We start from the raw sequence: 56922 nt of genomic DNA on the forward strand, positions 1-56922 counted from the left end.
GATCGCGACCAGGACGTAGGTGGATGCGTTGCGGAAGATGGTCCTGGTGCCCGAGAACGGGGCGGAGTTTCCGTTCGCGATGACTGTGCCGGTGACGGTCTCGGTGGTCTTGAGCATGGTGGCGCCATTCAGCATGGCGGCAACGAAAGGCGTGGCTTGCAGGGTGCCGGAGCCTGTTACCGGCACATTCTCAGCCGTGCCGGAAATCGAGAAATTCGCGGTCAGGCCATTGGCCGCCAGGCTTGCCATGGCCGTGGGGAGGGGCACGGCCAGCGTTTGTGCGGGCGCGCTGGCTTGTCCGCCATCGTCGCCACCGCCGCCGCAGCTGCCAAGGAAGAATGTACATGCAAATAACAAAAGGAATCTCTTGGACATCGCCGGCTCCTGGCGGAAGTGCCCCGGATTCGAAACATGTATTTGGATGCGACTCTGAGAAAGGGGAAGTCCTGGCGTAAGCCGCAAGCTTCCCATCCCCGCTACCCTTCAAATTGCCCTCCTGTCGGGGAGGCCTGGATCGCGAGGGCGTCGCGGGAGCCGTTGCGCATAAATATGCCACCCGCGCCATTGGGCTTGTTTTCTCTACGATTTTGCGAAGCCGTAAATTCCGCATACCGGTGAAACGGAGCCTTCGGTTCCGTTCCTGATACATGTGCCGGAGACAACCGGTCGAATGACCGCAGCACCGGCCTTCAGCGCGAAAACTGCCCAAGCACCGTAGTCACCGCCTCAAGCCCGGCTTCGATCATATGCTGCATATAGGTGCCCATCTGCGGCATCACCAGCATCAGCACCAGCAGGCCGCCGGACAGCGTGACCGGGAAGCCCACCGCGAAGATCGACAGTTGCGGCGAGGCGCGGTTCAGGATGCCCATCGCCAGGTTCAGCGTCAGCAGGGCGGCGATCATCGGCAGCGCCAGCAGCAGCCCGGAGGCGAACACCATGCCGCCGGCGCGGGCCACGGCCAGGGCGCCGTCGGCGGACAGTGGCGTGCCGATAGGCAGGCCGTTGAAGCTGTCGACCAGCGCGCCGAGCATCAGTAGATGGCCGTCGAGCGACAGGAACAGCAGCACAGCGATGATGTTCAGGAAGCGCGACAGCACCATGGTCTGGCCGCCCGCGGCGCGGTCGAAAAACGAGGCGAACGAGAGGCCCATCTGCAGGCCGATGATCTCGCCGGCCTGCTGCACGGTGGCAAAGACCAGCCGCATGACAAAGCCCGTGGCCAGGCCGATGCCGACCTCGTTGAGGATGATCGCCAGCCCGCCATAGGAGTACACCGGCACCACCGGCACCTGCGCGATGGTGGGCGACACCACCATCGCGATCATGGCGGACAGCGCGATCTTGGCGCGCCGCGGGATGGTGGATTCACCGAACAGCGGCGCGGTGCCGATCAGCGCCAGGATGCGGAAGAAGGGCCACAGGAATGCCGCGAGCCAGCCGTAGAGCTGGGCTGAGGTGACTTCGATCACGGCGGGCTGGCGGGGCGCAGGAAAGGGAAAGGCGTGCGGCGGGCGTCAGTGCGCCAGCGCGGGAATGCTCTGGAACACCTCGCGCATATAGTCGACCATGGTGTTGATCATCCACGGGCCGGCCAGCACCATGGTGGCGAACAGCGCGATCAGCTTGGGGATGAAGGTCAGCGTCATCTCGTTGATCTGCGTCGCGGCCTGGAACAGGCTCACCACCAGGCCGGCGGCCAGCGCCACCAGCAGCAGCGGGGCGGCCAGCAGCAGCGTTATCTTCATCGCCTGGGTGGCGATGGTCATTACGGTTTCCGGGGTCATGGCTCGGGTTCTGGAGAGGTGGGCCGGGGCGCCTCAGTTCATGAAGCTCTGCGCCAGCGATCCCAGCAGCAGCTGCCAGCCATCCACCAGCACAAACAGCATCAGCTTGAACGGCAGCGAGATTGTGGCCGGCGGCACCATCATCATGCCCATCGCCATCAGCACGCTGGCAACCACCAGGTCGATGATCAGGAACGGGATAAAGATGGTGAAGCCGATCTGGAACGCGGTCTTCAGTTCGCTGGTGACGAAGGCCGGCACCAGGATGCTGAGCGGGACTTCTTCCGGGCCCTGCATCTCGGGCGCCTTGGCCATCTGCGCGAACATCGCCAGGTCCTTCTCGCGGGTCTGGCGCAGCATGAAGGCCTTGAGCGGCTCGGCGGCCTTGGCGGCGGCGGCCTCCAGGCTGATCTTGTTCTCCGACAGCGGCTTGTAGGCATCGTTGTAGACGCGGTCCAGCACCGGCGCCATCACGAAGAAGGTCAGGAACAGCGACAGGCCCACCAGCACCTGGTTGGGTGGCGAGGTGGCGGTGCCCAGCGCGTTGCGCAGCAGGCCCAGCACGATGATGATGCGGGTGAAGCCGGTCATCATCAGCATCGCCGCCGGCAGGAACGACAGCGAGGTCAGTAGCACCAGCGTCTGTATCGGCAACGACCAGATCTGGCCGCCGCCCGGGGCGGGCTTGCTGATTACGCCCGGCAGCGTCTGCGCCCCGGCGGGCACTGGCGCGAACGCCAGCACGGCGATGGCCAGCATCAGCGCCAGAAGGGACAGCATGGGGACGGAACGCACGGCCGTGGCGGCGCGCGGCGGCCAGGCATGGCGCCGCAGCGCGGCACGCGGGAATTTCATGACTTGAACTGGTTTTGCATCGAGCGCAGCAGCCTTTCGGCAAAGCTGCCGCCGGTCGGCTGTTGCGGCGCTACCGTGGCGCCGGGTGCGGTGATCGTGTTGGCGCCGGCGGTGCCGGCCGGCATGTTGTGCAGCGGACGGATTTCGCCGGGGCTCACGCCCAGCACCAGCCAGGTGTCGCCCACCTCGACCAGCACCAGCCGCTGCCGCGCGCCGAGCATGGTGCTGCCGACCACCTTCATGACGCCGCCGGTGGCCTGGCGCACCAGCCCGGTACGCCGGGCTACCCACGCCATGCCCAGGATCAGCGCGACCACGGCGAACAGCCCCAGCCCCGCCTGCGCCAGGCTGGCCACGCCGCTGACCGCCGGCGCGGAGGTGCCTTCGGCGGCCGCGGCGGTGCCGGGCAGCGCCGCAAGGGCGGCCAGGCGCGCGCACGCTGCCCGCAGGCGGGCAGCGCCACGCGCGGGGCGCTTCTGGATGGTCATTTGTTCAGCTTGCGGATGCGTTCGGACGGCGTGATGATGTCCGTCAGGCGGATGCCGAACTTGTCGTTCACCACCACCACCTCGCCCTGCGCGATCAGGTAGCCGTTGACCAGCACGTCCATCGGCTCGCCGGCCAGCCCGTCCAGTTCTACCACCGAGCCCTGCGCCAGTTGCAGCAGGTTCTTGATGGGCACCTTGGTGCGGCCGAGTTCCACCGTCAGTTGCACCGGGATATCGAGGATCATCTCGATATCGTTGTGGAAGCCGCTCGGCGCTTCCTTGGCCAGCGGCTGGAAGACGGTGGCGGCGGCCGGGGTGGCCGCGGGCGCGGCAGCCGGTGCGGGTGCGGCGGGGACCTCGGCGGATGTGGCGCTGGTCTGCTCGGCCAGTGCGCTGGCCCAGTCGTCCATCGGATCGGCCGGCTTGTCCTCGATGCGCTCACTCATAATCGGTGTCCTTAATGTCCAGGTGGGAATCGCTGTCCTGGTGATTGATCATTCGTTCTACCCGCAGCGCGTACTGGCCATTCATCGTGCCGAAGCCGCACTGCATCACGGGCACGCCGTCCACCTTGCCGAAGACCTTCTCCGGCAGCTCGATCGGGAGCACGTCGCCGGCGCGCATCGCCAGCACTTCGGCCACGGTACTCTGCAGGTGGGCGAACTCGGCCACCAGCTCCACTTCGGCCGCGCGCAGTTGCGTGGAGAGCTGGTCGACCCAGCCCTTGTCGACTTCCTTCTCGTCCTGCAGCGGATTCATCAGCAGGTCCTTGAGCGGCTCGATCATCGCGTACGGCAGGCAGACATGAAGCTGCCCGCCGACGGCGCCCAGTTCGATATGGAAGGCAGTGGTCACCACGGCCTCGTTGTGCGTGGCGACGTTGGCAAACTTTGGGTGCATCTCCGAGCGGATGTACTCGGTCTCGATCGGGTGTACGGTGCGCCAGGCGTTGCCGTAGCTGGTCAGCGTCAGCTCCAGCATGCGCTGGATGATGCGCTGCTCGGTCTGGGTGAAGTCGCGCCCTTCCACGCGGGTGTGGAAGCGGCCATCGCCGCCGAACAGGTTGTCCACGACTAGGAACACCAGGTTCGGGTCGTACACGAACAACGCCGTGCCGCGCAGCGGCTTGAGGTGGACCAGGTTCAGGTTGGTCGGCATCGGCAGGTTGCGCGCGAAGTCGCCGAACTTCTCGATCCTGATGCTGCCCACGGTGATGTCCGCGCCGCGGCGGATGAAATTGAACAGCGCCGTGCGCATCGAGCGCGCAAAGCGCTCATTGATGATTTCCAGCGTGTGCAGGCGGCCGCGGATGATGCGTTCCTGCGTCGCGAGGTTGTAGGGGCGCACCGCGCCCTCATCCAGCGCAGGCTCGCTGGCCTTGGGCGTATCGGCCTCGCCGGATACGCCCTTGAGCAGCTCGTCGACCTCGTCTTGCGAGAGGAACTTGTCGTAGGCCATCTAGTGTCCTGCCCCTTGTGCGGCGTTATGGATGAAACCGTGCTGCCCTGGCTTGCGCTTACTGCACCACGAAAGAGGTGAACAACACATCCAGCACGCGCTGGGCCGGCAGACCGTTGGCGAACGGCTTGCTGATGGTGTCGCGGATATCGGCGGCGAGCTTGCGCTTGCCTTCGACCGTGGCCAGTTCGGCCGGCTGCTTGGCCGAGAGCAGCAGCAGGATGCGGCTGCGGGCCTCGGGCAGGTACTGGGCCAGGCGGGCCTGGGTCTCGGTATCGGCCACCTTCAGCGACAGGCCGGTGTGCAGGAAGCGGTCGCCGTCCTCGCTCTTGAGGTTGACGGTAAACGCATCCAGCGGAACGAAGATCGGCGGCGGGATCACCGGCGCGGGCGGCGCGGCGGGTGCGGCCGGCTGGCGGTTGCTCAGCACGCTGCCAAGCACGAACCCTCCGGCGCCCAGTGCCACGACAAGCACGCCGCCGCCGATCAGCAGCAGCCGACCGCGCTTGCCTGAGTTGCTGCCAGTCCGGGAAGGGGAAGCCGTGTTCGCCATGAGAAGCCTGTGTCGGAATGCCTGCCATTCTTCCGGAATTGCAGGCCAGCAAAGGGCCGAAAAAAAGGGGGAAACCCTTTCAGCTTGGCCGTTTGAGCGGAAAGGGGGCAGGCATGGCTACGCGAGCGGGCGCTTCGTGGTGCGCGCCTGCAGGGTGGTTAACGCTTAGAGTGGGGCGGACTTGAGTGCTGGCGTAGCTTTCCGGGCGATGCGGGGATTTTCGGGGCCTGATGCGGAGGCCTATCCTTGCAGCGGGATCGTGATGCCTTCCGGCATTCCCTACTAGGCTACTCGGGTAGTCTTTTATGTGGTCTTGCATGACTTCTGCGATGCAAACCATTGATCTGTCGCGCTTTTCGGATTTTCACTCTTATATAAGATATAAGACATTTGACCTGAGGTCGGCTTCGGACTACAATCGCGACGTAACGAGACTTTCTAAACCTAATTACTCAGCAGGTTCCCATGCTTGAAAACTATCGCGCACATGTGGCCGAGCGCGCCGCGCTTGGTATCCCCCCTCTGCCCCTGACCGCCAAGCAGACGGCCGAGCTGATCGAACTGCTGAAGAACCCGCCCGCCGGTGAAGAGCAGAACCTGGTCGAACTGATCACCAACCGCGTCCCCGCCGGCGTGGACGACGCCGCCAAGGTCAAGGCCTCGTACTTGGCCGCCGTCGCCCTGGGCAAGGAAAAGTGCGCCCTGATCACCCGCGCCAAGGCGACCGAACTGCTCGGCACCATGCTGGGCGGCTACAACATCTCGCCGCTGATCGAGCTACTGGACGACGCCGAAGTCGGCACCGTCGCCGCCGACGCGCTGAATAAGACCCTGCTGATGTTCGACGCGTTCCACGACGTGAAGGAAAAGGCCGACAAGGGCAACGCCAATGCCAAGGCCGTGCTGCAAAGCTGGGCCGACGCCGAGTGGTTCACCAGCCGTCCGGAAGTGCCGCAAAGCCTGACCATCACCGTGTTCAAGGTGCCGGGCGAAACCAACACCGACGACCTGTCGCCGGCCCCGGACGCCACCACCCGCCCGGACATCCCGATGCACGCGCTGGCCATGCTGAAGAACAAGCGCGAAGGCGCTGCGTTCCAGCCGGAAGAAGACGGCAAGCGCGGCCCGGTCAAGTTCATTGAATCGCTGAAGGAAAAGGGCCACCTGGTCGCCTACGTGGGCGACGTGGTCGGTACCGGCTCGAGCCGCAAGTCCGCCACCAACTCGGTGCTGTGGTTCACCGGCGAAGACATCCCGTTCATCCCGAACAAGCGCTTCGGCGGCGTGTGCCTGGGCAACAAGATTGCCCCGATCTTCTACAACACCATGGAAGACGCCGGCGCGCTGCCGATCGAGCTGGACGTGTCGAAGATGGAAATGGGCGACGTGGTCGAGCTGCGCCCGTACGAAGGCAAGGCCCTGAAGGACGGCGCCGTGATCGCCGAGTTCAAGGTCAAGTCGGACGTGCTGTTTGACGAAGTGCGCGCCGGCGGCCGCATTCCGCTGATCGTCGGCCGCGGCCTGACCGCCAAGGCGCGCGAAGCGCTGGGCCTGGCCCCGTCGACGCTGTTCCGCCTGCCGCAGAACCCGGCCGATACCGGCAAGGGCTTCACGCTGGCGCAGAAGATGGTTGGCCGCGCCTGCGGCCTGACCGAAGAGAATGGCAAACAGCGGGGCATCCGCCCGGGCACCTACTGCGAACCGAAGATGACCTCGGTGGGCTCGCAGGACACCACCGGCCCGATGACCCGCGACGAGCTGAAGGACCTGGCCTGCCTGGGCTTCTCGGCCGACCTGGTGATGCAGTCGTTCTGCCACACCGCCGCCTATCCGAAGCCAGTCGACGTCAAGACCCACCACACGCTGCCTGAGTTCATCAGCACCCGCGGCGGCATCTCGCTGCGCCCGGGCGACGGCGTGATCCACTCGTGGCTGAACCGCATGCTGCTGCCCGACACCGTCGGCACCGGCGGCGACTCGCACACCCGCTTCCCGATCGGCATCAGCTTCCCGGCCGGTTCGGGCCTGGTGGCCTTTGCCGCCGCCACCGGCGTGATGCCGCTGGACATGCCGGAATCGGTGCTGGTCCGCTTCAAGGGCCAGATGCAACCGGGCGTGACCCTGCGCGACCTGGTCAACGCGATCCCGCTGTACGCGATCAAGCAAGGCCTGCTGACCGTGGCCAAGCAAGGCAAGACGAACATCTTCTCGGGCCGCATCCTGGAAATCGAAGGCCTGCCCGACCTGAAGGTCGAGCAAGCGTTCGAACTGTCGGACGCCTCGGCAGAGCGTTCGGCCGCCGGTTGCACGGTGCGCCTGAACAAGGACCCGATCATCGAATACATCAACAGCAACATCACGCTGCTGAAGTGGATGATCGCCCAGGGCTACCAGGATCCGCGCAGCCTGCAGCGCCGCATCAAGGCCATGGAAGCGTGGCTGGCCGATCCGAAGCTGCTGGAGCCGGACGCCGACGCCGAGTACGCCGCCGTGATCGAGATCGACCTGGCCGACGTGCACGAGCCGATCGTGGCCTGCCCGAACGACCCGGACGACGTGAAGACCCTGTCGGACGTTGCCGGCGCCAAGATCGACGAAGTGTTTATCGGTTCGTGCATGACCAACATCGGCCACTTCCGGGCAGCCTCCAAGCTGCTGGAAGGCAAGCGCGACATCCCGGTCAAGCTGTGGGTGGCCCCGCCGACCAAGATGGACCAGAAGCAACTGACCGAGGAAGGCCACTACGGCGTGTTCGGCACCGCCGGTGCCCGCACCGAAATGCCGGGCTGCTCGCTGTGCATGGGCAACCAGGCACAGGTGCGCGAAGGCGCCACGGTGATGTCGACCAGCACCCGTAACTTCCCGAACCGCCTGGGCAAGAACACCAACGTGTACCTGGGTTCAGCCGAACTGGCGGCAATCTGCTCGCGCCTGGGCCGCATCCCGACCAAGGACGAGTACATGGCCGACATGGGCGTGCTCAGCGCCAATGGCGACAAGATCTACAAGTACATGAACTTCGACCAGATCGAGGACTTCAAGGAAGTGGCTGATACGGTGACGGTGTAAGCGCCGTCGCGGTAGTTAGTACGGCATGACGAAGGGGCCCCGTAAAACGGGGCCCCTTCGTCTTTTCCCGCGTTCCGATCCGGTCGTGCGGGCAGCGTGTCGTGACCGGCCGGTTACAGGTAGCTCAGGATGAATACCAGTGATCCGTTTGCTGTGCCGCTGGTGACCGCGCCTGAGCCCGTCTGGTAATAAGACGCCTTCAGTGGCACCGAATAGGTACCGCCAGTTGCCGCTTTGTAGCTGCTCAGCGTGTACTGGCTGTTGAATTTCAGTGCCCGGTCGTTGCTGTCCGTCAGCCGGATGCCGACGCCCCTGGCCGTGGAACTGGCCGCGAGCGCCATCACACCATTTGACGCATCCACGATGCCGCCGGGCGCGGAGATCTCGTATTTGACTTGGGACATGCCTGCCGGGCAGTTCTTGATGGCCACGTTGAAGTTCACCGCAGGCGTGGTGGAACCCCGGCCCGAGAATGCGCTGGCTTTGTGCGAGCCAAGCTGCACCGACAGGTCAGGTGTCTGGCATGAAGTCACCCTGATGCCGATCCGCGGGATCTGGAACGTCACGCGGTCGTTCTGCTCATGCCGGTTTCCCACCATGCAGCCTCCGCGACGGTAGACGGCATGATTTCGCGGCCGTCGCTGATGGGGCCTGTCTTCACCAGTGTGGCAGAGACTTCGCCACCAAGGGGAATGAGCTGATGGAACCATCCGTCGCTGTTGCCCCATCCGTCTCCGACCCAGGGTGGCGGAGCCCCTCCAGGGGTGCCGAGATCGCGCCGTACTCCTGGCGATCCGTGCGGATTCGCCACAACCTGTACAGCCAGGCCGATACCGGGAACATTGGTGCGGAAAACCGTATAGGCGACGCCATTGAAATTGTAGCGGTGGCCTGTGTCGGCCAATGAAAGCGGCCGGTATCCGAGAGCGACCGACCAGCGGGGCAAGAGGGCTCTGCAAGCGAAGAAGATTGCACTGGCCACCTTGACCCAGGGTGTCAACGCCGTGTTGACCGGTATGCCGGCGGGGACGGAGATGCTGGCCGGAAACGGAAGGGTGAATGTTGCCTGGGGAACAGTGCCTGCCCGGCAAGGAAATCCTTGCCGTGGAAAGCACCATCGAATGCTGTTGTTGTAGCCGAGCACGAACTGCGTATCGGAGCCTTTGCGGTTCCAGTAGTTGCACAAGGGCTGAAGGCCGACAGCGGGGAACTGCTGGTGCGCTGGGGCAACACTGCGTCGACTCAGTGCAGGATCCGCTATGCACTGCCCATTGCAAAGCCGCAGCGCGGCAAGCCCGTTCAACAAGCCGACGTCGATTGCCTCGGGCAGGCTGTCAGCGCGGACCGCCAGTGAAACCTGGAAGAACTGCGACGGACAGCGCAAGAAAAGCGCTGCCGACACACGGGGGATCACCTTTTCAGAATTTGGTCAGAAAACAGACAACATGAAATCACTTCAGATTCGGTTGCGCTGCCACAGGCTGGCGCACCTGCTCGCTGGCCTGGCGATGATGATCCGATGCGGCCGCCCTGGCCCACCGTGCCCACGGGATTGCCTTCGGTATCCACCACTTCGCTGCCGAACGGCAGCCGCCTGCCGTCGTGCGGCAACACGCGCAGCACGGCGGCACGGCCGGCGCTGGTGGTGTCGAAGCGTGCTACCACGACCGCGCCCGCGGTCGGCACCATGGCCTGGGTAGTCGATTTGAATTCCACGTCCAGCGGCAGGCCGCGCGGATCGATCTCGATTTCATTGCGGGAAAACGGCATCAGGCCGGACACCACCGCATGGCCCCAGGGGTCGACGCGCGCGCCGTTGTTGTTGACCACGCGCGCGCCGGTGGCACTGTCGGCCTCGACCACGGCCACGGTGTCGCTGTGGGTCGGGGTAAAGGCGACCCCGCCGGCATAGGCCACGATGCCGCCCGAGATGCCGGCGCTGGCCTGCGTGTAGTAGCGGCTGGCGCTGGCGCTGCCGGTCAGCGTGGCGAACGGGGCCACGTAGCCGGCGCTGGCCCCAACGCTGGCAGACTCGCCCTGGCGGTCGTTGCTGTAGCCGGCGTTCAGGCCGTAGGTAAAGGCATTGTCCACGCCCAGTGAGCCGGTGACCGATTCCTGCAGGATGATGGCGCCGTGGAAGTCGGTCTGCGCGCTGGCCATCGAGTACGGTGCATGCGCGCCTTTGCCAAGTGGGACGCCGAGGTTGCGGACAATGGTGGGGTTTGCAACGCCACGCGCTGGGAAGCGCCCGATATCAAGCCAGGCGAGGGAGACCTGCCGACGGCGCCCGCGGCGGGTTCGGCAAGCTTCCGGCCCCCGGGCTATCATCCGGTTTTTCGCAAACCGGTGCGCCCGCCCGCGGCGGCCATCGCGCAACTGGAGGCCACGTGTCAGATCTTTCCGCCTTTCCGATTACCCGCAAATGGCCGGCGCAGCATCCCGACCGGATCCAGCTCTACTCGCTGCCGACGCCCAACGGCGTCAAGGTGTCGACCATGCTGGAAGAGACCGGCCTGCCGTACGAGCCGCACCTGGTGCGCTTCGACACCAATGACCAGATGTCGCCGGAATTCCTGTCGCTGAACCCGAACAACAAGATCCCGGCCATCCTCGATCCCGACGGGCCTGGCGGCAAGCCGCTGGCGCTGTTCGAATCGGGCGCGATCCTGCTGTACCTGGCCGACAAGTCCGGCAAGCTGATCCCGGCCGATCCGGCGGGCCGCTACGAGACCATCCAGTGGGTGATGTTCCAGATGGGCGGCATCGGGCCAATGTTCGGGCAGCTGGGGTTCTTCAACAAGTTCGCCGGCAAGGACTACGAGGACAAGCGCCCGCGCGACCGCTACGTGGCCGAAAGCCGCCGCCTGCTGAACGTGCTGAACCAGCGGCTGGACGGCCGCGCGTGGATCATGGGCGACGCGTACACCATTGCCGATATCGCCACCTTCCCGTGGGTGCGCAACCTGGTCGGCTTCTACGAGGCGGGCGAGCTGGTCGGCATCCAGGACTTCCCTCACGTCACGCGTGTGCTGGAGGCCTTCGTCAAGCGTCCGGCCGTGATCAAGGGGCTCGATACGCCGCACCGCGGCTGAGGCCGGCGGCGGAGCGGCGCGCGCGGCTGTGCGTGTTTGTCCTACACGATGGCTGCGCCGACGCCCTACAGAGGGCTGGCGGGCCTGCGTCCTATAGTCCAAGAGCAGGCGCGCCGGGCCTGCGCACCCGGCGTGGCCGTGCCTTGCCTGAGGAGCCCGGACCATGCCGATGCCCACCCCGTCCCGATCGAGCCCACCCCTGTCGCGTGCCGCCCTGCTGGCGCTTGCTGTCACAGCCCTGGCCGCCTGCGGCGAATCGGCCAAGCTGCCTTCCGAAGCCGGCTTCGGTCCCACCCCGCAGCTGCCGCCGCCAAACAAGACCGCCATCCCCACCGTCAAGATCGCACCGGCCATCGGCTGGGCCGAGGGCCAGCGCCCGGTGCCTGCCGAGGGCATGGCGGTGACGGCCTTTGCCGACAAGCTCGACCATCCGCGCTGGGTCTACGTGCTGCCCAACGGCGACGTGCTGGTGGCGGAGAGCAATGCCCCGCCCAAGCCCGACGACGGCAAGGGCATCCGGGGCTGGATCATGAAGAAGGTGATGAAGCGCGCCGGCGCCGGCACGCCCAGCGCCAACCGCATTACGCTCTTGCGCGACGCCAACGGCGACGGCGTGGCCGACCAGCGCTCGGTGTTCCTGAAGGACCTGAACTCGCCGTTCGGCATGGTGCTGGTCGGCAATGATTTCTACGTGGCCGCCACCGACGCGGTACTGCGCTTCCCCTACCAGCCCGGCCAGACCCAGATCACCGCCGCGCCGCAGAAGGTGGTGGACCTGCCCGGCGGGCCGCTCAACCACCACTGGACCAAGAACATCATCGCCAGCCGCGACGGCAGCAAGCTGTACGTGACGGTGGGCTCCAACAGCAACGTGGCCGAGCACGGCATGGACAAGGAAGCCGGGCGCGCGGCCATCTGGGAAGTCGACCCCAGGACCGGCACGCACCGCATCTACGCCAGCGGCCTGCGCAACCCCAACGGCATGGCGTGGGAGCCGGCCACCGGCATGCTGTGGACCGCCGTCAACGAGCGCGACGAGATCGGCAGCGACCTGGTGCCGGACTACATCACCTCGGTGCGCGACGGCGGCTTCTACGGCTGGCCGTACAGCTACTACGGCCAGCACGTCGACGTGCGCGCCAAGCCGCCGGCGCCGGAACTGGTCGCGCGCGCCATCGTGCCCGACTATGCGGTAGGCGCCCATACCGCGTCGCTGGGACTGGCAGCCTCCAGCGGCAACAGCCTGCCGGCGCGCTTCAGCGATGGCATGTTCATCGGCCAGCACGGCTCGTGGAACCGCAGGCCGCTGGCCGGCTACAAGGTCATCTTCGTGCCGTTCAGCCAGGGCCGGCCCAACGGTGCGCCGTTCGACGTGCTGACCGGCTTTCTCGACGAGAGCGGCAAGGCGCGCGGGCGGCCGGTGGGCGTGGCGATCGACAAGCGCGGCGGGCTGCTGGTGGCGGATGACGTGGGCAACACGGTGTGGCGGGTGAGCGGGGCAAAGTAGGGGAGCGACGAGCGGGGCGGTCGGCGGGCAAGCGCGTGGCGCCGTGGCGACGCTGCGCTTTGCCTGAGCGGGCGGCCCCTGCGGGCAGCGGCGCTGACTATACTTCACGTGACAGGGTCGCGCGGCTTCATCGTGCCTGCGCAGTTCCCCCGGGCAACCGGCAGCCTGGATACCGATGCCGAGGAGGGGGTCATGGATCACACCAACGATTCGTTTCGCGCCTTTGAACTGGCTGGCTGGGAGGATCCGGAGGTCGTCAGCCAGTACCAGGAACACCTGTCGCACGTGACCAGGCAATCGGTCGAGGCCTTGCTGGACGAAGCCCGTACTGGCGGCGGCCAGCGCGTGCTCGACGTGGCGAGCGGCTCCGGCCATATCGCCGCGGCGGCGGCGCGGCGCGGCGCCGAGGCCATCGGCATCGACTTTTCGCTGGCGCAGGTCCAGCTGGCCCGCAAGCTCTATCCCGATGTGCAATACGAACAGGCCGACGCGCAGGCGCTGCCGTTTGAAGATGCCAGCTTCGACGTGGTCGTCAACGGCTTCGGCATGTGCCACCTGTCTGATCCGGACGCCGCGCTGAACGAAGCCTTCCGCGTGCTGCGCCCCGGTGGGCGCATCGCCTTCACGGTCTGGGATGCGCCCGAACGGGCGGTGGGTTTCGGGGCCGTCTATGCCGCGATCCGCGCCTATGGCTCGATGGAGGTCGATATCCCGGCCGGCCCGAATTTCTTCCTGTTCAGCGATCCGGGGGAGTGCCGCAGCGCGCTGCAGAAGGCCGGCTTTGTTTCGCCCACCTGCCGGCATGTGCACCAGGTGTGGCGCTTCTCCACGCCCGACCAGCTGTTCGACGCGCTGGCGCAAGGCACGGTGCGCGCCGCGGCCACGCTGCGCGCGCAGACACCGAAGGCCCGCGACGAGATCCGCGCCGTGCTGCGCGGCACGGTGGCCGCCTATATGCGCGGCAGCGACTTCGAGGTGCCGATGCCGGCCGTGCTGGCCGCGGCGGTGAAGCCCTGAGAGCGGTCGCGCTCAGTCGCCCGCCCCGGCGCGCCGCTGCGCCATGAAGTCGCGCGGCGTCTGCCCGAGCGCGCGCCGGAACATGGTCGAGAACGCGCCCGCGTGGGCATAGCCGGTCTCGGCCGCCACGTGTGCCAGCGGTTTGCCGCGGCACATAAGGTCGACTGCATGCGCCAGCCGCAGTTGCTGGCGCCAGTGGCCGAAACTCGTCTTCAGCTCGCTTTCGAACAGGCGCGCCAGCGTGCGCGCGCGCCGGTGCGCGCGGCCCATTCGGACAGCGTCAGCGTCGAACCGGGGTCTTCCATCAGCGCGTGGCACAGCGCCTGCAGGCGGCGGTCTGACGGCAGCGCCAGACCGAGCGACAGCGTGCGCGCGGCCGCCAGTTCTTCCACCAGCAGGCTGGCGCACAGTTGCCGGCGGCGCTCGCCCAGGGTGTCGTCGTGGGCCAGCGCCTCCATCAGCTCCTATGTGGCGGGCTTTCTCGGGCTGGTGGAATCGACCGGACTGGGCACCGCGGTCAGCCAGGCGCTGCTGCACTGACTGCAGCTGACGCCGGGGCATACCGCGGCCAACGTCGGCGCGCTGGGCGCGGTGGGGGCCAGCCTGGGGCTGATGACCACGCTGCCCGGCCTTCCGGCAGTGCTGTCGCCGCTGGCCCGGGAGTTCGCCGCGGCCACCGGCCTGCCGCTGGAAACGGTGCTGATGCTGCAGGTGCCGGTGTTCTCCACGGTGTTCTTCCCCTACCAGTCGCCGCCGATCGTGATCGCGATGCAGCTCGGCGGCGTGGGGCTGCGCCACGGCACGCGGCTGTGCCTGGCGCTGGCGGCGCTCACGGTGCTGGTGTTGCTGCCGCTGGACTATTTCTGGTGGCGCTTGCTCGGGCTACCTGCCCTGACGGGAGTTCTGGTGCGACGCAAAGTCTGACGGTGTTGGGCGCGGCCCGACATCCCGGCCGCCGGCGTCGGCCCGGCCCCACCACCCAACCTCCGGAAAGTGCCGCAATCCGCGCCGCAACGGGCCCTGTGGCGGTGGCACGGTCATTGCGCAATGGACAGCGAGCGCGGCGCCGCAGCTCGTTGTTCCACCCGCCAGCAATGGCTCCCCCGGAGAACCCCGATGAACACCCAACCCCAATGCCCGGGCGGGCAGGCCGCGCCGCGCTCGCACGCCATCCTCCACCGTACGCGCCGCGCCATGGTGCTGCTGCGTGTGCTTGGCTTATGCCTCAACAGCGTGGCCTGTGCGAAGGCCGAGGCCCCGCAGGCGGCTGGGCCTGTCGTGCAGGCCGTGACGCCGGAACAGAAATTTGCTCCCGGATACCTCGAGGCCGTTGCCACGGGCTATGACAACGGCGTGGCCTTGCAGGCGCCGGAAGGTATCGCGCCGCTGAGGCAGCCGCGCGAGGCGCGCAGCGCGCCGGCGGCGCCGATGGCGGGCGCCGTGCCAGTTGCCATGCCGGCGGCAGGGCGAGCGGTGGGGCGGGAGCAGCCAGCGCACTGAGCCGGACGGGCCCGGAAAGGGCCAGGGCGGCATGACAAGTGGCAATACGGATCCCCTGGCGCTCTCTCTGTTCCTGTTCGTCCCGCCCCATCGTCATGAAGTCGGCCAGGAAGGCCGCGAAGATGTCGAACAGTCCTGTCAGGCGCCGGCGCGCTGGCTTGGCGCCATCGTCATCGCTGCGTCTGTTCTTCTGTGGCATGCCGGTGTCGGGGCAGGCCGACCCTGCACGGGTGCCGACGGGCTGGGCGTTGACAGGTCGAGAAAGCGGAGTGCGTGGCATGGTGACTTCCTATTTCCTTCCGGACAGGTCTGCATAGTTGCAGCGACCTTCGGTGCACACTTATGCACGGCGATTGCGGAATATCCGCTGTCCATTGCCTACAATTCGTCACACCGGCCTAGCAAATCCCCACAATGGACATCGAACTCGCCCGCACCTTCCTGCAGGTCGTGCGTAGCGGCAGCCTGCTCGCGGCGGCCGACAAGCTCCACGTCACCCAGACCGCGGTAACCGCCCGCCTCAAGAGCCTGGAGTCGCAGCTCAATTGCCGTCTGTTCGAGCGCAACAAGGCCGGCGCGCGCCTGACGCCCGACGGGCAGCGCTTCCTCGGCTACGCCAGCCAGCTGGTACAGACCTGGGAGGCGGCCTGCCGCGAGTTGCCGCTGCCGGCCGGGCTGGGCGGCCTGTTCCGCTTCGGTGCCGAGATCAGCCTGGGCAACCCGCTGGTGCTGCTGTGGACCACGCGCCTGCGCCAGCAGATGCCGGCGCAGGCGGTGCGGGCGGAGGTGGGGGAAGGCGACGAACTGCAGCGCAAGCTGCAGTCAGGCACGCTCGACGCCGCGCTGGTCTACCAGCCGGAGTACGCGCCGGGCATGCATGTCGAGGCGCTGATGGAAGAGAAGCTGATCCTGATCCGCTCGACGCAGCGCGACGGCGGCTATGTCTATGTCGACTGGGGGCCGGAGTTCCGCCGCCAGCATGACAGCGCGCTGCCGGAGCATGCGCGCGCATCGCTGTACTTCAACCTCGGGCCGCTGGCGCTGCAATACATCCTGCAGTTCGGTGGCAGCGGCTACTTCCGGACGCGCGTGGTGCAAAGCTACCTGGACAGCGGGGTGCTGGCGCGCGTGGAGGGGGCGTCCGAATTCTCCTACCCGGTATTCCTGGTCTGCGCGAAGACCCCGGCGGGCACGGTGCAGGATGCGGTGCGCATCCTGCACGATATCGTGCGCGAGGAATCCGACTGGTCGCAGCGCTGGGATTTCCTGCAATAGGCCGTTGCCGGCAGCCTCAGATCCGCACCGGCACCAATTGCCCCATGGGTCCGGGCACGGCCACCAGCCGCCACTGCCGCACGCGTCGGCCATCGCCGCCACGGCGGGGCGGGCGCGGCTCGAGCCCGGCAAAGCGGCCATGCTTCTGCGCGCGCTCGAATACCGGTTCCGGCACCAGCGTCCCGATCAGCCATGTGACGGTTCCTCCGAGCGCGATCAGTGCCAGCGCCAGTGCAATCCAGAGAATGACTTCCATTGCCCGCTCCCTCGAATCGTGTGTCTGTGGATTCAGTATGCGCACGAAGCATGCCCGGCGGTAAATGAAAGTTATCGCTAATTCATATCAATAAATTTGCACTGAACGGGCTTTTCCGGCAGGCCCGCCCATTTTGGGTGTTGTAGAAAAATCATCCTTTCCGACGAATCTGATGGACGCGGCCCGGCGGACACTCATCCGACCCGAACACCAGACCAAAGGAGACCCTGTCATGCAACGCCTGATCTTCGAAGCCGAACACGACGCCTTCCGCGAATCCGCCCGCCGCTTCTACCAGCGCGAAGTGGGGCGGCACGGCGAGCGCTGGCGCGAGCAGGGCTGCGTGGACCGCGAGGTGTTCCGCAAGGCGGGCGAGCAGGGCTACCTGCTGATGTGGGCCGACGAGAAATACGGCGGCGCCGGGGTCGAGGACTTCCGCTACGAGCAGATCCTGATCGAGGAGAACGCGCGCCATGGCGATTCGGGCTTCTTCGGCACGCTGCACTCGCGGCTGGTGGCGCCCTATGTCGGGCGCATCGGCAACGAGGAGCAGCGCCTGCGCCTGCTGCCGGCGGCCGCGCGCGGCGAGGCGATCTTTGCCATCGCCATGACCGAGCCACAGACCGGCTCGGACCTGGCCGGCATCCGCACCCGCGCCGACGAGCACGGCGACCACTGGGTGCTCAACGGCGCCAAGACCTATATCTCAAACGGCCAGCTGGCCGACTACGTGGTGGTGGTCGCCCGCACCGACCCGGAGCGCAGCCACGGCCTGGGCCTCTTTATCGTCGAACGCGGCATGCCCGGCTTCGAGCGCGGGCGCAAGCTGCGCAAGATGGGCCTGCATTCACAGGACACCTCGGAGCTGTTCTTCGACAACGTCAAGGTGCCCAAGGCCAACGTGCTGGGCGAGCCGGGCCAGGGTTTCCGCTACCTGACGCGCCACCTGGCCGAGGAGCGGCTGATCGGCGCCTGCGGCTACATGGCCTCGGCGCAGGTGGCCTTCGATATCACGCTGGACTACGTGAAGGAACGCAAGGCCTTCGGCCGTGCCATCGGCACGTTCCAGAACTCGCGCTTCAAGCTGGCGGAGCTGCGCGCGCAGCTCGATGCGTTGCAGACCTTTGTCGACCAGTGCGTGCTCCAGCACAACGCCGGCACGCTGACGGTGGAGACCGCGGCCTCGGCCAAGCTGCTGACTTCTGAACTGCAGGGGCGGGTGGTGGACGAGGGCGTGCAGCTGCACGGCGGCGCGGGCTATATGGAGGAATACCGGATCTGCCGCATGTACACCGATGCCCGGATCTCGCGCATCTATGCCGGCAGCAGCGAGATCATGAAGGAAATCATCGGCCGCAGCCTCGGGCTGGACGACCGCGCCAAGGCGTAATCCGGCGCCGCAGACGGGCGCGCCAGGCATTTTCCTAGGGCCACGTAGGGAATCGCCTGGCTGCAGGTAGTCCTGTTCCGGATTTGCGCGGTTACATGGGGTTTTCACGTATTTGAAGGCTTTTGTCAGCCATATGAAAGCCGTTTGTAATGCGATTCGGTTTGAATGCGGGCGGGAGATCGTGTCCGGGTGGCGTTTCATGCATCGGGACGGCAGGCGAGGGTTGCACCAGGACAGCCCCGCCTTGCGACGCACCGGCGGGCGGGGACCAATGAAAATTCATCGGTCTGGTGCACCGTTAGGCGGGCACGTTCGTTTACCGCAGACCGTTGTCGAACCGAGCCTGACTGATCGTGCCATTTGTCTTTACCCGTGCCGCCCTGGGGGCCCTGCTTGTGACCGGGGTCCTGGCCAGCCCCGCGGCCGGCGCCGCGGAGGCGCCTCCTTCCACCGATACCGGTGCTTCCGCGGCTTCCGCTCCTCCTGCTGCTCCCACCGCTCCTGTCGTTTACGTTGATTCCGCCGATGCCGCCGGGCCCTGCGTGCCCCCGCCGGCCGGCGCCGCGCTGACGCTGGCGCAGGCGCGCCTGGATGCGCTGCGCTGCAACCGCGACATCATCGCCGCGCGCCGGGGCGTGGAAGCCAGCCAGGCGGATGTGCAGATCGCCTCGCAGCGGCCCAACCCGGTGCTGAGCCTGGGCGTGGAGAACATCAACCCGCATGCCGGCGTCGGCTCGGGCAACCTGCGCAGCAAGACGGTCGATTCCAAGCTGCGCGTCGACCAGGTGATCGAGACCGCCAACAAGGGCGGCCTGCGCGTGGATGCCGCACGCAAGGCCAGCGCCGCGGCGGGCGAGGTGGTGCAGGCCGTGGTCGCGCAACAGACCGGTGCGGTGGAGCAGGCCTTCTTTGAGGGCCTGGTCAGCCAGGAGCGCGTGGCCGTGCTCAGGGAAACGCTGGGGCTCTACGAGCGCACGCGCCAGGCCAGCGAGGCGCGGCTCAAGGCGGGCGACGTGGCGCGTGCCGACGTGACCAAGCTGCAGCTAGAGGGGCTGCGTGCGCAGAACGACATGCGCCAGGCCATGACCGACCATTACCGGGACAAGGCGCAACTGGCCCAGGCGATGGGCGTGCCCGGCACGCTGGCGGATAACCGCCTGGTGCCCGACTGGCCGCCGGTGGACACCCCGGTGCCCCAGGCCGACCCCGACACGCTGCAGCGCCGCCCCGATGTGACCGCCGCCGAGGCGCGCCTGGCCGCCGCCGCCTCCGCGCGCGACCTGGCTCGCGCCGGACGCGTGCCCGACGTGACCGTGGGCGCACAGGCCGAGCACTTTCCCGTCTCCGCTACCAATACCTACGGCACCGGCAACAGTTACGGCGTATTCGTGTCGATCCCGCTGCCGGTGCGCCACAGCAACGGCGGCGAGGCCCGCCGTGCCGAGGTGGACTACTACGCCGCGCTCGACGATCGCAACCGCGTGCTGCTCGAGGCCGGCAACGAAATCGACCGGCTGCGCAGCCAGCTCGAGATCGCGCGCCAGTCGCTGCGGCAGATGCGCGAGGATGTGCTGCCCGCCGCCGAGAGCGTGGCCTCCAGCGCCGAGTTTGCCTACAGCAAGGGCGCCACCGGCGTGCTCGACCTGCTCGACGCACGCCGCGCGCTGCGCCAGACCCGGCTGGATGCCGTCGAGGCGCAGGGCGAATACGCCAAGGCGCTGTCGGCCTACCGCGCCGCGCTGCAGACCTCTACCACCGCCGGCGCCGCGACGACCTCGCAGGCACGTCCCTGAACCGCTCCAGAAACCGCAGTCGCCGCGCTTCCTTCATGTCTCTCCTGTCTAGCATGTCCTGCAACCCCCGCTTCTCCGGCTTCCTTGCCGGCTTGTCCGCCCGCCGTTCCGCCCTCTGTGCCGTGGCGCTCTGCGCGCTGGCGTTGGCCGCCTGCGGCAAGTCCGACGCCCCCAAGCCCGATGACGAGCCCAAGGTCACCGGCAACACCATCCAGTTCCCCGCCACCGTGAAGACGCTGCCAGGCATCGCCGGCGAAGTCGCCAAGACCGGCGGCGAGCGCATGCTCAGCCTGCCGGGCCGCCTGGTCTGGAACGAGGACAAGACCGTGCGCGTGTTCACGCCCTTTGCCGGGCGTGTGACCGAGATCCTGGTGCAGCCCGGCGCCACGGTGAAAGCCGGCCAGCCGCTGGCCAGCCTGACCTCGCCGGACTTTGGCGTGGCCCAGGCCGATGCGCGCAAGGCCGCCGCCGACAGTGCGGTAGCCGCCAAGGCGCTGGCGCGCCAGCGCGAGCTGTACGGCGCCGGCATCGTCGCGCAGAAGGAACTGGAGCAGGCTCAGGCCGATGCCGCGCGCGCTGCGGCCGATCTGCAGCGCACCCAGGCGGCGCTGCGCCAGTACGGCGCGGCAGAGGGCGGCAGCGATGGGGTCAACCAGCGCTTTGCGCTGCGCAGCCCGATCGACGGCCTGGTGGTGGAGCGCAATATCAATCCCGGCATGCAACTGCGCCCTGACCAGCAGCCGACCGCGCCGCTGTTCCTGGTGACCGATCCCACCACGCTGTGGGCGCAGGTCGATGCCGGCGAGGCTGACCTGAGCCTGTTCAAGCCGGGCGTCAGCGTGCAGCTGAGCACCACCGCCTATCCCGGCGAAACCTTTGCCGGCACCGTGGTCAAGATCGCCGACTATGTCGACCCGACCGCGCGCAGCATCAAGGTGCGCCTGGCGGTGCCCAACCCCGACCGCCGGCTGAAGGCCGAGATGTTCGTCACCGCGAAGCTGCCGGCGGCGTCGTTCAAGGGCATCTCGGTGCCGTCCAAGGCCGTGTTCCTGGCCGACAACCGCAACTACGTATTCGTGCGCACCGCCGCCAACAGCTTCGAGCGCCGCCCGGTGCGCGTGGGCGTGACCATGCCCGGCACCAGCGAGATCCTGGAAGGCGTGAAGGACGGCGAGACCGTGGTGACCGAAGGCAATCTCTACCTGCAGGACATCCTGCGCGACGCCACCGCCGTCAATGCGGCGCGCGCGGCCGAGAAGAAGTGAGGACGGCCGCCACATGATCTCGCGCATCGTCAGCTTTGCCCTGCACCAGAAGCTCTTTGTCTGGCTGGGGTTGCTCATCTTCGTCGGCGGCGGCCTGGCCGCCTTCAAGAACCTGCCCATCGAGGCCTTCCCCGACGTTTCCGACATCCAGGTCAACGTCATCACGCTCTACCCGGGCCGCGCCGCCGAAGAGGTGGAGCGCCAGGTAACCATCCCGATCGAGACCGCGCTGGCCGGCACGCCCAACGCGGTGCGCGTGTTCTCGCACACCCAGTTTGGCCTGTCCTTCATGATGGTGACCTTCAACGACAAGGCCACCGACGTGACTGCGCGCCAGCAGATCCTGGAGCGCCTGCGCAGCGTGGACCTGCCCGACGGCGTGCATCCCGACCTGGCGCCGCTGTCCACCGCGATCGGCGAGATCTACCGCTTCCGCCTGACCGGCAAGGGCTATACGGCGCAGGAACTGCGCACGCTGCAGGACTGGGTGGTCGAGAAGAACCTGCGCCAGGTGCCGGGCATTGCCGACCTGGTCACCATCGGCGGTACCATCAAGCAGTACGAGGTCAATCCCAACCTGGCACGCATGCGCGACGCCAAGATCTCGCTGTCGCAGCTGTTTACCGCACTGCAGCGCGCCAACGCCAATGCCGGCGGCGGCTCGGTCGCGCATGGGCGCCAGCAGTTCCTGCTGCGCTCGCTGGGCAGCTTCCGCACCTCGGCCGATATCGCCAACGTAGTGGTGGCCGAGAACAACGGCACGCCGATCCTGGTCAAGGACATCGCCGAGGTCAGGATCGGCAGCGCGCCGCCGCAGGGCCTGATGGGGCAGGACAATGAGGACGACATCGTCTCGGGCATCGTGGTGATGCGCAAGGGCGAGAATCCGTCGCTGGTGCTGGAGGCGCTGAAGAAGAAGATCGAGCTGCTGGACGACCAGATCCTGCCCAAGGGCGTGAAGATCGTGCCGTACTACGACCGCTCCACGCTGATCGACAAGACCCTGCACACGGTGTTCGGCAACCTGGTCGAGGGTGCGCTGCTGGTGATGGCGGTGCTGTACCTGTTCCTGGCCAATGTGCGCGCCGCGGCGATCGTGGCGCTGGTGATCCCGCTGGCGCTGATGTCGACCTTCATCGGCCTGACCTGGGTCGGCATCCCGGCCAACCTGCTGTCTCTTGGCGCGATGGACTTCGGTATCATCGTCGACGGCGCCGTGATTGTGGTCGAGAACATCTTCAAGCGGCTGGGCGAGCTCAAGGAACAGCAGATCCAGGACAGCAAGGCGCGACTGCACGCGATCCTGCTGGCCACCACCGAGGTGGGCCGGCCGACCGTGTTCTCGATGGTGATCATCATCGCCGCGCACATCCCGATCTTCACGCTGCAGCGGCACGAAGGCAAGATCTTCGCGCCGATGGCCTATACCGTGACGGGCGCGCTGATCGGCTCGCTGATCATCTCGCTGACGGTGGTGCCGCTGCTGTGCCACCTGCTACTGAAGAAGAACATCGCGCACGACGACAACTTCGTGGTGCGCTACTGCAAGCGGCTGTACGAGCCGATGCTGGCGTGGGCGCTCGACCACAAGAAGCTGGTGATCGGCGTGGCGGTGGGTTTGCTGGTGGCGACCGTAGGCGTAGGCAAGTTCCTCGGCAGCGAGTTCCTGCCTGAGCTGGACGAAGGCTCGATGTGGGTCAGCTTCGACCTGCCGGCGTCCGTCTCGGTCGACGAGGCGCGCGAGCAGGCGCGGCTGTTGCGCAGCGTGATCCGCAAGACGCCGGAGGTCAACACCACCATCTCCAAGGTGGGCCGTCCCGACGACGGCACCGATCCCAAGCTGATCAACACCGTCGAGATCCTGGTCGACCTGAAAGGGGAAAAGCAGTGGCGCGACGGCTATGACAAGCGGCGAATCATCGGCGAGATCGACCACAACCTGCGCCAGCTCCCCGGCATCGAGCCCAATTTCTCGCAGCCGGTGCGCGACAACATCCTGGAGAGCATTTCGCAGATCAAGGGCCAGATCGTGATCAAGGTCCAGAGCGACAGCCTCGAGCACAACAAGAAGGTGGCTGACCAGATCCTGGCCAACGTGCAGTCGGTCAAGGGCGTGATGCGCGCCTTTATCGACCGCGACGGCGAGCTGCCGCAGTATGTGTTGGACTTCGACCGCGCCCAGGCCGCGCGCTACGGCATCAACGTGGCCGACGTGCAGGACCTGATGGAAACCGCGCTGGCGGGCAAGGCCGCCACCGAGCTGTGGGAAGGCGAGAAGCACTTCAGCGTGGCGGTGCGCCTGAGGCCGTCCGAGCGCGCGCTGCCGAACCTGCCCAACATCTTCATGCAGACGGCTGACGGGGCGCAGGTGCCGCTGTCGCAGCTGGTGAGCTTCCGCGCCGCTTCCGGCGCGATGAACATCAGCCGCGAGAACGGGCAGCGCACCACTTCGATCGGCATCTTCATCCGCGACCGCGACATGGGCAGCGTGGTCAAGGACATGCAGGCGCTGGTTGCCAAGAACGTCAAGGCCGAAGACGTGAAGATCAGCTGGTCGGGCGAGTTCGAGAACCAGGAGCGTGCCATGGCGCGGCTGGCGATCGTGGTGCCGTTGTCGGTGCTGGTGATCTTCTTGCTGCTATTCAACGCGTTCAAGTCGTTCAAGAGCGCCACGCTGATCATCTCGAACATCCCGTTCGCGCTGATCGGCGGCGTGTTCGCGCTGTTCCTGACCGGCATCCCGCTGTCGGTGTCGGCGGCGATCGGCTTTATCGCGCTGTTCGGCCAGGCGGTGCTCAACGGCGTGGTGATGGTGACTTACTTCAACCAGTTGCGCGACGAAGGCATGCCGGTGCGCCAGGCCGTGCTGACCGGTTCGATGGACCGCTTGCGCACCGTGCTGATGACCGCGCTGCTGGCCATGCTGGGCCTGTTCCCGATGGCGATCTCGCGCGCTATCGGCTCGGAGACGCAGCGCCCGCTGGCGATCGTCATCATCGGCGGCCTGATTACCGCCACGGTGCTGACGCTGATCGTGCTGCCGACGCTTTATGAATGGATGGTGGGGCGCAACTGGCCGGACGAGGAGGGCGAGGCGGCTGACGAAAACGTGTTGACGCCGTGTATTTCAGGCTGACGAGTTTGGGTGCTCCAAAGCCGCCCGAGCTAGCCTAAGGCCCGCCCTCACCCCCCTCTCCCGCAAGCGGGAGGGGGGGCCTCCTTCAAGCGGTGCCGGCCTTGGCGAGCGCGCAGGCAGGTACCAGCGCCCAGATACCTGTCTCACGTCACAGACATGACGTGCCGACCGCGCCCTCCCTTTTCGCAACCCGGTGCATCCCCTCCCGTGTGCCTCCCCCGAATCGCTATGTCGGAATAGTCTGACGCGCCTTTCGGAGCCCATCGCCTGCTTCCCATCCCCCCCGACTCCTACTCTGTACATACGGCGTGGCCAGCAGCGTAGCCGCCGGCCCCTCATGCGTACCTTACGCATTCACCCGGAAAGGAGTTCGACATGATGAAGAAATGGCTGACTGCAGCAGTGTGTTCGATGATGATTGCCGCCCCGGCGGGCTTTGCCCTGGCGCAAACGACGACTGCTGGATCCAAAGCGGATTATGACGCCGCGGTGAAGCAGGCGGACGCGGACTACAAGGCTGCCTCCGCCAAGTGTAACGCGATGAAGGACAACGCCAAGGACGTGTGCAAGGCCGAAGCCAAGCGCGACCGCGACGTGGCCAAGGCCCAGGCGGAAGCCCGCCGCGATGGCACGCAAAAGTCGATGGCAAAGGCGGAGAAGACCAAGGCCGACCGCGACTATGACGTTGCCAAGGAAATGTGCGACGACAAGAAGGGCAACGACAAGGACGTTTGCAAGAAGGACGCCAAGGCCGCCCATGAAAAAGCCCTGATGGCAGCCAAGGTCGACAAGGCTGCCGCGACCGGTTCGCGCGCGGATGTGGCCGAAGCCCGCGCCGACGCGAAGAAGGACGCCACCGACGCCGCCTACAAGGCCGACAAGGAACGTTGCGACGCGATGTCGGGCGATGCCAAGGACAAGTGCCAGGCTGACGTCAAGGCCAAGTACGCCAAGTAAGCAGGCAGGCAAGCATGCGCTTGCCATCCCGCCAGCCGCTGGCGGACCGTTGACCGACTCACTCGCGCACGGGCCGCCGCTGGCGGCGGCCCGCACCGCCACCGCATGAAGGAGCAGATCATGAACTGGGACCAGATCGAAGGCAAGTGGGAGCAGGCCAAGGGCAAGGTCAAGGAAAAGTGGGGCAAGCTCACCGACGACGATATCGCGCAGATCAACGGCAAGCGCGATCAGCTCGCCGGACGCATCCAGGAGCGCTATGGCTACACCAAGGAGCGCGCCGAGGAAGAGATGAAGGCCTGGGAGAACGACGTCCGCTGGTAAGCGGCGCGTGACAGCAGCAAGACGGCGGGGCGCCAGCGGGCGCCCCGCCGTTTTTTCTGCGTGCACGATACCCCCGGAACGAGGGGCGTTGTGGTGGATTAAGCGTGCGTTAGCTCAGAATGCAACCGAATGATGCACACGCTGCACGCGGAAGGCATACCATGTCACATCGCGGTCGAAAGCACGGTTGCGCGCACCTGCGCACCACTCGCGCTTTGCGCCGCGCACCTGTCAGGCGTCCCGCCGGCAACAGGCTGCATTGCGCGATCGCGATGCGGCGGACGGGGGCACGCCAGCCATCCGCCCGGCTTGCCTGGCCTGCCTTGTTGCTCTGCGTATGTACGCTGCCTTGCCCGCCTTCGTCTCGTCCACCTTCCTCGGTTACGGCCTCTATGTGCTGGTGACCAAGGGGGTGACGCGCATCTCGGCGTCCTTCTTCTTGCTGTGCGTGACCACCTTCGCCTGGCAGGGGACGTGGGTGTTCCTGTTCCAGGCCGCGCATCCCGACGTCGCGCTGTTGCTGGCCCGGCTCGGCTACCTGTTCATCCTGTTCCTGCCGACCACCTTCTACCACTTTATCGCCGAGGTCACCGAGCGCCGCCAGGAGCGGCCGCTGCTGCTGGCCTCCTATGGCATGAGCCTGGTGCTGGCGATGCTGCTGCTGAGCACCGGGCAGGTGGTGTCGGGCTACTACACCTATTTCTTTGGCGAGTATCCCAAGGCCGGGCCGCTGCATCCGCTGCACCTGCTGCAGACCGTGCTGGTGGCGCTGCGCAGCGCCTGGATCCTTGCGCAAGCGCGGCGCAATGCCGCGGCCGAACGCCGCAAGCGCTACAACCTGTGCCTGGTGGCGGTGGCGCTGTACTCGCTGGCGGCGGTCGACTACGCCGCCAACTACGGCGTCGCGTTCTATCCGCCGGGCGTGGTGTTCGTCGCGGCGAGCCTGGGCATGCTGGCGGTCAGCGTGGTGCGCTACGACCTGATGCACCCGTACTCGCTGGCGGCCACCGTCGCGCATGAAGTGCGCACGCCGCTGGCCACGATCCGCATGCAGGCGCAGGAACTGGCGCGCGCCTGGCCGCAGGTGCTGCAGGGCTACCGGCTGGCGGTCGAGCACGGGCTGTGCGAAGACCGCCTGCGGCCCGGGCAGCTGGAGCGCGTGTCGAGCCTGGTCGGCGCGATCACGCGCGAGGTCGACGGCACCAGCACCGTGATCGACATGGCGCTGGCCTCGGTCACGCTGGAGCGGCTCGATCGCAGCACCTTTGCGCCGCACGGCATTGCCGATTGCGTGCATGCCGCGCTGGAGCGTTTTCCGTTCCAGGGCGAGGAGCGCGGCTGCGTGCAGGTGCGCGGCATCGACCATGACTGGCGCTTTGTCGGCTCCGACACGCTGCTGGTCTACGTGCTCTTCAACCTGCTGAAGAACGCGCTGCACGCGATCCGCGCGCGCGGCGCCGGTGGCGGCCGCATCGACATCACCGGCGCCACCGAAGGCCAGTACCACGTGATCCGCTTCCGCGACACCGGCCCCGGCATCCCCGCCGACGTGATGCCACGCATCTTCGATCCCTTCTTCTCCACCAAGGCCCATGGCAGTGGTGCGGGTCTCGGGCTGGCGTTCTGCCGGCGCGTGATCGAGACCTTCGGCGGACGCATCGACTGCGAGTCGGTGCCCGGCGAACACACCACCTTCACGCTACGGCTGCCGCGCTTCACTTCGATGGCAGACAGCCGCCTGCGCACCAGCACCGCCGGCTGAACCGCGGCCGACGGCGCTGAATTCAAATGTCAGACCCGCCCGGTTTCAGCCGGACGCGGACTGGTTTGCCAACGCGTACGTCAATCAGCTCGCAAATTCCGGCAGCGCCAGTTCATATTCCCTGACCCGCTCGATGATGCCCGCGGGAAAGCGCGAAATGCGCTTCTGCCGGTCGGCAAAGACGATTTGCTGGTAACCCAGCGAGACCGGCTTGCCGCCCACGCAGAAGCGGAACAGCAAATAGGCGGAGCACTGCCTGACCTGGAAGGTATTCAGGTAGCAGTCCACGCGCTGGAACGGGAAGGTCTCCTCGACATACTCCTGGTGCGCGCGCTTGGTCACGAAGACGCCGCCCGCGGCCAGCAGGTTGTCGTGGATGCACTCATGGAACCAGCGCTCGCGGCAGACGCCCTGCCATTCGAAATAGCGCGCGAAGTAAGTGTTCATGAAGGCATTGGAATCCTTGAGGTAGATGTCGATCGCATGGTGGAAGGTCTTGTGCGTGCCTGACTCGAGCGCGCCGGCTTCGGGCAGGGCTGTAACGCGGTTGAGAACATGGGGGATCACGTCTCGCATCAACATGGGTTGACTCCTTGAGATGGCTGCAAGCGGCAGCCACGCCTGCCCCGGGGAGGTCGGGGCATAGTGGCATTCTGTCCGCTTGGCCATGGACGAGGAGGGCGCTGAAGTGGGGTTCCGGGCTACGCAAATGCGTGGTCTCTGAAGGGCAAAAAAACGCCGGATTTGCCGCTTATCGGAGGGCCCGCAACATGCGGGAATGACCCGGCGCACCATCGCGTTAACCCTAGTAGTCTAGATTTGTAGACTTTTATAAAGTCGTGTCGCTCCCGGGTCGCGGGGGCGCTCCCGCATTACCCCATCCCTCCGCCACCTCGCCGAATGGCAGACACCGCTTCCGCCGAACTCCTGTCGCGCAGCCGCCAGCCGGTCTATCTGCAGCTGGCCACCATCTTCCGCCGCCAGATCGAGAGCGGCGCCTGGCGCCAGGGCGAACGCATTCCCTCGCTGGACGAGCTGTGCCGCCAGTACGGCGTGGCGCGCATGACCATGCACCATGCCTTGTCGATGCTCGACGAAGAAGGGCTGGTCGAGCGCTCACGCGGACGCGGCACCTTCGTCAAGGCATCGTGCCGCGCGCGCCGCCAGGTGTCGCTGTCCACCAGCTGGGACGAGGCGGTGGCCGTGGGCGGGCAACTGGATACCGAGGCGATGGTGGAGTCGGCCGGCAACGTGCCGCTACCCGACGACCTCGGCATGCCGTGCAACGCCACGCGCGCGGCCGACTACCACTTCCTGCGCCGGCTGCACCGGCTCGACGGGCGGCCCTTCGCGGTGGGCGAGGTCTATATCGAGGCCGGCGTCTTTGCGCGCGAGCCCGAGGCCTTCCGGCACGGCGCCTCGGTGCCGGTGCTGGACCGCTTCCCGGGCCTGTCGGTCAGCACCGCGCGGCAACGCCTGTCGATCGTCGCGGCCGGCGCGGAGTCGGCCGGGGCGCTGGCGCTTGCCGTGGGCGCGCCGGTGGCCGAGCTGCGCCGCTTTGCCTGCGTGCCGCGTGGCGCAGGCGAGCTGATCGTCTATTACGCCCGCATCGAATTCCCGACCGAATTCGTCTGCCTGGATTTCGACTTGCTTGCGCCGCGAAAGCGCCGCGGCTGAGTCCCGCATCACCGATGCCAACCCGCCATACAAGAACCGAGACATGGACAATTCGCAACCGATGAACGGCGCCGAGAGCCTGGTCAAGACCCTGCTCGCGAACGGCGTGGACACCTGCTTTGCCAATCCCGGCACCAGCGAAATGCACTTCGTCGCGGCGCTGGACCGCATCCCGGGCATGCGCTGCGTGCTGGGCCTGTTCGAAGGCGTGGTCACCGGCGCGGCCGACGGCTATGCGCGCATGGCCGACAAGCCCGCCGCCACGCTGCTGCATTGCGGCCCGGGGCTGGCCAATGGTCTCGCCAACCTCCACAACGCGCGCCGCGCGCAGACGCCGGTGGTCAATATCATCGGCGACCAGGCCACCTACCATCGCCCGCTGGATGCGCCGCTGACCGCCGACACCGAGGGCTGGGCCCGTCCGGTCTCGGTGTGGACGCGCACCGCCACGCGCGCGGCCTCGGTCGGCGCCGACGCCGTGGCCGCCGTGCAGGCCGCCTGCGCCGCGCCGGGTGGCGTCGCCAGCCTGATCTTGCCGTCCGACGTGTGCTGGGATGCCGGCGGCGTGGTAGCGGGTCCGCTGCCGCCGCTGGCCGTGCCCAAGGTTGCGCCCGACGCCGTGCAGCAGGCCGCGCGCGTGCTGCGCTCGGGCCAGCCCACGCTGGTCGTGCTGGCGGGCAGCGCGCTGCGCGAAGCGCCGCTGGCCGATGCGCACCGCATCGCCGCCGCCACCGGCGCGCGGCTGATCACGCCGATGTCCAATGCGCGCGTCTCGCGCGGACGCGGGCGCCTGGCGGTGGACCGCGTGCCGTATTCGGGCGACGTGGCGCGCGACAAGCTCGCCGGCATCCGCAACGTGATCCTGGTGGGCGCGCCGGCGCCGGTGACTTTCTTCGCCTATCCGGGCAAGTCGCCGCGGCCGTATCCGGAAGATGCGGTGGTGCATGTGCTGGCGCGGCCCGAGGAAGACCTGGCCGAGGCGCTGGCGCGGCTGGCCGATGAGGTCGGCGCGCGTCATGTGGCGCTGCCCGCTACCGATACATCCGCGCGCGCCGAGCCGGCGCGCGGTGCGGTTACGTCCGAGAACGTGGCGCGCACGCTGAGCGCGCTGCTGCCGGAACAGGCCATCGTGGTGGAGGAGAGCGTCAGCTTCGGTCGTGCGTTCTATCCCGGCACGGTCCACGCCGCGCCGCACGACTGGCTGCAGCTGACTGGCGGCGCCATCGGCGATGGCCTGCCGCTGGCGGTGGGCGCGGCAGTGGCGGCGCCGGACCGGCGCGTGGTGTCGCTGCAGGCGGACGGCTCGGCGATGTACACGCTGCAGTCGCTGTGGACCATGGCGCGCGAAAAGCTCGATGTGACTGTGGTGCTGCTGGCGAATCGCCAGTACGCGATCCTGCTGGGGGAGCTGGCGGGCGTGGGGGCGAATCCGGGGAAGACGGCGATGGATATGCTGGACATCGGCAATCCGGACCTCGACTGGGTCAAGCTGGCCAATGGCATGGGGGTGGACGGGGCGCGGGCGACGGATATGGAGAGCTTTGCGGATCTGTTCCGGATGGCCAACGGGCGCAAGGGGCCGTTCTTGATTGAGTTGGTGATTTGAATCTTGCAGGGCCGGAGTGGGGCGAGGACGTCCGCTCCACCACAAACCGGTCCCTCTCCCGCTCGCGGGAGAGGGATAGGGAGAGGGCAGGGCTGTGCGGGCCAGTACGCGTCCTCGCTATGCAAGCGCTTGCCCTCTCCCCCGGCCCCTCTCCCGCAAGCGGGAGAGGGGAGCAAACAGCGGGCGCATGAAGGCTTTGCGACGAGCTTTTTGCATTCAGTAATCCACCCTTCCGCAGAAGCGAATTGCTGCAACGCAAAGACTGCGGCACTCTCGTAGCCGTGCCATGGAATGCCCATGGCGGCACCATCAAAAGTGAAGGAGACTCCATGCCCCACCAGGAAGCGGAGGCGGGTCCGGACAAGGTCTATGCGGAAATGCTCGCCGCAGGCCAGTTCCGCATCCAGCATTGCCAGGACTGCCAGCGCCACGTGTTTTTCCCGCGCAATATCTGCCCGCACTGCGGCGGCGACACCCTTGCCTGGGTCGAGCCCAAGGGCACCGGCACGGTCTACTCCACCAGCGTGATCCGCCGCAAGCCGGATGCCGGTGGCGACTACAACGTCGTGCTGGTCGACCTGGACGAAGGCGTGCGCATGATGAGCCGGGTGGAAGGCATCGCGCCGGCCAGCGTGCGCATCGGCATGCGCGTGAAGGCGCGCGTGGCGCAGGGCAAGGAAGGCGAGGCCGCTCTCGTCGTGTTCGATCCGGTGGAGGGCTGAGCCATGAGTTTGTCCAATTTGCGCGGCAGCGTCGCCATCGTCGGTGTGGGCCAGGCGGGCCTTGGCGAGGCGCACGGCAAGACGGAAATGGAAATCCTGGTGGAGGCCGCCAAGGCCGCCGTCAGGGATGCCGGCATGTCGATGCGCGACATCGATGGCATTGCCACCGCCAGCGTCGGCGCCACCATGTGGGTGATGCCGGTGGCCGAGTACCTCGGCATCAAGCCGAAGTTTGTCGACAGCACCATGATCGGCGGTTCCAGCTTTGTCTCGCACATGCTGCCCGCGATGATGGCGCTGGAGTCGGGCCAGTGCGACGCCGTGCTGGTCTGCTACGGCAGCAACCAGCGCACCTCGACGGTCGGCCGCGCCGGCATCTCGAAGGTGCGCGCGGTGCTGGACCCGCAGCCGTACGAGAACCCGTACAACCCGCTGTCGCCGATCACCTCCTACGCGCTCGCCGCGGCGCGCCATATGCACCAGTACGGCACCACGCGCGAACACCTGGCCGAAGTCGCCGTGGCCGCGCGCAAATGGGCGCAGCTGAACCCCGAGGCGATGATGCGCGACCCGCTCAGCATCGACGACGTCCTCAACGCGCGCATGGTGTCCGACCCGCTCTCCGTGCGCGACTGCTGCCTGGTCACCGACGGCGCCGGCGCCTACGTGATGGTGCGTGCCGACCGCGCCAAGGACCTGGCCAAGCCGCCGGTCTACGTGCTCGGCAATGCCACCGCGACCTGGCACCGCCAAATCTCGTGCATGCCTGACGTGACCGTCACGGCCGCCAGGGAGTCCGGCGAGCGCGCCTTCGCCATGGCCGGCCTGAAGCCGTCGGACGTGGACGTCGCCGAGCTGTACGACGCCTTTACCATCAACACGCTGCTGTTCCTGGAAGACCTGGGCTTCTGCGCCAAGGGCGAAGGCGGCCATTTCGTCAGCGGCGGCGGCATTGCCCCCGGCGGCAGGCTGCCCGTGAACACCAACGGCGGAGGCCTGTCCTGCGTGCATCCGGGCATGTACGGCATGTTCATCACCATCGAGGCAGTGCGCCAGCTGCGCGGCGAATGCGGCGAGCGGCAGGTGAAGGATGCCGAGGTGGCGGTCGTGCATGGCAACGGCGGCACGCTGTCGAGCCAGGCCACGGCAATCCTGGGCACGGCGGCGACGCTGTAAGTGCCAGCACAGGAACAAGAACGGCGGCAGGGGCAATCCCTGCCGCCGTTTTCTTTTGCCGGTGCCGGGTGTTTGGCTAGCCGGCGCAGGCCCGCTGCAACTCGGCGATATCGGGCTTCACCATCTTCATCATCGCCGCCAGGTGCCTGTCCAGCGGCAAGCGTCGGCGTCAGCGTGCAGGGCACCTGGTCTTCCATGCGGGGAGCAGGGCGCCGTCCCGCGCGAAGCGGAACCGGCCGTCGAGGTAGCCCAGCCCGAACAGCATCAGCACCTGGGTGTAGTAGCCAGGCTGGCCATCGGGTTCGCGCTGCGCCAGTTCGCGCGTGCGCCGCACCTGCGCATTGGCCTGACTGGCGCGGCCGAGCGCGGCCAGGTAGGGCGCGACCGCGGCGGAGAGGCCGCCGTTGCCGGCATTGGGCCCGGGCTGACCGGTCTGTGTGTCGACGCGCTCAGGCGGGTAGCCCCGCGCCGCCACGTAATCGGCCAGCGGCGTGAAGGTGCGCAGCAGCGCGGCGCGCCGGGGCTCGTCGCGGTTCAGCATGCCGGCCCACAGGTAGACGCGGATCGCGTTGTACGCGCTTTCGGCATGCGTGGGTGCATCGGGCAGGAAGCCGCGGCCGGTCTCGTACTCGACCCAGTCCGGCGAGAACCCGCGTGGCGCCGTATCCAGCATCAGCAGCGCGGAAGTCTCCACGAGCTGCTGCCACGCCGGCTCGTCGGGCATCAGCGCGGCCAGCCGGCGCATGACCTGCATCGGCACGTAGCTGGGGTTCAGGCGCCAGCGCTGCTCGGCCAGCGTGAAGCCCTGCGGCGCGGGCAGCACGGTGCGGCCGAGCCCGGGCAGCACAGCCGTTTCCTCGCGCAGGATGCGCTGGGCGAGCTGCGCGCCGAGCGCGGTGAAGCGCTGTCCCTGCCAGAGACGGCCGGCTTCGAGCAGGGTGTAGGCGATCCACAGGTCCGCATCGGAGGCCGGGTTGGCATCGATCACGCCCCAGCCATCGCTGCCGGGCTTGCCCGCCTGTGCCGCCTGTGCGGTCTGCTCCGCCGTCAGCTTGCCCCAGATCCACGCGGGCAGGTGGACGCTCAGGTCGCCCTGTGCCAGGTTTTTCTCGGTCCAGGCGAGCAGCTTGTCGAAGGTGGCGCGGTCGTTGGCCGCCAGCGCGAAGAACAGGGCGTAGGCCTGGCCTTCGGAGACCGTGATCTGCTTCTCGGAGCCGCGGTCGATCACGCGGCCGTCGCCGCTGAGCAGGCCTTGCTTGAAGGCATCCCAGTCGGGCCACTTGCAAGCGGCGGCGCTGGCAGCTGGGGCGGCGGGCGCAGCCGCCGCGGCCATCGCAGCGCCGGCCAGTGCAGCGGCCGCCAGCCATTTCATTCCCGAGAGCAGTCGCCCATCAAAGCGCATCCGTACGCCCCTTTCACTTTCGCCTAGTCGCGCGCCAACAATGCTGCCGTTGGCTATTGCGAAGGATACCGCCCCACGGCGGACACGGCACGACAGGATCGGCTGATCGCTAAGTGCGCGGAGTTTTCGGGGACCGGCCTGGTGGCGATTGCGAGAGGAGGATGCGCGGCCTGCGCAGCGTGTGCCACTGCACAGGCCACTTCAGGCACCGGCTTCAGGCCTCCATCACCTCGGCAAAGCGCTGCAGGTGATAGTCGCTGTCGCCCAGCAACTGGTCCAGCATGGTCAGGCGCTTGAAGTAGTCGCCCACCGACAGCTCGTCCGTCATGCCCATGCCGCCATGCAGCTGCACGGCCTGCTGGCCGACGAAGCGCCCGGCGCGCGCCACCGTCACCTTGGCGGCGGACAGCATGCGGCGGCGCGCGGCGGGATCGGTTTCATCCAGCGCCTGCGCTGCCACATAGGCCGTCGACAGTGCCAGCTCCTTCTGCACCAGCATGTCGGCCATGCGGTGCTGCAGCGCCTGGAACGTCGCCAGCGGCTTGCCGAACTGCTGGCGCGTGCCCAGGTATTCGCCGGTGATCTCGATCAGCTTTTCCATTGCGCCCGCGCCTTCGGCGCACAGCGCGGCGATGCCGTGCTCCAGGCCCACGTCCAGCGCGGCCAGGCCGTCGGCGGGTTCGCCCACCAGCGCGCTGGCCGGCACCGTCACGTCCTGCAGCGACAGGTCGGCGGCGCGCAGGCCGTCGATGGTCGGGTAGGCGGTCACGCCCAGGCCCTTGATCTCGCGCGGCACCAGGAACAGCGCGATCTCGTTGCTGCCGGCCACGCGCGCGGTGAGCAGGTAGGCGTCGGCGGCGGCGCCGTGCCAGACCACGCTCTTGGTGCCGTTGAGCACGTAGCCGTCGCCGCTGCGCTCGGCGCTGGCGCGCGTCGATTCCGGACGATAGCGCGTGCCCGGCTCCAGGTAGGCCAGCGTGACGATGCGCTCGCCCGCGGCGATCGCGGGCAGCCATTCGTCCTTCTGCGCGGGGCTGCCGCAGGCGGCGAGGATCGCCGCGGCCATCACGCCGCTCGGGGTCACCGGCTCCAGCACCAGGCCGCGGCCCAGTTCGCGCTGCACTACCAACTGGCTGGCGGGTCCTTCGCCGAAGCCGCCGAAATCGGCCGGCACGGTCAGGCCCAGTACGCCCATGTCCGCCAGCCTGGCCCACACGCCGCGATCCAGGCTCTCGCCGGCGCGCGCGCTCTTGCGGCGGGCCTCGAAGGTGTATTCGGTATCGATAAAGCGACGCAGGCTGTCCGCCAGCATCTGTTGCTCTTCGCTGTAGGTGAAGTCCATGTCAGCTATCCCTTCAGAAACCCAGGATCATCTTGGAGATGATGTTCTTCTGCACTTCGGTCGCGCCGCCGTAGATCGAGGTCTTGCGCATGTCGTAGTAGGTGGAGGCGGCCGGGGCGGCCCACTCAGGGCCCGCCACCGGCTGCTTCGCACCGGGCTCCAGCCAGTCCGGCGAATACGGCCAGGCATTGGGACCGGCCACTTCCATCATCAGCATGGCCAGGTCCTGCTGCACCTCGGAGCCGCGGATCTTGACGATCGAGGCCTCGGGGCCGGGGGTGCCAGCGGCCTGCGTGGCCACGCGCAGCAGCAGCATTTCCAGCGCCATGATGTCCATTTCCACGCGGGCGATCTTGTCGCGCATGCGCACGTCTTCGATCAGCGGGCGGCCGGCCCCGTCGGTGGCCTGGCTGGCGTAGTGCTTGAGCAGGCGCAGCTCGCGGTTGCAGTGGCCGATGCCGGCGATGCCGGTGCGCTCATGGCCGAGCAGGTACTTGGCATAGGTCCAGGCGCAGTTTTCCTCGCCCAGCAGGTTCTCGACCGGCACCTCGACGTCTTCGAACCAGGTCTCGTTGACATCGTGGCCGCCGTCGAGCGTCTTGATCGGGCGCACGGTCACGCCCGGCGACTTCATGTCGATCAGCAGCATCGAGATGCCTTCCTGGGCCTTGGCCTCCGGATCGGTGCGCACCAGGCAGAAGATCCAGTCGGCAAAGTGCGCCATCGTGGTCCAGGTCTTCTGGCCGTTGACGATGTACTTGTCGCCCTTGAGCACTGCACGGGTCTTCAGCGAGGCGAGGTCGGAACCCGAGCCGGGCTCGGAGTAGCCCTGGCACCAGAAATCTTCGACCGTGGGGATGCGCGGCAGGAAGCGCTGCTGGTGCTCGGGGCTGCCGTACTTCATCAGCACCGGGCCGATCATGGTCAGGCCGAACGGCAGCATGCGCGGGGCGCCGGCGCGGAAGGTCTCGATCTCGAAGATCAGGCGCTGCAGCGGGCTCCAGCCGGTGCCGCCCCATTGCTTCGGCCAGGTGGGTGCGCCCCACCCGTGCGCATGCAGGATGCGGTGCCAGCGGACGTAGTCGTCCTTCTCGACGCGCTGGTGGTTGAGCACCTTGTTGCGGATGTCTTCGGGCAGGCTGGCCTGCGCGAAAGCGCAGACTTCCTCGCGGAAGGCCTGTTCCTCGGCGGTGAAACGCAAATCCATCTGAATGTCCCCTGTGGTATGCGGGCGGCGCCGCGCGGGCGCAGGTCTTGTGCGGCGTGCAGCAGCCCTCACTGTGCCGGCCGATTGTAGGGCTCGGGCGCGATTCGTTGCTTCATCAATGGTAAAGGCGTCCTTCATGCCGGCGGAACCACCTGCGTTGGGTGGCAGCGGCGCCGAAGACCGCCTTAGCGAATTCCAAATGGCTTCGCCGCCGGGCTTGGCGCAAACTGACGCAGCACTGCTCAAGTGTGCCGGTGTGCATTCCGGCGCATCCGCAAGCGGCCTGCATCGAATCTCAGCTTGCCTCACGACTCAGCCCATGCCTTCCTTCCGCCCTCAATTTATCCACGACATTCCCCGCCACTGGGCCGCGCAGACGCCCGACGCCCCGTGCCTGTACGAGAACGGCGCCGTGATTGCCTATGGTGAGCTGTGGCGGCGCATCGAAGCCGCCCGTGACTGGATGGCGGGACAGGGCGTGGGCGAGGGCGACCGCGTGATGGTGATCGGCGAGAACTGCAACGAGATGGTGGTCACGCTGTTCGCCAGCAGCCTGCTGCATGCGTGGCCGATCCAGGTCAACGCGCGCCTGTCCGCGCGCGAGATCGACAATATCCGCGACCATGCGCAGCCGGCGCTGGTGCTGTTCACCGGCCATGTGTCCGATGTGGCCGCCGCCCATGGCGAGCGGCTCGGCGCCCAGGCCAGCGGCTGTGCAGTGTTCGCCGACGGCATGCGCGTGGTGCGCGCCGCCACGGCGCCTGAACGCGTGCCGGCCGAACAGGCGCGCACCGTCGCCACGCTGATCTATACTTCCGGCACCACCGGCGCGCCCAAGGGCGTGATGGTGCCGCACGCAGGCCTGACGCACTTTGCCCGCATCTCCGCCACCTCGCGCGACATGGGGCCGGCCGACGTGGCCTATGGCGCGCTGCCGATGTCGCATATCTTCGGCATCGCCACGGTGCTGATGGCCACGCTGTATGCGGGCGCCAGCCTGTTCCTGCGCCCGCGCTTCGACGCCAATGAGGTGTTCGAGGCGCTGGCTTCGCCCGGCGTCACCATCCTGCAGGGCGTACCGACCATGTTCACGCGCATCATGGCGGTGGCACCGACGCTGGGTGCGAAGGCCGCCGGCTATCCGCGCCTGCGCTACCTGTACACCGGCGGCGCGCCGCTCGATCCCACGCTCAAGCGCGAGGTCGAGACGCTGTTTGGCCAGCCGCTGCACCACGGCTACGGCATTACCGAATACGCCGGCTCGCTCTTCATCACGCGCATGGACGCACCGCGCGCCGACTGCTCGGCGGGCTATATTGTCGAAGGGGTGGAAATCGAGATCACCGATGCCGAAGGCAAGCTGCTCCCGGCCGGCGAGCGCGGCCAGATCCGCGTGCGGGGCCCGGGCGTGATGCTCGGCTACTACCGCAATCCCGAACAGACTGCCGAGGCGCTGCTGCCCGGCGGCTGGCTCAATACCGGCGACCTGGGCTACCTGGATGCCGACGGCGCGCTGTTTATCTCGGGCCGCTCCAAGGACCTGATCATCCGCTCGGGCTTCAATGTTTATCCGATCGAGGTCGAGTCGGTGATCAATGCCTTCCCGGGCGTGCGCCAGTCTGCTGTGGTTGGGCGCAGCACCGGCGATGGCAACGAGGAGGTCGTCGCGTTTATCGAGATGCAGGACGGCAGCGAGCCGGACCGCAAGGCGCTCGACGCTTACCTGCGCGACAGCCTGGCGCCGTACAAGCGCCCGGCGGAAATCCGCACCATCGACGTCATTCCGACCACGGCCAGTGGCAAGCTGCTCAAGCAGCCGCTGCGCGCGCTGCTGGACTAGACCGCGGGGAGCCTTTCTTTACCGGCCCGGTGCCGTATCCCGGTCCGGGCAATTCAGCCATACCTGGAGGAGACGACAATGAAAACATGGACGACGTTGGCGGCACTGACCACCACGCTGCTGCTGCAGGGTGCGGCGTGGGCGGACGATGCCTACCCGTCACGGCCGGTCAAGCTGCTGGTGGGCTACGCGCCGGGCGGTCCGGTCGACACGGCCGCGCGCATCTACGCCGAACAACTCGGCCGCATGCTCAAGCAGCCGGTGGTCGTGGACAACCGCGCCGGCGCCAGCGGCGCGATCGCCGCCGACCTGACCGCCAAGGCGGCGCCGGACGGCTACACGCTGTACTTTGTCGCCAGCCCGACCATGACCATGACGCCGCTGATCCAGCGCTCGGTCAACTTCAATCCGACCAAGGACTTCACCTATATCGGGCTGATTACCGACTACACCAACGTACTGCTGGTGAACAAGGATTTCCCGGCGAAGAACGTGGGCGAGCTGGTCGACTATGCGCGCAAGCATCCGGACGATGTCTCGTTCGGGTCGGCCGGCGTTGGCGCGTCCAACCACCTGTCGGCGGAACTGCTGGCGCAGATGAACAGCGTGAAGATGCTGCACGTGCCGTACAAGGGCAATTCGCCGGCCATGGCCGATGTGATGAGCGGCAAGGTGACGTTCATGTTCGATATCACCGGTACCGCGATCGGGCATATCAACGGTGGCAAGGTGCGCGCGCTGGCGGTAACGTCGAAGACGCGCAATCCGGCGCTGCCGAATGTGCCGACCATGATCGAGTCGGGGCAGAAGAACTATGACCTGACCGGCTGGTATGCGCTGATCGGGCCGCAGAAGCTGCCGGCGGATGTGGTGGACAAGCTGGTGAAGGCGCAGAAGGCGATCGGCGACGATCCTGCCTATCGGCAGCGGATGGCTGCGGGCGGCTATGACGTCAATGTCAGTACGCCCAAGCAGCTCGGTGATCGCATCCAGCGGGAGCTGGCGTTGTGGGGTGGGGTGGTGAAGACGGCGAAGATCCAGGCGGATTGAGGGCTGTCAGGTACCCATGCAACAAGGCCGGCTACGATGCCGGCCTTGTTGTTGATGCAGCCGCAAGGGCACCGCTCGTTTCGCGCTGTGGGGGCGGCAGCAAATGCCTATGGATCTGGATAACCGCTTGGGTGCTCCCCTCTCCCATTTATGGGAGAGGGGCGGGGGAGAGGGCCGGTGTCTCCACGAAGTGAGGCGCCGCGATGCTTGCCACACGCCTGCCCTCTCCCCCGGCCCCTCTCCCGCAAGCGGGAGAGGGGAGAAAACCGGCAGCTTTCAATCTCCGCGTCAGCCCTCGACCTCAGCCCAGCCCTGCATCGCCTGGCCGCCCGCATCGTCGCCGGTCCACAGGAGCAGCCGACCCGGCTGCGCGGGATCCACGGTGCCGCCGACGGTAACAGTGTCCTGATCAAACAGCGGCGCCAGCCCCCGGAAACCAAACCGCCGCACGCGTGTCTGCGGCAGTTCGCGCGCCACCAGGTCCAGCATCAGCATCGCCTGCATCGGGCCATGCACGACCAGGCCCGGGTAGCCCTCCACGTTGCGCGTGTATTCGCGGTCGTAGTGGATGCGGTGGCCGTTGAACGTCAGTGCCGAATAGCGGAACAGCATTGCGGGATCGGCGCGCAGCGTACGCTGCCACGTTGGCTCATGCTCCAGCCGCGGGCGCGGAGGCTGCGGCTTGGACGGGTCCGGCATGGCGCGGTAGACGATGTCGTGACGCTCATTGACCGCGGTCTTGCCGTTAACGGTCAGTTCATGGTCGACGGCGACAAACCAGAGTTCACCGGTGCGGCCAGTCTTGTACTGCACGTCCTTGATCGTCGAGGTGCGCGTGACGGTATCGCCGATATGCAGCGGATGGCTGAAGCTCAGCTCGCTGCCGGCCCACATGCGGCGCGGCAGCGGCACCGGCGGGAAGAATCCGCCGAGCGAGGGATGGCCGTCGCGCCCCAGTTCACGCTGCGGCGCGCGTGGCAGGAAATAGAGCCAGTGCCACAGCGGCGGCAGCGGGCCGGCGGCGACGGCCTCGGGGTCGAGGTCGAAGGTGGCCGCGAGCCCGATGACCGGTTCCGGCGACAGCGTTTCGGTGCGCGATTCACTGCGGCCGATCCAGCCGCGCAGGCGTTCGAGTTCGGAGTTGGCGTCGGTCATGGCATCGAGCCTTGCAGAACGTGATGGTTGTCGGATGGCAAACACAGGTAAGTGACTGCGGTGGACATCGGTTGGTCCTCAGCGTGCGGCGGGCAGCCAGTCATTGACGTTGGGCGCCTGCTCCAGCGCCCACACGCGGCGGATGATCTCGCGCATTTCCGCCTCGCTGGCGCCGTGGCGGAAGGCGCCGAGCTGCAGCGCCTTGGCTTCCAGTTCCGGACGCGACAGCGTGTTGTCGGGATCGCCCTTGGGCACGTCGACGCGCGCGGCCAGCGTGCGGCCGTCGGTGGTCTTCACGGTCACGCGGCCGATCCACTGGCGCGGGTAGGCGGCGTTGATCTCGTCGTCGAGTTCCATCTCGACCTTGCCGCGGAAGGCGCTCACCCTGGAGTCCTGCAGCGCATGCTGCTCGAACTCGCCCAGGCCGGCATGGCCGTGTACGGCCACCAGCCCCAGCACCGTACCCATCGAAAACTTGGCCTGGTGGATGGTGGTCGGGTTGACCACGGGCCCGAGCACGTCGATGGCGCCCTGGTGCACGTGCGTGGTGACGCTGGCGACCTGGTCGGCGCCGAGGCCCTCGCGCTGCATCAGCGCCTTGAGCGCATCGGCCGCGGGGTGCGTATGGCGGCACGAGGCGAAGAACTTGAACGAGGTCTCGGCGGTGGCCCAGCGCGTGCCCAGCCTGTCGGTCAGGCAGACAGGGTTGGCATCACTCGACATGCCGGCAGCCATGCCCTGCGCGCCTTCCAGGATCTGCTTCGCGCCGGTGAAGCCCGCGCGCGCCAGCCAGGCCGATTGCAGGCCATCTGCGGCGGCCTTGGCGGTGTGCAGCTGCTTGGAGTCGGCGGCGTCGCGCAGGAATTCCCAAAGGCCCGCGGCCTGCGTGCCGGCCGAGCCCAGCGCCTGGTTGATGCCTTCGGCGTCCAGGCCGTAGAGCTTGGCGACGGCGGCGGCGGCGGCCAGCGTGCCGACGGTGCCGGTGGTGTGGAACACGCGGTAGTGCGAGCGGCCCATGAACTCGCCGATGCGGATGCCTGCCTCGTAGCCGGCGATCGAGGCCAGCAGCACTTCGGCACCGGTCTTGCCTTCGGCCTGCGCCGCGGCCACCACGGCGGGGAACACCACCGCGGCTGGATGCAGCACCGAGCCGTTATGCACGTCATCCTGCTCGACCACATGCGAGGAGGCGCCGTTGATCAACGCGGCGAAGTAGGGCGAGGTGCGGCGGCGGTCGACCAGCACTTCAGCCTCGCCCTGGGCCGGGCCCATGGCCGCGGCGAATTCCTGCAGTTTGCGTACCGCCGGCGCATCCTTCCCGGCGATGGCCGAGGCGATCCAGTCGAGGAACAGATCCTTGGTGCGCTCGATCACGGGCGCGGGCACGTCATCCAGCTTGAGGTCGGCGAGGAAGTCGCACAGCTGGCGGGTGGGGTAGGTGGTGTCTGCGGGTTGGCTCATGCCGGCTCCGGAGATGGATGTGTACTTGCGGAAAGGGAAAAGCGCCCGGTTGCCCGGGCGCCGGTATGCGCCACCGCGTGCTCGAGCGAGACCACGCGGATGCCGTCGAGCGGCCCGATGCTCTTGGGCGAATTGACAGACATGCGTGGCCGTCAGAACGAACGCGGCAGTTCGAGCACGTGCTCGGCCACGAAGGACAGGATCAGGTTGGTCGAGATCGGTGCCACCTGGTACAGGCGGGTTTCGCGGAACTTGCGCTCGATGTCGTACTCGGCGGCAAAGCCGAAGCCGCCGTGGGTCTGCAGGCACACGTTGGCCGCTTCCCACGAGGCGTCGGCGGCCAGCAGCTTGGAGATATTGGCTTCCTTGCCGCAGGGCTTGCCCGCGTCGAACAGCTGCGCGGCCTTGTAGCGCATCAGGCTGGCGGCTTCCACATTGACGTACGAGCGCGCGATCGGGAACTGCACGCCCTGGTTCTGGCCGATCGGGCGGTCGAACACGATGCGGTCGCGCGCATAGTTGCTGGCGCGCTCGACGAACCAGTAGCCGTCGCCGATGCACTCGGCGGCGATCAGGATGCGCTCGGCGTTGAGGCCGTCGAGGATGTACTTCAGGCCCTTGCCTTCCTCGCCGATCAGGTTCTCGGCCGGGATCTCGAGGTTGTCGAAGAACAGCTCGTTGGTCTCGTGGTTGACCATGTTGCGGATCGGCTTGACCGTCAGGCCCTTGCCGATGGCATCGCGCAGGTCGACCACGAACACTGACAGTCCTTCGGACTTGCGCTTGACCTGGTCCAGCGGCGTGGTGCGCGCCAGCAGCAGCATCAGGTCCGAGTGCTGCACGCGCGAAATCCATACCTTCTGGCCATTGACGATGTACTTGTCGCCCTGGCGCACCGCGGTGGTCTTGAGCTTGGTGGTGTCGGTGCCGGTGGTGGGCTCGGTCACGGCCATCGACTGCATGCGCAGCTCGCCCGAGGCAATGCCCGGCAGCCAGCGCTGCTTCTGCTCGTCGGAGCCGTGGCGCAGCAGGCAGCCCATCACGTACATCTGGCCGTGGCAGGCGCCGGAATTGCCGCCGCTGCGGTTGATTTCCTCCATGATGACCGAGGCAGCGGTCAGCGACAGGCCCGAGCCGCCATAGGATTCCGGGATCAGCGCGGACAGCCAGCCGGCCTGGGTCAGGGCCTGGACGAACTTCTCCGGGAAGGCGTTCTGCTCTTCCACGCGCTGCCAGTAGGCCGAGTCGAAGCCGGCGCAGAGGTCGCGGACCGCTTCGCGGATTTCGGGGTAGAGCTGGTCTGGATCCTGTTGTGCAAGCATGGGATGGCCCGGTTCGATTTGAATGGGGGCCATTATTCCCGAGCCCCCAGCGCGCCGAAATTCGGATTTGCGAAAGAGCGGCTTAGGGGGGCCGGAAGCGGGGTGCAGGAAGCGCGACGCCCGGGAGGGCCGGGCGTCGCGGTGCGGTGCGTCCTGCGGGGCGCCGCGCGGTGGGGGGCCGTCGGGCCGCAGCCTGGCCCCGTGAATCAGTGTACGAACAGCCAAATCAGAATCAGTACGAAGGCTGGGACACCAAGTAGCCAGGCGAGGATGTAGGGCATGGTGTGGCTCCTGTCGAAGTCAGTGATTCCAATATAGGAACCGGGGCGTAGCAGGACTGTCGGGGAGCTTCCGCTTGCCATGTAGGACGCCGCCGCACGCGCAGGGCGGGGCGCTTGCGGCGATGTGGCGCCGGCGCCCCCGCGGTGCCGCGGCCACATGTCCCGTGCTACGCTCAGGTCTGTGCTACAGCACGCCGGAGGCGTAGCGATGGAGGGATTCTGGTCCGAAGTCTACAGCGCGCTGCGCGCCGAATTTGCCGACGTGCCCGACGCCGGCGAGGCGACCCGCATCCTGGTGCGCCTGTGCATGGCGGTGATGCTGGGCGGCCTGATCGGCTATGAGCGCGAGGCCGCCGGCAAGGCCGCCGGGCTGCGCACCCATATGCTGGTGGCGCTGGGTTCCGCTCTGTTCGTGCTGGTGCCGCTGCAGGCCGGGGTGCCGCTGGCAGACATGAGCCGCGTGCTGCAGGGCCTGATCGCGGGCATCGGCTTCCTGGGCGCCGGCGCGATCCTGAAGCAGAGCGACGAGGCCCATATCAAGGGCCTGACCACGGCCGCCAGCATCTGGATGGTCGCCGCCATCGGCGTCGCCGCCGGCCTGGGGCGCGAAACCACCGCCGTGATCGCGACCGTCTTCACGCTGATCATCCTGCAGATCCTGTGGCGCTGGAAATAGGGCCGGCGCGCTGACCGGCCCGGCGCTCGAGTGCACCGGCAGTCCCGCGGCCCCCAGGCCCTCGCCCCATCCTTCGCCAATCTCCTCCCTAATGCGCGCCAGCGCACGCAGCCGGCGCGCCGCCCGGCCTATGCTTTGGCACAGGCAGCGCCGCGATGGACGGGCGCGCCGCAGGCAGGGGGAAGTTGGCATGAAAGCATCAATCCGTGACGACGCGGCGCTGGCCGTTTTCGTGGGAGCACGCTACCCGTACTACAAGGCGAGCTGGGCCCTGGCCGGGGCTCGCGGCGGCGTGTCGTGGAACTGGGCGGCGTGTTTGCTGGGGCCGTTCTGGATGGCCTACCGGCGCATGTACTGGCAGGTGGGCGTGTATGCGCTGATCGTCTGTGCCGAGCCGGTGCTGCACGCGCTGTTCCGGCTGGACATGCCGCTGGCACTGTCCCGGCCCATGCTGTATGCGCTGTCGCTGCTGCTGGGCATGTATGGCAACGAACTGTACCGCTGGCATGCCGAGGCCACCATCCGGCGCCTGCGCGAATACCACTGGTCGCCGGAGCTGGTCAATTATTCGCTGGCGCGCTACGGGCGCACCAGCTGGCCGGGCGTGTTCGCCATGGGCCTGCTGCTGGCGGTGATGGTGGTGTCGCTGCGCCCGCTTGCAGGGCTGGTGGCGCATTCCGCAGGCCTGGCCGCAGGCTGACGCGCTGATAGGCTGAGTCGCTGAAGGAGGGCGGCGCAGGCGGGCCTTATACCGGCGCGCGAGCCGCGTCCACCAGATACTGGATCAGGGTCTCGGCAAACTGGGGCAACTCGCGCCCCGGGCGGCGGCACAGGCGCAGCTCGCGCTTGGCCCATTCGTCTTCCAGCTGGATAAAGCGCAGCACCTTGCGGCTGGCGTAGCGGCGCGCGCAGCTGTTGGGCACGATGGCGATGCCCGCGCCGGCCTCCACCATGCGGCACACCGCGTCGAAGCTGCCCACCTGGATGCGCAGGCTGATGCGCTTGCCCATGCCGCTGGCGATGCGGTCCAGGAACGACTGGATCGCGCTGAACTGGTTCAGGCCGACGAAGCGGCAGGTATCGAGCAGGTCGGCAAAATGCAGCCGCTTGAAGGTCGGCAGCGGATGGTTGACCGGCGCGATCACGATCAGCTCGTCGCTGCACAGGTGCATCACGTCCAGGTCCTGGGTGGCGACTTCACCCGCGACGATGCCCAGGTCGGCCGCGCCCGCGCTGATCGCCGAGACGATTTCCTGCGACAGGTGCTCCTCCAGCTCGATATCGACATCCGGGTTTTCCGTCAGGAAGCGCGACACGCCGGCGGCCAGGAAGGAGTTGGTGGCGGTGGTGTTGGCCAGCAACCGCACCCGGCCCTTGACGCCCTTGGCGTACGGACGCAGGTCGGCATGCAGGCACTCCAGCTCGCGGAAGACCTCACGCGCGTGGCGCAGCAGCGCATCCCCGGCCGGCGTCAGGCGCACGCCCTTGACCTGGCGGATCAGCAATTGTGTCTGGAACGCCTCTTCCAGCTGCTTGATCCGGGTGCTGGCCGCGGGCAGGGACAAGAAGCTGCGCTCGGCCGCACGGGTCAGGTTCTCCGTCTCGCCGACGTTCAGAAAGAGGCGGAGGTCTGTCAGGTCGTAATGCATGGGCTTCCGTAGGGCCAAAGGCCACTTTTGTGATTCGTGAATTCCAATGTCGCGGCCGCCAATTTATCGTATCCGGCGGGGCATTGACATCCGGACTGACCGCATTGGCACGCCATGTGCGCGCGGCGAAGGGGTGTTTGCCGGGTTTGCGGTCGGTGACCGCACAAAAAGTATTCAGAGGAGCAAGCAATGAGCGGTTTGATGGCAGGCAAGGTCGCGCTGGTAACGGGCGCAGGTGGTGGGATCGGGCGCGGCATCGCGCTCGCAATGGCCGCCGCCGGCGCCAGGGTCGTGGTCAACGACCTGGGCGTGTCGATGACCGGTGAAGGCGGCGACGCCGGCCCCGCGCAGCGCGTGGTCGATGAAATCCGTGCAGCAGGTGGCGAGGCCGTGGCCAACACGGACAGCGTGTCGACCTGGAACGGCGCCAATGCCATCGTGCAATGCGCGCTGGACAACTTTGGCCGCATCGACGCCGTGGTCAACAACGCCGGCAACCTGCGCGATCGCATGTTCTTCAAGATGAACGAGGAAGAATGGCGCTCGGTGATCGACGTGCACCTGCACGGCACCTTCTTCGTCAGCCGCGCCGCGGCCAACTACTTCAAGGACCAGGAGAGCGGCGCCTATGTGCACATGACCTCGACCTCGGGCCTGATCGGCAACCTGGGCCAGGCCAATTACTCGGCCGCCAAGCTGGGCATCGCCGCGCTGTCCAAGTCGATCGCGCTGGACATGCAGCGCTTCAACGTGCGCTCGAACTGCATCGCGCCGTTCGCGTGGAGCCGCATGACCAGTTCGATCCCGGCCGAGACCCCGGAAGAGAAGGCACGCGTGGCCAAGCTGCAGAAGATGGAAGCGGGCAAGATCGCGCCGGTGGCGGTGTACCTTGCCAGCCCGGCCGCGAGCGAAGTGAACGGCCAGATCTTCGCGGTGCGCGCCAACGAGATCATGCTGATGAGCCAGCCGCGCCCGGTGCGCTCGGTGCATATGAGCGAAGGCTGGACGCCGGAGAGCGTGGGCGAGATCGCCATGCCCGCGATGCGCAACAGCTTCTTCAAGCTGGAGCGTTCGCCCGACGTGATCGGCTGGGACCCGATCTGAGATGGCGGGCACGCACGCCACGCCAGAAACCCGTGGCACCCGGGGCGCCCTTGCGGGCGTGCGGGTGCTGGACCTGTCCCGCATCCTGGCCGGCCCCTGGTGCGCGCAGAACCTGGCCGACCTGGGCGCCGAGGTCATCAAGGTCGAACGTCCCGGCGCGGGTGACGACACCCGTTCGTGGGGGCCGCCCTGGCTGCCTGGCGCGGACGGGCAGCCGTCGCGCGATGCCACCTACTTTGCCGGCGCGAACCGCGGCAAGCAGTCGGTGACCCTCGATATCGCCAGCCCCGAGGGGCAGGCAATCGTGCGCGAGCTGGCCGCGAAGTCGCAGATCGTGCTGGAGAACTACAAGGTCGGCGACCTGAAGCGCTACGGGCTGGACTACGACAGCCTCAAGGCGCTCAATCCGTCGATCGTCTACTGCTCGATCACGGGCTACGGCCAGACCGGGCCGAGCGCGCACAAGCCCGGCTATGACTTTATCTTCCAGGGCCTGGGGGGCCTAATGAGCGTCACCGGCGAGCGCGACGACCTGCCCGGCGGCGGCCCGCAGAAGGTCGGCGTGGCCGTGGTCGACATGCTCACCGGCATGTATGCCACGGTGGCCGTGCTGGCCGCGCTGCGCCACGCGGAGCGCACCGGCGAGGGCCAGCATATCGACATGGCGCTGCTGGATGCGGTGGTCGCGGTCGGCGCCACGCCGATCATCGCCCAGCGCGTGACCGGCCAGGCCATGCCGCGCTACGGCAACGCGCACGCCAACATGGTGCCCTACCATGTGTTCGCCACCGCCGACGGCTACATGATCGTGGCGGCCGGCAACGACGGACAGTGGCAGGCCTGTTGCCGCGGCATCGAGCGTCCCGACCTGGCCGCCGACGAGCGCTTCGCCACCGGGCCCGGCCGCATCGTCCATCGCGAAACGCTGGTGCCGATGCTGGAGGCCCATATGCGCACGCGGCCGACGGCGCACTGGGTGCAGGCGCTGGAAGCGCAGGGCATTCCGTGCGGGCCGATCAACGACTACGGCCAGGTGCTGGAAGACCCGCAGGTGCGGCATCGCGAACTGCAGGTCGACCTGGTGCGCGAGGACGGCAGCCTTTGCCCAACGGTCAAGAGCCCGCTGCGCCTGTCGGCGACGCCGGTGCAGTATGACGCGCCGCCGCCCCGGCTGGGCGAGCATACCGAGCAGGTGCTGCAAGCCGTGCTGGGCCTGTCGGCCGAGCGGATCGCGAAGCTGCGGGAGCAGCGCGTGATCTGACGGGTGGGGCGGTGCGGAAGCCAGCACAATGCCCCCGCATCGCCCCCACATCGCCTAGGCTGTCTTGATAGCGGTCGCAAGCCCGTGCCCAGGAGACAGCCATGAACGAGGAAACCTTCAACCTCAGCATCCGCAAGTTCCTGAAGGTCGTCGGCGTCAGTTCGCAGCGCGAGATCGAACAGGCAATATCGAAGGCGATGGCCGACGGCACCATCGCCGGCACCGAGCACTTGCCGGTCTCGGTGACCCTGGAACTGCCGGGCGTGAAGCTCAATGTGCGGTTCGACGGGGAGATCCACCTCGAGTAAGCCAGTTGTCGTGGTACGCGGCGGCATCTGTTTCTTGCGTGAAGCGCCAAACGGATGATGCCGTGCAGTCCCTTTATTGCGCCCGCTGAGCCATCTGCACGATGGGCGCGCCATCCCCCCGCGCTTATTCTTGCGAAAAACGCCACACCAATGGGACCGGGGGGACACCATGGCTGGATGCAATCAGTGCAATCAGTGCAATCAGTGCAATCAGTGCAATCAGTGCAATCAGTGCAGGCATTGCGCAGGGCATGCCGTATTCGCAAGCCGCGCAGCGATGATGGCGCCAGGCCGCATCGCGCGCCATCGCGTTGGCCACGGGCCGTGCTGAAGCAGGCAGGCTCCCGCCATGCATGCCGCCGCACCCGCAAGGCCTGTCGAGGACGCCGGCTGGGATATGCCGGATCCGGCATCCTGTCCTGCCAGTCCTGACGATCCGCTGCTTGCGTGCCTACTATGGCTGGCCAGGTGTTTTCACCGGCCGGCTTCGGCCGAAGCCCTGGTTGCCGGCCTGCCGCTTGAATCGCATCGCCTGACACCGGCGTTGTTTCCCCGCGCGGCTGCGCGCGCCGGCATGTCGGCCCGGCTGGTCAGGCGCAGGCTGGACGAGATCCCCGAGCTGGTGCTGCCCGCGATCCTGCTGCTCGACCAGGGCGAGGCCTGCATATTGCTGCGCCGCGGCGGCGAAGACGGACAACTGCTGGTCGCGCTGCCGGAGTGGGGGGAAGGGGAGCACGCTGTCCGCAGCGAAGACTTGCTGGCCCGCTACACGGGACATGCCATCCTCGCCCGGCCCACGCACCGCTTCGAGACGGCGGGCGAGCCAGGGCCGACGCCGCCGCAAGAGTGGTTCTGGAGCGTGATGCGCCAGTCGTGGCCGCTTTATGGCGAGGTGATGGTGGCCTCGCTGCTGCTCAGCCTGTTCGCGCTGGTCATGCCGCTGTTCACCATGAACGTCTATGACCGCGTGGTGCCCAACCATGCGCTGGAAACGCTGTGGGCGCTGGCCATCGGCGTCGGCCTGGTACTTGTCTTCGAGCTGGTGATGCGGACGTTGCGGGGCTATTTCGTCGACGTCGCCGGCCGGCGCATCGACGTCACGGTCTCCGCGACCGTGTTCGAGAAGGTGCTGGGCATCGAGATGAAGGCGCGGCCCGCGTCCGTGGGCAGCCTGAGCAGCCAGCTGCATGAATTCGAGTCCGTGCGCGAGTTCCTGACCTCGGCCACCATCACGACCCTGATCGACCTGCCGTTTGCCGCGGTCTTCATTGCTGCCATGTTCTGGGTCGGCGGCCCGCTGGCATGGGTGCCACTGCTGGCGGTGCCGCTGGTGATCGGCATCAGCCTGGCGCTGCAGGGCCCGCTGTCGCGCGCGGTACGCGCCAGCAGTGCCTGCGCGGCCCAGCGCCAGGCGGCGCTGGTCGAGACCCTGGTCGGGCTCGAGACCATCAAGACCACCGGCGCCGAAGGCGCCGCCCAGCGCAGCTGGGAGCAGGTGGTCGGACAGATGGCAAAGCTCGGGCTGCGGGCGCGGCTGCTTTCCGCCTGCGTGATCAACGTCTCGCTGTTCGCCCAGCAGGCCGCCACGCTGGTGGTGGTGGTCATCGGCGTCTACCTCATTGCCGACGACCGGCTGACCATGGGCGGCCTGATCGCCTGCACCATCCTCGCCGGCCGCGCGCTGGCGCCGCTGTCGCAAGTGGCCGGGCTGACCACGCGCTATCACCAGGCCCGCACCGCGCTGGCCGGCATCGACCGGATGATGGCGCTGCCGGTCGAGCGCCCGCCCGGCAAGCATTTCCTGCATCGTCCGCCATTGCGCGGAGAGATCGAGTTCCGCCAGGTCAGCTTCCGCTATCCGGGCCGCGACAACGCGGCACTGGACGGCGTCTCGTTCCGCATTGCCAGCGGCGAGCGGGTCGGGCTGATTGGCCGCATCGGCTCGGGCAAGACCACCATCGAGAAGCTGATCCTTGGCCTGTACGCGCCGGATGCCGGCACGGTGCTGGTCGATGGCGCCGAGGTGCGCCAGCTCGACCCGGCGGCGCTGCGGCGCGATATCGGCTATGTGCCGCAGGACGTGATGCTGTTCAGCGGCACCATCCGCGACAACATCGTGATGGGCGCCCCGTACGCCGATGACGAAGCGGTGCTGCGCGCGGCGCGCCTGGGCGGCGTCAGCGACTTTGCCGATCGCCTGCCGGACGGCTATGACCTGCGGCTCGGCGAGCGTGGCGAAGGGCTGTCAGGTGGCCAGCGCCAGGCCATTGCCATCGCACGTGCCGAGTTGCTGCAGCCGCCGCTGCTGTTGCTCGACGAACCGAGCAGCGCGATGGATAACCGCACAGAGGAGCAGTTCAAGGCGCGCCTCGCCGCGGCGCTGGGCGGGCGCACGCTGATCCTGGTCACGCATCGCGGCTCGCTGCTCAGCCTGGTCGATCGCCTGATCGTGATGGACCAGGGCCGCATCGTCGCCGACGGTCCCAAGGCCGAGGTCCTGAACGCGCTCGCGGGGAGGAAGCTCCATGTCGCCTCAGCCTGACCCGCAACGCGTCGCGCCGGCCAGACGCATGGCGCGATGGCTCGCCGCCGCGCTGAGGCCGGGTGCCGACGACACCGCCTTCATGGGCGAGCGCGATGCGGCTGCGATGGCGCAGCCGCGCTATTTCACCCACTGGATCCTGTGGTCGGCCCTCGTCTTTGTCATGGTGGCGCTGGCCTGGGCGGCGCTGGCGCGCGTCGATGAAGTCACGGTGGGCGAGGGCAAGGTGATCCCGTCGAGCCAGGTACAGGTGGTGCAGAACCTCGAAGGCGGAATCATTGCCGAGATCATGGTGCGCCCGGGCGAAGTCGTGAAGAAGGACCAGGCCTTGATGCGCATCGACGATACCCGCTTCACCGCCTCATACCAGGAGGGCCGTACCAAGGACGATGCGCTGGTGGCGCGCATCGCCCGCCTGAGCGCCGAGGCCAGCAGCACCGACTTCGTCGCGAGCGCACCCGCCGATGCCGAGGGCCGCCGCTTCGTCGCCGAGGAGCGTTCGCTGTTCGAGTCGCGCAAGCGCGCGTTCGAGGCCAATCTCGCCGTGCTGCGCCAGCAGTCCGAGCAGCGGCGGCAGGAACTGACCGAGAAGCGCTCGCGCGAGCAGCAGCTGCGGCAGAGCCACCGGCTGGTGGCGCAGGAGCTTTCCATGATGCGCCCGATGGTGGCGCAGGGCGTGGTGTCCGACGTCGACGTGCTGCGGCTGGAGCGGCAGACCAATGACCTGAAGGGCGAGCTCGATGCCACGCGGCTCGCCATGCCGCGCCTGGAAGCGGCCTACCGCGAGAGCCAGCAGAAGCTCGACGAGGCGGCCACGCATTTCCGCGCGGAGGCCATGCGCGAACTCAACCAGGCCACGGCCGAGCAGGCGGCACAGAGCGCTACCAACACTGCGCTGCAGGACCGTGTCGACCGTACCCTGGTACGCGCCCCGCTGGCCGGCATCGTCAAGCAGCTCAAGATCAACACCGTGGGCGGCGTGGTGCAGCCTGGCATGGACCTGCTGGAGATCGTTCCGCTGGAAGACACCTTGTTGGTGGAGGCGCGTGTGCGGCCGGCCGACATTGCCTTCCTGCGGCCCGGGCAGCCGGCGATGGTCAAGTTGTCGGCCTATGACTTCTCGGTGTATGGCGGCTTTCCCGGCACCGTCGAGCATATCAGCGCCGATACGCTGACGCCGGAGCGCCCCGGTGAGCGCCCCGAAAGCTATTACCTGGTGCGCGTGCGCACACGCGACAACCGGCCCGGCGGCAGTGCGGTGCAGGTGCCCATCCTGCCCGGCATGGTGGCGACGGTCGATGTGCTGACCGGTCAGAAGACGGTACTTCACTACCTGCTCAAGCCGATCATCAAGACCAAAGAGATGGCGTTCCGCGAACGATAAGCGCGCGCTACCCGCAACGACAACAAACAAGGCATGGCCACCAGGCCGGCATTCAGGACGGAGAGAGGGAAATCATGGCAACACTGAATGGCACCAACGGCAGCGACAACATCAGCGGCACCACGTCCAGCGACACCATCCTGAGCGGTAACGGCAATGACTATGTCAGCGCTGGCGATGGCAATGATTATGTCGATGCGGGCAACGGTGACGATATCGTCGAAGGCGGCGATGGCAACGACACGCTGCTGGGGGCCAATGGCAAGGACCGCGTATTCGGCGGGCGCGGCAACGATAACCTGTCCGGTGGCAACGGCACCGACGCGGTCTATGGCGGCAGCGGCGATGACGTGATCGGCAGCATCGACGGTTCCTCGGCGCTTTACACCGGCGACAACGGCGGCGATACGCTGTATGGCGACGGCTACGACAGCTACGCCGACTACCAGCTCGGGCGCGGCCATGAGTCGGCCCAGCCGGGTAACGACCGTATCTATGGCGGCAACGGCGACGACCTGATCTACGGGGACAACGGCAACAATGCCGCCCTGGGCGGCAACGACATCATCGCCGGCGGCAACGGCAAGGACACCATCTACGGCGAAGGCGGCGACGACAACATCGGCGGTGGGGGCGGCGGCGATACGCTGAGCGGCGGCAGCGGCGGCGACGTGTTCGTCTACAACGCAGTGTCCGACTCCACGGCCGCCGGTATGGATGTCATCACCGACTTCCAGCGTGGCGCGGACCGCCTCGACCTGCGCCCGGTGCTGGGCAATACCGGCTTTGAGTGGGGTGGGAGCCAGCCCACGTCCCATGGCGCCTGGTTCCAGCAATCGGGCGGCAATACCTATGTCTATGTGGATGTCGACGGCAATCCCGCGACGGCGGAAATGGTCATCAGGCTCAATGGCCTGCACGAGCTGACCAAGTCGGACTTTGCCGGCTACGAGAACCATGCGCCCACTGCCATGGCCGATACCCACGCGATCGGCGAGGACAACTCGCCGAACCCGATCACCGGCAATGTGCTGGCCAATGACAGCGATGTCGACGCTGGCAACGTGCTGGCGGTGGCCAATGCCGGCACGTATGTCGGGCACTACGGCACGCTGACGATCAATGCGGACGGCAGCTACAGCTATATGCTGGATAACGCCAATGGCCAGGTGCAGGCATTGCGGCAAGGCGAGCACGTGCAGGACACGTTCAGCTATGACGTGACCGACGGCCAGGCCGGCGCGGCATCGTCGCTGAGCATCCGGATCAACGGCGCCAATGATGGGGCAACCATCACGGCTTCGGGCAGCCAGGACACGTCCGTGACCGAAGCGGGTGGGGTGGCCAACGGCGTCGCCGGCGACGCCTCGGCCAGCGGCACGCTGACGGTCGGCGATGTCGATGCCGGCGAAGCGCACTTTGCTGCCGTGCCGCCCGCCGGTCTGGTTGGCCACTACGGCACCTTTACCTTCGACAGCAATACCGGCGCGTGGACCTATACGCTGGACAACAGCAAGGCCGACGCATTGACCGCGGGCCAGCAGGTCAGCGATTCGCTGACGGTGGCTTCGGCAGACCTGACTGCGCAGCAGACCATCACGGTCAACATCGTCGGTTCCAACGACCATGCCGCTATCACGGCGTCGGGCAGCGAGGACACGGCGGTGACTGAAGCGGGCGGCGCGGCCAATGCGATCTCAGGCGACGCCTCCGCCAGCGGTACGCTGACCATCAGCGATGTGGATGCCGGCGAAGCGCACTTTTCTGCTGTGCTACCGGGCAGCCTGGCCGGGAAATATGGCAGCTTCACGTTCGACAGCAATACCGGCGCCTGGAGCTATACGCTGGACAACAGCAAGGCTGACGCATTGACCGCTGGCCAGCAGGTCAGCGATTCGCTGACGGTGGTTTCGGCAGACCAGACCGCGCAGCAGACCATCACGGTCAACATCACCGGCGCCAACGACTACGCCACCATCACGGCGTCGGGCAGCGAGGACACGTCGGTGACCGAAGCGGGCGGCGCGGCCAACGGCGTTCTTGGCGATGCCTCCGCCAGCGGCGCGCTGACCGTCAGCGATGTCGATACCGGCGAAGCACACTTTACCGCGGTGCTACCGGGCAGCCTGGCCGGGAAATATGGCAGCTTCACGTTCGACAGCAATACCGGTGCGTGGACCTACACGCTGGACAACAGCAAGGCCGATGGGCTGACCGCTGGCCAGCAGGTCAGTGATTCGCTGACGGTGGCTTCAGCCGACCAGACCGCGCAGCAGACCATCACGGTCAACATCACCGGCGCCAACGACCATGCCACCATCACGGCGTCGGGCAGCGAGGACACGTCGGTGACCGAAGCGGGCGGCGCGGCAAATGCGATTGCTGGCGACGTTTCCGCCAGCGGCACGCTGACGGTCAGCGATGCCGATGCCGGCGAAGCGCACTTTTCTGCCGTCCCGACTGCCAGTTTGCTCGGGCAGTACGGCTTCTTTACCTTCGATACCAATACCGGGGCCTGGACCTATACGCTCGACAACGACAAGGCTGAATCGCTGACAGCAGGTCAGAAGGCCAGCGATTCACTGACGATTGTTTCCGGCGACCAGACTGCGCAGCAGACCATCACGGTCAATATCATCGGCACCAACGACCACGCCGCCATTACAGCGTCGGGTAGCGAAGACACGTCGGTGACCGAAGCGGGCGGGGCGGCCAACGGCGCTCCCGGCGATGCCGCCGCCAGCGGCACGTTGACGGTGAGCGATGTCGACACCGGCGAGGCGCATTTTGCCGCGGTGCCGCCGGCCAATCTGGTCGGGCACTATGGCACCTTCACGTTCGACAGCAATACCGGAGCGTGGACCTACACGCTGGACAACAGCAAGGCTGACGCATTGACCGCTGGCCAGCAGGTCAGCGATTCGCTGACGGTGGTTTCGGCAGACCAGACCGCGCAGCAGACCATCACGGTCAACATCACCGGCGCCAACGACTACGCCACCATCACGGCGTCGGGCAGCGAGGACACGTCGGTGACCGAAGCGGGCGGCGCGGCCAACGGCGTTCTTGGCGATGCCTCCGCCAGCGGCGCGCTGACCGTCAGCGATGTCGATACCGGCGAAGCACACTTTACCGCGGTGCTACCGGGCAGCCTGGCCGGGAAATATGGCAGCTTCACGTTTGACAGCAATACCGGTGCGTGGACCTACACGCTGGACAACAGCAAGGCTGATGCATTGACCGCGGGCCAGCAGGTCAGCGATTCGCTGAAGGTGGCTTCGGCCGACCAGACCGCGCAGCAGACCATCACGGTCAACATCACCGGCGCGAACGACCACGCCACCATCGCGGCATCGGTCAGCGAGGACACCTCGCTGACCGAAGCTGGCGGGGCAGCCAATGCCAATGCCGGAGACGCCTCCGCCAGCGGCACGCTGACCGTCAGCGATGTCGATACCGGCGAAGCACACTTTGCTGCGGTGTCGCCGGCCAGTCTGGTCGGGCAGTACGGCACCTTTACGTTCGACTCCGGTTCCGGTACGTGGACCTACACCCTGGACAACAGCAAGGCTGATGGGCTGACCGCTGGTCAGCAGGCCAGTGATTCGCTGACGGTGGCTTCCGCCGACCAGACTGCGCAGCAGACCATCACGGTCAATATCATCGGCACCAACGACCACGCCGCCATTACAGCGTCGGGTAGCGAAGACACGTCGGTGACCGAAGCGGGCGGGGCGGCCAACGGCGCTCCCGGCGATGCCGCCGCCAGCGGCACGTTGACGGTGAGCGATGTCGACACCGGCGAGGCGCATTTTGCCGCGGTGCCGCCGGCCAATCTGGTCGGGCACTATGGCACCTTCACGTTCGACAGCAATACCGGAGCGTGGACCTACACGCTGGACAACAGCAAGGCTGACGCATTGACCGCGGGCCAGCAGGTCAGCGATTCGCTGACGGTGGCTTCGGCAGACCTGACTGCGCAGCAGACCATCACGGTCAACATCGTCGGTTCCAACGACCATGCCGCTATCACGGCGTCGGGCAGCGAGGACACGGCGGTGACTGAAGCGGGCGGCGCGGCCAATGCGATCTCAGGCGACGCCTCTGCCAGCGGTACGCTGACCATCAGCGATGTGGATGCCGGCGAAGCGCACTTTTCTGCTGTGCTACCGGGCAGCCTGGCCGGGAAATATGGCAGCTTCACGTTCGACAGCAATACCGGCGCCTGGAGCTATACGCTGGACAACAGCAAGGCTGACGCATTGACCGCTGG

General features: G+C 67.1%; 51 protein-coding genes and 1 pseudogene (2 of these 52 running past the window's edge). 29 read left to right on the forward strand and 23 right to left on the reverse strand.

Going from position 1 to position 56922, the window contains the following annotated elements:
• The 8 genes from K307_RS09365 to fliL all read right to left on the reverse strand — a co-directional run.
• Positions 1-249 carry the 5' portion of a hypothetical protein gene (locus K307_RS09365; protein ID WP_155301118.1) on the reverse strand. It extends 339 nt beyond the left edge of the window, so the window shows 249 of its 588 coding nt (coding positions 1-249); it begins with the start codon at positions 247-249; the stop codon falls past the left edge of the window.
• 440 nt (positions 250-689) lie between these two features.
• Positions 690-1472 (reverse strand): flagellar biosynthetic protein FliR, encoded by a 783-nt coding sequence (gene fliR, locus K307_RS09370; RefSeq protein WP_042877706.1) that lies wholly within the window; start codon positions 1470-1472, stop codon positions 690-692.
• A 45-nt stretch (positions 1473-1517) separates the two neighbouring features.
• Complete coding sequence (gene fliQ, locus K307_RS09375; RefSeq protein ID WP_042877708.1) at positions 1518-1787, reverse strand: flagellar biosynthesis protein FliQ; 270 nt, start codon at positions 1785-1787, stop codon at positions 1518-1520.
• A 33-nt stretch (positions 1788-1820) separates the two neighbouring features.
• Entirely contained in the window at positions 1821-2546 is a 726-nt protein-coding gene (gene fliP / locus K307_RS09380) for a flagellar type III secretion system pore protein FliP (protein ID WP_419187148.1), read from the reverse strand.
• Between the two features lie 92 nt (positions 2547-2638).
• Positions 2639-3130, reverse strand: a complete 492-nt coding sequence (gene fliO / locus K307_RS09385) for a flagellar biosynthetic protein FliO (RefSeq protein WP_051974787.1) — start codon at positions 3128-3130, stop codon at positions 2639-2641.
• Positions 3127-3576, reverse strand: coding sequence for a flagellar motor switch protein FliN (gene fliN, locus K307_RS09390; RefSeq protein ID WP_042877711.1), 450 nt, complete (start codon positions 3574-3576; stop codon positions 3127-3129). The genes fliO and fliN overlap by 4 nt, the downstream gene beginning before the upstream one ends.
• The gene (fliM, locus tag K307_RS09395; protein ID WP_042877714.1) at positions 3569-4588 is read right to left on the reverse strand and encodes a flagellar motor switch protein FliM; all 1020 of its coding nucleotides are present in this window, start codon (positions 4586-4588) and stop codon (positions 3569-3571) included. The genes fliN and fliM overlap by 8 nt, the downstream gene beginning before the upstream one ends.
• 58 nt (positions 4589-4646) lie before the next feature.
• On the reverse strand, positions 4647-5141 hold the full coding sequence (gene fliL, locus K307_RS09400; protein WP_042877716.1) for a flagellar basal body-associated protein FliL: 495 nt from the start codon (positions 5139-5141) through the stop codon (positions 4647-4649).
• A gap of 465 nt (positions 5142-5606) precedes the next feature.
• Here fliL and acnB point away from each other — a divergent pair, with 465 nt between their 5' ends.
• Positions 5607-8210: a bifunctional aconitate hydratase 2/2-methylisocitrate dehydratase gene (gene acnB / locus K307_RS09405; protein ID WP_042877718.1), complete on the forward strand. Its 2604-nt coding sequence runs from the start codon at positions 5607-5609 to the stop codon at positions 8208-8210.
• Between the two features lie 113 nt (positions 8211-8323).
• Here the strand turns inward: acnB and K307_RS48495 are convergent, their stop codons facing one another.
• Positions 8324-8776, reverse strand: coding sequence for a fimbrial protein (locus tag K307_RS48495; RefSeq protein ID WP_196251538.1), 453 nt, complete (start codon positions 8774-8776; stop codon positions 8324-8326).
• On the reverse strand, positions 8773-9156 hold the full coding sequence (locus K307_RS51010; RefSeq protein ID WP_196251539.1) for a hypothetical protein: 384 nt from the start codon (positions 9154-9156) through the stop codon (positions 8773-8775). The genes K307_RS48495 and K307_RS51010 overlap by 4 nt, the downstream gene beginning before the upstream one ends.
• Before the next feature lie 270 nt (positions 9157-9426).
• Between K307_RS51010 and K307_RS51015 the strand changes: the two genes are divergently transcribed.
• Positions 9427-9564, forward strand: coding sequence for a hypothetical protein (locus K307_RS51015; protein ID WP_419187149.1), 138 nt, complete (start codon positions 9427-9429; stop codon positions 9562-9564).
• 56 nt (positions 9565-9620) lie between these two features.
• Here K307_RS51015 and K307_RS09415 read toward each other — a convergent pair whose 3' ends face one another.
• Positions 9621-10538 (reverse strand): fimbria/pilus outer membrane usher protein, encoded by a 918-nt coding sequence (locus K307_RS09415; RefSeq protein WP_080744974.1) that lies wholly within the window; start codon positions 10536-10538, stop codon positions 9621-9623.
• A gap of 59 nt (positions 10539-10597) precedes the next feature.
• Between K307_RS09415 and K307_RS09420 the strand changes: the two genes are divergently transcribed.
• The 3 genes from K307_RS09420 to K307_RS09430 all read left to right on the forward strand — a co-directional run bounded on the left by K307_RS09420 (position 10598) and on the right by K307_RS09430 (position 13826).
• Complete coding sequence (locus K307_RS09420; protein ID WP_042877722.1) at positions 10598-11302, forward strand: glutathione S-transferase N-terminal domain-containing protein; 705 nt, start codon at positions 10598-10600, stop codon at positions 11300-11302.
• 163 nt (positions 11303-11465) lie between these two features.
• Entirely contained in the window at positions 11466-12809 is a 1344-nt protein-coding gene (locus tag K307_RS09425) for a PQQ-dependent sugar dehydrogenase (RefSeq protein ID WP_042877724.1), read from the forward strand.
• A gap of 192 nt (positions 12810-13001) precedes the next feature.
• Positions 13002-13826 (forward strand): class I SAM-dependent methyltransferase, encoded by an 825-nt coding sequence (locus K307_RS09430; RefSeq protein ID WP_042877725.1) that lies wholly within the window; start codon positions 13002-13004, stop codon positions 13824-13826.
• A 12-nt stretch (positions 13827-13838) separates the two neighbouring features.
• On the opposite strand, the gene K307_RS49345 is transcribed toward K307_RS09430, so the two are convergent.
• Together K307_RS49345 and K307_RS49350 are read right to left on the reverse strand one after the other, a co-directional pair.
• Positions 13839-14096: a helix-turn-helix domain-containing protein gene (locus tag K307_RS49345; protein ID WP_051974789.1), complete on the reverse strand. Its 258-nt coding sequence runs from the start codon at positions 14094-14096 to the stop codon at positions 13839-13841.
• Complete coding sequence (locus K307_RS49350; protein WP_051974790.1) at positions 14039-14284, reverse strand: hypothetical protein; 246 nt, start codon at positions 14282-14284, stop codon at positions 14039-14041. Before K307_RS49350 ends, K307_RS49345 begins: the two co-directional genes overlap by 58 nt.
• 7 nt (positions 14285-14291) lie before the next feature.
• Between K307_RS49350 and K307_RS09440 the strand changes: the two are divergent.
• The 3 genes and pseudogenes from K307_RS09440 to K307_RS09450 form a co-directional block, all read left to right on the forward strand.
• Positions 14292-14750 (forward strand): annotated as a pseudogene (locus tag K307_RS09440) (SLC13 family permease); the annotation flags it as partial.
• A gap of 192 nt (positions 14751-14942) precedes the next feature.
• Positions 14943-15326: a hypothetical protein gene (locus K307_RS09445; protein WP_042877727.1), complete on the forward strand. Its 384-nt coding sequence runs from the start codon at positions 14943-14945 to the stop codon at positions 15324-15326.
• A 414-nt stretch (positions 15327-15740) separates the two neighbouring features.
• Complete coding sequence (locus K307_RS09450; protein ID WP_042877729.1) at positions 15741-16601, forward strand: LysR family transcriptional regulator; 861 nt, start codon at positions 15741-15743, stop codon at positions 16599-16601.
• A 16-nt stretch (positions 16602-16617) separates the two neighbouring features.
• On the opposite strand, the gene K307_RS09455 is transcribed toward K307_RS09450, so the two are convergent.
• Entirely contained in the window at positions 16618-16857 is a 240-nt protein-coding gene (locus K307_RS09455; protein WP_042877730.1) for a hypothetical protein, read from the reverse strand.
• Positions 16858-17089: 232 nt separating this feature from the next.
• On the opposite strand from K307_RS09455, the gene K307_RS09460 reads away from it, so the two are divergent.
• The 7 genes from K307_RS09460 (at position 17090) to K307_RS09490 (ending at position 27484) form a co-directional block, all read left to right on the forward strand.
• Complete coding sequence (locus K307_RS09460; protein ID WP_042877732.1) at positions 17090-18247, forward strand: acyl-CoA dehydrogenase family protein; 1158 nt, start codon at positions 17090-17092, stop codon at positions 18245-18247.
• Between the two features lie 407 nt (positions 18248-18654).
• Entirely contained in the window at positions 18655-20040 is a 1386-nt protein-coding gene (locus K307_RS09465; protein WP_419187150.1) for a TolC family protein, read from the forward strand.
• A 53-nt stretch (positions 20041-20093) separates the two neighbouring features.
• A complete protein-coding gene (locus K307_RS09470) occupies positions 20094-21305 on the forward strand; it encodes an efflux RND transporter periplasmic adaptor subunit (protein WP_042877735.1) in 1212 nt (403 codons plus the stop codon).
• Between the two features lie 13 nt (positions 21306-21318).
• Entirely contained in the window at positions 21319-24441 is a 3123-nt protein-coding gene (locus K307_RS09475) for an efflux RND transporter permease subunit (RefSeq protein ID WP_042877738.1), read from the forward strand.
• Positions 24442-24816: 375 nt separating this feature from the next.
• Entirely contained in the window at positions 24817-25398 is a 582-nt protein-coding gene (locus K307_RS09480) for a hypothetical protein (protein ID WP_042877740.1), read from the forward strand.
• Positions 25399-25518: 120 nt separating this feature from the next.
• Positions 25519-25722: a CsbD family protein gene (locus tag K307_RS09485; RefSeq protein ID WP_042881714.1), complete on the forward strand. Its 204-nt coding sequence runs from the start codon at positions 25519-25521 to the stop codon at positions 25720-25722.
• A 337-nt stretch (positions 25723-26059) separates the two neighbouring features.
• Positions 26060-27484: a sensor histidine kinase gene (locus tag K307_RS09490; RefSeq protein ID WP_042877742.1), complete on the forward strand. Its 1425-nt coding sequence runs from the start codon at positions 26060-26062 to the stop codon at positions 27482-27484.
• Between the two features lie 84 nt (positions 27485-27568).
• On the opposite strand, the gene K307_RS09495 is transcribed toward K307_RS09490, so the two are convergent.
• Positions 27569-28066 (reverse strand): acyl-CoA thioesterase, encoded by a 498-nt coding sequence (locus tag K307_RS09495; protein ID WP_042877745.1) that lies wholly within the window; start codon positions 28064-28066, stop codon positions 27569-27571.
• Between the two features lie 318 nt (positions 28067-28384).
• Here K307_RS09495 and K307_RS09500 point away from each other — a divergent pair, with 318 nt between their 5' ends.
• The 4 genes from K307_RS09500 (at position 28385) to K307_RS09515 (ending at position 32665) form a co-directional block, all read left to right on the forward strand.
• A complete protein-coding gene (locus tag K307_RS09500; RefSeq protein WP_042877748.1) occupies positions 28385-29161 on the forward strand; it encodes a GntR family transcriptional regulator in 777 nt (258 codons plus the stop codon).
• 61 nt (positions 29162-29222) lie between these two features.
• Positions 29223-30767, forward strand: coding sequence for an acetolactate synthase large subunit (locus K307_RS09505; protein ID WP_042881715.1), 1545 nt, complete (start codon positions 29223-29225; stop codon positions 30765-30767).
• A gap of 329 nt (positions 30768-31096) precedes the next feature.
• Positions 31097-31489 carry a Zn-ribbon domain-containing OB-fold protein gene (locus K307_RS09510; protein ID WP_042877750.1) on the forward strand — a complete coding sequence of 131 codons (393 nt, stop codon included), beginning with the start codon at positions 31097-31099 and terminating at the stop codon, positions 31487-31489.
• A 3-nt stretch (positions 31490-31492) separates the two neighbouring features.
• The gene (locus K307_RS09515) at positions 31493-32665 is read left to right on the forward strand and encodes a thiolase (protein WP_042877751.1); all 1173 of its coding nucleotides are present in this window, start codon (positions 31493-31495) and stop codon (positions 32663-32665) included.
• 169 nt (positions 32666-32834) lie between these two features.
• Here K307_RS09515 and bcsZ read toward each other — a convergent pair whose 3' ends face one another.
• The 3 genes from bcsZ to K307_RS09530 all read right to left on the reverse strand — a co-directional run bounded on the left by bcsZ (position 32835) and on the right by K307_RS09530 (position 36616).
• Positions 32835-34037 carry a cellulose synthase complex periplasmic endoglucanase BcsZ gene (gene bcsZ, locus K307_RS09520; RefSeq protein ID WP_042881717.1) on the reverse strand — a complete coding sequence of 401 codons (1203 nt, stop codon included), beginning with the start codon at positions 34035-34037 and terminating at the stop codon, positions 32835-32837.
• Between the two features lie 244 nt (positions 34038-34281).
• Positions 34282-35409 carry an acyl-CoA dehydrogenase family protein gene (locus tag K307_RS09525; protein ID WP_042877753.1) on the reverse strand — a complete coding sequence of 376 codons (1128 nt, stop codon included), beginning with the start codon at positions 35407-35409 and terminating at the stop codon, positions 34282-34284.
• 13 nt (positions 35410-35422) lie between these two features.
• Positions 35423-36616 carry an acyl-CoA dehydrogenase family protein gene (locus K307_RS09530; protein WP_042877755.1) on the reverse strand — a complete coding sequence of 398 codons (1194 nt, stop codon included), beginning with the start codon at positions 36614-36616 and terminating at the stop codon, positions 35423-35425.
• Between the two features lie 319 nt (positions 36617-36935).
• On the opposite strand from K307_RS09530, the gene K307_RS09535 reads away from it, so the two are divergent.
• On the forward strand, positions 36936-38456 hold the full coding sequence (locus K307_RS09535; protein ID WP_042877758.1) for a class I adenylate-forming enzyme family protein: 1521 nt from the start codon (positions 36936-36938) through the stop codon (positions 38454-38456).
• 78 nt (positions 38457-38534) lie between these two features.
• Complete coding sequence (locus K307_RS09540; protein ID WP_042877759.1) at positions 38535-39506, forward strand: Bug family tripartite tricarboxylate transporter substrate binding protein; 972 nt, start codon at positions 38535-38537, stop codon at positions 39504-39506.
• A gap of 288 nt (positions 39507-39794) precedes the next feature.
• On the opposite strand, the gene K307_RS09545 is transcribed toward K307_RS09540, so the two are convergent.
• The 3 genes from K307_RS09545 to K307_RS09555 all read right to left on the reverse strand — a co-directional run bounded on the left by K307_RS09545 (position 39795) and on the right by K307_RS09555 (position 43444).
• Positions 39795-40661 carry an FAS1-like dehydratase domain-containing protein gene (locus tag K307_RS09545; RefSeq protein WP_042877762.1) on the reverse strand — a complete coding sequence of 289 codons (867 nt, stop codon included), beginning with the start codon at positions 40659-40661 and terminating at the stop codon, positions 39795-39797.
• Positions 40662-40739: 78 nt separating this feature from the next.
• On the reverse strand, positions 40740-42122 hold the full coding sequence (locus K307_RS09550) for an MmgE/PrpD family protein (protein ID WP_042877764.1): 1383 nt from the start codon (positions 42120-42122) through the stop codon (positions 40740-40742).
• 152 nt (positions 42123-42274) lie between these two features.
• Positions 42275-43444, reverse strand: a complete 1170-nt coding sequence (locus K307_RS09555) for an acyl-CoA dehydrogenase family protein (protein WP_042881718.1) — start codon at positions 43442-43444, stop codon at positions 42275-42277.
• Between the two features lie 489 nt (positions 43445-43933).
• Between K307_RS09555 and K307_RS09560 the strand changes: the two genes are divergently transcribed.
• The gene (locus tag K307_RS09560; RefSeq protein ID WP_042877766.1) at positions 43934-44401 is read left to right on the forward strand and encodes an MgtC/SapB family protein; all 468 of its coding nucleotides are present in this window, start codon (positions 43934-43936) and stop codon (positions 44399-44401) included.
• 190 nt (positions 44402-44591) lie between these two features.
• The gene (locus K307_RS09565; protein WP_042877768.1) at positions 44592-45101 is read left to right on the forward strand and encodes a DUF2628 domain-containing protein; all 510 of its coding nucleotides are present in this window, start codon (positions 44592-44594) and stop codon (positions 45099-45101) included.
• Positions 45102-45147: 46 nt separating this feature from the next.
• Here K307_RS09565 and K307_RS09570 read toward each other — a convergent pair whose 3' ends face one another.
• Positions 45148-46050 carry a LysR substrate-binding domain-containing protein gene (locus tag K307_RS09570; RefSeq protein ID WP_042877770.1) on the reverse strand — a complete coding sequence of 301 codons (903 nt, stop codon included), beginning with the start codon at positions 46048-46050 and terminating at the stop codon, positions 45148-45150.
• Positions 46051-46239: 189 nt separating this feature from the next.
• Here K307_RS09570 and K307_RS09575 point away from each other — a divergent pair, with 189 nt between their 5' ends.
• The 3 genes from K307_RS09575 (at position 46240) to K307_RS09585 (ending at position 48723) form a co-directional block, all read left to right on the forward strand.
• Positions 46240-47154 carry an SDR family NAD(P)-dependent oxidoreductase gene (locus tag K307_RS09575; RefSeq protein WP_042877772.1) on the forward strand — a complete coding sequence of 305 codons (915 nt, stop codon included), beginning with the start codon at positions 46240-46242 and terminating at the stop codon, positions 47152-47154.
• 1 nt (position 47155) lies between these two features.
• A complete protein-coding gene (locus tag K307_RS09580; protein ID WP_051974792.1) occupies positions 47156-48415 on the forward strand; it encodes a CaiB/BaiF CoA transferase family protein in 1260 nt (419 codons plus the stop codon).
• A gap of 101 nt (positions 48416-48516) precedes the next feature.
• Entirely contained in the window at positions 48517-48723 is a 207-nt protein-coding gene (locus K307_RS09585) for a DUF6494 family protein (RefSeq protein ID WP_042877773.1), read from the forward strand.
• Between the two features lie 124 nt (positions 48724-48847).
• On the opposite strand, the gene K307_RS09590 is transcribed toward K307_RS09585, so the two are convergent.
• Positions 48848-49042, reverse strand: coding sequence for a hypothetical protein (locus tag K307_RS09590; protein ID WP_042877775.1), 195 nt, complete (start codon positions 49040-49042; stop codon positions 48848-48850).
• A 30-nt stretch (positions 49043-49072) separates the two neighbouring features.
• Between K307_RS09590 and K307_RS09595 the strand changes: the two genes are divergently transcribed.
• The 3 genes from K307_RS09595 to K307_RS44820 form a co-directional block, all read left to right on the forward strand.
• Positions 49073-51265, forward strand: a complete 2193-nt coding sequence (locus K307_RS09595) for a type I secretion system permease/ATPase (RefSeq protein WP_042877777.1) — start codon at positions 49073-49075, stop codon at positions 51263-51265.
• Entirely contained in the window at positions 51249-52649 is a 1401-nt protein-coding gene (locus tag K307_RS09600; protein WP_042877778.1) for an HlyD family type I secretion periplasmic adaptor subunit, read from the forward strand. Before K307_RS09595 ends, K307_RS09600 begins: the two co-directional genes overlap by 17 nt.
• Before the next feature lie 74 nt (positions 52650-52723).
• A protein-coding gene (locus K307_RS44820; protein ID WP_063771671.1) for a beta strand repeat-containing protein crosses the window boundary here: on the forward strand, positions 52724-56922 show its 5' portion. 4171 nt of this gene lie beyond the right edge of the window; 4199 of the gene's 8370 nt are visible here — the first part of the coding sequence; it begins with the start codon at positions 52724-52726; its stop codon lies beyond the right edge, outside the window.

The organism is Cupriavidus necator A5-1, assembly GCF_000744095.1.
In the GTDB taxonomy this organism is placed as follows: Bacteria; Pseudomonadota; Gammaproteobacteria; order Burkholderiales; family Burkholderiaceae; genus Cupriavidus; species Cupriavidus necator_A.

What these genes read in the sequence shown, in the direction of transcription:
- K307_RS49350 (WP_051974790.1), bottom strand. Translation starts at nt 14,284, where the DNA reads ATGGAGGCGCTGGCCCACGACGACACCCTGGGCGAGCGCCGCCGGCAA.
- fliP (WP_419187148.1), bottom strand. Translation starts at nt 2,546, where the DNA reads ATGCTGGCCATCGCCGTGCTGGCGTTCGCGCCAGTGCCCGCCGGGGCG.
- acnB (WP_042877718.1), top strand. Translation starts at nt 5,607, where the DNA reads ATGCTTGAAAACTATCGCGCACATGTGGCCGAGCGCGCCGCGCTTGGT.
- K307_RS09595 (WP_042877777.1), top strand. Translation starts at nt 49,073, where the DNA reads ATGCATGCCGCCGCACCCGCAAGGCCTGTCGAGGACGCCGGCTGGGAT.
- K307_RS09585 (WP_042877773.1), top strand. Translation starts at nt 48,517, where the DNA reads ATGAACGAGGAAACCTTCAACCTCAGCATCCGCAAGTTCCTGAAGGTC.
- fliQ (WP_042877708.1), bottom strand. Translation starts at nt 1,787, where the DNA reads ATGACCCCGGAAACCGTAATGACCATCGCCACCCAGGCGATGAAGATA.
- K307_RS09540 (WP_042877759.1), top strand. Translation starts at nt 38,535, where the DNA reads ATGAAAACATGGACGACGTTGGCGGCACTGACCACCACGCTGCTGCTG.
- K307_RS09460 (WP_042877732.1), top strand. Translation starts at nt 17,090, where the DNA reads ATGCAACGCCTGATCTTCGAAGCCGAACACGACGCCTTCCGCGAATCC.
- K307_RS09505 (WP_042881715.1), top strand. Translation starts at nt 29,223, where the DNA reads ATGAACGGCGCCGAGAGCCTGGTCAAGACCCTGCTCGCGAACGGCGTG.
- K307_RS09510 (WP_042877750.1), top strand. Translation starts at nt 31,097, where the DNA reads ATGCCCCACCAGGAAGCGGAGGCGGGTCCGGACAAGGTCTATGCGGAA.
- K307_RS09530 (WP_042877755.1), bottom strand. Translation starts at nt 36,616, where the DNA reads ATGGATTTGCGTTTCACCGCCGAGGAACAGGCCTTCCGCGAGGAAGTC.
- fliM (WP_042877714.1), bottom strand. Translation starts at nt 4,588, where the DNA reads ATGGCCTACGACAAGTTCCTCTCGCAAGACGAGGTCGACGAGCTGCTC.
- K307_RS09490 (WP_042877742.1), top strand. Translation starts at nt 26,060, where the DNA reads ATGTACGCTGCCTTGCCCGCCTTCGTCTCGTCCACCTTCCTCGGTTAC.
- K307_RS09535 (WP_042877758.1), top strand. Translation starts at nt 36,936, where the DNA reads ATGCCTTCCTTCCGCCCTCAATTTATCCACGACATTCCCCGCCACTGG.
- K307_RS09425 (WP_042877724.1), top strand. Translation starts at nt 11,466, where the DNA reads ATGCCGATGCCCACCCCGTCCCGATCGAGCCCACCCCTGTCGCGTGCC.
- K307_RS09475 (WP_042877738.1), top strand. Translation starts at nt 21,319, where the DNA reads ATGATCTCGCGCATCGTCAGCTTTGCCCTGCACCAGAAGCTCTTTGTC.
- K307_RS09555 (WP_042881718.1), bottom strand. Translation starts at nt 43,444, where the DNA reads ATGCTTGCACAACAGGATCCAGACCAGCTCTACCCCGAAATCCGCGAA.
- K307_RS09455 (WP_042877730.1), bottom strand. Translation starts at nt 16,857, where the DNA reads ATGGAAGTCATTCTCTGGATTGCACTGGCGCTGGCACTGATCGCGCTC.
- K307_RS09565 (WP_042877768.1), top strand. Translation starts at nt 44,592, where the DNA reads ATGAAAGCATCAATCCGTGACGACGCGGCGCTGGCCGTTTTCGTGGGA.
- K307_RS09430 (WP_042877725.1), top strand. Translation starts at nt 13,002, where the DNA reads ATGGATCACACCAACGATTCGTTTCGCGCCTTTGAACTGGCTGGCTGG.
- K307_RS09550 (WP_042877764.1), bottom strand. Translation starts at nt 42,122, where the DNA reads ATGAGCCAACCCGCAGACACCACCTACCCCACCCGCCAGCTGTGCGAC.
- fliL (WP_042877716.1), bottom strand. Translation starts at nt 5,141, where the DNA reads ATGGCGAACACGGCTTCCCCTTCCCGGACTGGCAGCAACTCAGGCAAG.
- fliN (WP_042877711.1), bottom strand. Translation starts at nt 3,576, where the DNA reads ATGAGTGAGCGCATCGAGGACAAGCCGGCCGATCCGATGGACGACTGG.
- K307_RS09450 (WP_042877729.1), top strand. Translation starts at nt 15,741, where the DNA reads ATGGACATCGAACTCGCCCGCACCTTCCTGCAGGTCGTGCGTAGCGGC.
- K307_RS09600 (WP_042877778.1), top strand. Translation starts at nt 51,249, where the DNA reads ATGTCGCCTCAGCCTGACCCGCAACGCGTCGCGCCGGCCAGACGCATG.
- K307_RS09415 (WP_080744974.1), bottom strand. Translation starts at nt 10,538, where the DNA reads ATGATAGCCCGGGGGCCGGAAGCTTGCCGAACCCGCCGCGGGCGCCGT.
- K307_RS09560 (WP_042877766.1), top strand. Translation starts at nt 43,934, where the DNA reads ATGGAGGGATTCTGGTCCGAAGTCTACAGCGCGCTGCGCGCCGAATTT.
- K307_RS09495 (WP_042877745.1), bottom strand. Translation starts at nt 28,066, where the DNA reads ATGTTGATGCGAGACGTGATCCCCCATGTTCTCAACCGCGTTACAGCC.
- K307_RS09545 (WP_042877762.1), bottom strand. Translation starts at nt 40,661, where the DNA reads ATGACCGACGCCAACTCCGAACTCGAACGCCTGCGCGGCTGGATCGGC.
- K307_RS09500 (WP_042877748.1), top strand. Translation starts at nt 28,385, where the DNA reads ATGGCAGACACCGCTTCCGCCGAACTCCTGTCGCGCAGCCGCCAGCCG.
- fliO (WP_051974787.1), bottom strand. Translation starts at nt 3,130, where the DNA reads ATGACCATCCAGAAGCGCCCCGCGCGTGGCGCTGCCCGCCTGCGGGCA.
- K307_RS09570 (WP_042877770.1), bottom strand. Translation starts at nt 46,050, where the DNA reads ATGCATTACGACCTGACAGACCTCCGCCTCTTTCTGAACGTCGGCGAG.
- K307_RS09470 (WP_042877735.1), top strand. Translation starts at nt 20,094, where the DNA reads ATGTCCTGCAACCCCCGCTTCTCCGGCTTCCTTGCCGGCTTGTCCGCC.
- K307_RS09575 (WP_042877772.1), top strand. Translation starts at nt 46,240, where the DNA reads ATGAGCGGTTTGATGGCAGGCAAGGTCGCGCTGGTAACGGGCGCAGGT.
- bcsZ (WP_042881717.1), bottom strand. Translation starts at nt 34,037, where the DNA reads ATGAAATGGCTGGCGGCCGCTGCACTGGCCGGCGCTGCGATGGCCGCG.
- K307_RS09445 (WP_042877727.1), top strand. Translation starts at nt 14,943, where the DNA reads ATGAACACCCAACCCCAATGCCCGGGCGGGCAGGCCGCGCCGCGCTCG.
- K307_RS49345 (WP_051974789.1), bottom strand. Translation starts at nt 14,096, where the DNA reads ATGGGCCGCGCGCACCGGCGCGCGCGCACGCTGGCGCGCCTGTTCGAA.
- K307_RS09515 (WP_042877751.1), top strand. Translation starts at nt 31,493, where the DNA reads ATGAGTTTGTCCAATTTGCGCGGCAGCGTCGCCATCGTCGGTGTGGGC.
- K307_RS09580 (WP_051974792.1), top strand. Translation starts at nt 47,156, where the DNA reads ATGGCGGGCACGCACGCCACGCCAGAAACCCGTGGCACCCGGGGCGCC.
- K307_RS09480 (WP_042877740.1), top strand. Translation starts at nt 24,817, where the DNA reads ATGATGAAGAAATGGCTGACTGCAGCAGTGTGTTCGATGATGATTGCC.
- K307_RS09525 (WP_042877753.1), bottom strand. Translation starts at nt 35,409, where the DNA reads ATGGACTTCACCTACAGCGAAGAGCAACAGATGCTGGCGGACAGCCTG.
- K307_RS09485 (WP_042881714.1), top strand. Translation starts at nt 25,519, where the DNA reads ATGAACTGGGACCAGATCGAAGGCAAGTGGGAGCAGGCCAAGGGCAAG.